This is a genomic window from Bacillus cereus group sp. BfR-BA-01453, assembly GCF_022662915.1.
Lineage (GTDB): Bacteria > Bacillota > Bacilli > Bacillales > Bacillaceae_G > Bacillus_A > Bacillus_A paranthracis.
Genome location: NZ_JAKUEN010000005.1, coordinates 1 through 57671 on the forward strand (window position 1 = coordinate 1; position 57671 = coordinate 57671).

A 57671-nucleotide genomic window follows, 5' to 3' on the forward strand; every position below is an offset into this window, starting at 1 on the left:
TTGGTTGTGGTGACTTAATTATATCAAAGATGGACGATTCTTTTTTATATTTTCTGTAAAGAAAGAGGTTGCCCAAAAGTAGCTATTCAGCTACTTTTGGGACAACCTCTTATTTTTTTGAAAGCGTTACGTGTTCTCGTATAAAAGATAATAATATTATGAGTCAAGTTGGCGGAAATAACGATTTGATTTTCGATCCTGATTTCCGTTTCTATAGTTATCAATATATTGTCTGAAGTTCCACGATTGTAAAAACTTATTTGCGGCGTTATAACCAGAATTGTATAGCCACTCTTTTTCTTCCATTGTTAACTCAAAGTTTGTACTAGTAATGGACCCTGTTGGGATTGTAATTGTTCTTGCTTTTGATTCCTTGTCTAAATGACGTAAATCATGGGCTTGCATCATTGTTTTAAAAAGTCCTTTGAACATGGAGATAGGCTCGTTGTAGTGGGCTGGGTCAGCTTGAATCTCATCTTTTACGAAATGAAACCCAAAAGTCGGCCAGCGGGGAGAAGTAGGAGAGTCGAAAATCCAAATTGGATAATTGCTTAAAATTCCTCCATCAACCATATAACAAGGTTGCTTCCATTTAGGGGTTCTCCATTTTACGGGCTCAAAGAAGAAGGGGATTGTACTACTCATTCTTACAGCTTTAGCAATAGAAAAGCGATAATTTAAAAATCCGTAGTTTGGTAAGTCATCGGGAAAGATAACCATTTTACCATTACTTATATCAGAAGCAATAATTTTAAGCTTATTTAAATCAGGTAAATCTGTAAATAAGTGAACTCCTTTTTTTCGCAGTAATTCTTCAATCCATTCTTCTATAAAAATATTAGAGTAAATACCAAGACTAGTCCATGCGCTTAATCCTTTGCCGATAAATGGAATTCTGTCAATAAAGGTTTTCTTCGTAAATTTATTATAATCAATGTCAGTTATAATCGTTTTTAACTCTGAGCAAGAATATCCTGCTGCTAGGAGCGCGGCGATAATGGAACCAGCTGATGTTCCAGCTACACGCTCCCATTCATAGCCTTTTTCAGCTAACGCGCAAATTGCCCCTACATGCGCAATTCCGCGTACACCGCCTCCTTCAAAAACACCATCAATCTTCATCCATCATACTTCCTTTCGCATAAAGTATTTGAAAATGGCAAAAAAGCACGTATTGTACGTGCTTTTTTACAATAGTTTTTAAATTTACTAGCAGCCTACAAAGCCGCCCCAACAGCTAGCTCCAATGATGATTAGAAGGATAAATAAAACGATTAATAAAGCGAAGCCTCCATAACCACATCCACCACAACTACCGCCGTAACCGTAACCGCCGCAACTATATCCGTAACCCATGTGGAATTCCTCCTTAAATTAAAAATAAAAATGAACGAGGGGAAAATGTACTGGAAGAAATAATGAACTATCGTGTTTGTAGGAACAATGTATACTATGCTTTTTTAAACTTGTTCGCGTATGAAGGAAGAGCCCGTTTTTTTGGAGGCTTGTTGTTTTTATAAAGAATGGAGTATAATTTTTGTGCGATGATACAAATAAGTATGTAAATATAAGGAGAATGTATGAATAAACAAATTGAAGTATTAATTGATAAATATGGGCTGACGCATTTAAAAGAGGAACTTATGAATACTGTATTTCCTTGTATAAGAGTTGTGCCAAAGCAGGAGGACACAGTAGCGATAGGTAGTTCGAAAATGGGAGGGATTCCTGACTTACCAGCTACATTTGAATACCCAACGCATAAAGGAAATCCGTTACAGTTTATCGCTCAATTTAATTTAAAGGATTTACAAAATGTTGGTATGGATCATAATCTTCCTAAGACAGGGATGTTATATTTCTTTAGCGTTGAAAATTACTTTGAAGCAGATGTGAATCCAACCGAAGCGGGACGTGTACTTTATTATGATGTTCCTGTTGAGCAATTACGGAGAGCGGATGAATTGCAAACGAATTATAACCAGTGTACAACTACTTTTGAACTGACATATAAATTGCCAGAGCTTTTCATTGAAGATGAGAATGATTCAGATCGTTTCTTACAATTACTTGAAGAGCTAATCCCAGATAACTACGATAACCATCAAATATTTGGTGAGCCATTTTCTGTACAAGATGAGGTATTGTACGAAACTGGACAGTATATGGAAATAGACCCGCAGCAAATGACGCTTTTATTCCAAATTGACTCAGATACTAAAAATTGTAATATGATGTGGGGAGATTTAGGGATGCTTTATTTCTGCATTGGAAATGAAGACTTGAAAAATCGACGTTTTGAAAATGCATGTTGTGTATTACAAACTTGTTAATGAAGAAGGTTGTTCTTATAAAAAGAACAGCCTTTTTACAATGTTAAATATGCATAATCTCATATGACCTATACGAAAAAGTATTGTATACTCTGAAACTATACGATACTTTTTCGTATAGTTATAGAATGTAAGGAGTGACATGATGGGAAAGACAAGTAAGTATGTGACAGCTGCCGCACTTTGTTCAACGATAGTAATGGGGGGCTTACAGGCTTCATCTGTATCTTATGCTGCTACGAATTCAACTGTAGCGACATCACAATCAGATGCAAAGTTGTTAAATGATTTTAGAAAAGAATTAAAAAAACAGGTTGATAATCGAGAAGAAAATATTACAATCACATATAAAACAAAAGATGGAAATGCTAGAAATGTGATGGACCAATTGTACGGCGAGTTTAATAAAGTTGTAGATGCAGATGAGTATGTAAAATATAATGTAGCGTCTACTAGATATTCTATTAAAGGATTACCAGGAAACTATACGTTTACACTGCAAGTTAAGTACCGTGAATCAAAAGAGCAAACACAATATGTAAAATCTCAGGCGAAAGCGATTATAGGCTCGATTGTAAAACCAGGAATGGATGAACATGAGAAAGTAAAAGCTATTCATGATTACGTTGTAAAACATGTATCGTATGATACGTCTTATGGAGCATATACAGCATATGAAGCGTTAGCGAATCGTTCTGCCGTTTGCCAAGGATATACGTTATTAACATATGAATTACTAAAAGAAGCGGGCATCCAAAACCATATTGTAACAGGTACAGGAAATGGACAAGCTCACGCATGGAATTTAGTGAACATTGAAAACAAATGGTACCACCTTGATACTACATTCGATGATCCAGTGCCAGATAAAGCTGGACGTGTAACATATTCATATTTTAATATGTCTGACGAGCAGTTAAGTAAAGATCACGAATGGGATCGTAGCAAATATCCAGCGGCAACTACAAGTTATTTCAGTGAATTAACAAATAAAATAAAAGCTGGTAGCTCAAAAACTGTCGTATATGAGCAGATGTTAAAAGAAACAAATCTACAATACTTATCTGCAGAATACGGAGCAGAAAATTATAATGAATTTAAGAAAAAGTTACAGCAACAGTTTGCAGCTAAACCAGAAAAAGTAGAAGTGCGATATAAGCAGTCCATGGATGGGACGATGCAAGATATAAAGAAAGTATTAAATGAAATAAATTGGCCAAAAGGTGCAAAGCGTGTGTCTTATCAAGTAGCGCCTTATAGTGCATTGGCGGGTTATTCATTAGCTACAATTACGTTTACGTATTAAGCAATGGGAAAAAGCATCTGTAAAAGATGCTTTTTTTATTTATTGATTACTTTTTAATATTAAGAATTATGTGATAAAATAAAAGGATAAGGATGTGAATGTGGAATGAACTTGTTCGAAAGTAATATATTTACATTGATATATACTTGTTTAGTAATCGGACTTGTCGTTTTATTTTTCCTATCATTTACTTTGTTTATAAGAAGAGTATTGCAAAGCAGTGCTGCAAAAAAACAACAAGTGATGCATATGAATCAGAAGCTAGATCGAATTATTGAATTGCTTGAAAAAGATAAGGAATAGCGATAAAAGAAGTATGAAAAGGGGAAAGAGAATGGCCAATTATATAAAAGAATTACGCGAAAAAGTAGGGCATGATTATGTTTTCTTAAACTTTGCCGGTGGTTTTGTATTTAATAAAGAAGGAGAAGTATTACTGCAAAAAAGAGGCGACTTTAACGCTTGGGGCTTTCCAGGGGGGGCCATGGAGATAGGAGAATCGGCTGCGGAAACTGCAATTCGAGAAATAAAAGAAGAAACCGGGTATGATGTAGAAATAAATGAACTTATTGGAGTGTATACAAAATATTTTCAATCATATCCAAATGGAGACAAGGCGCAGTCAATTGTGATGTGTTTTTCATGCTCAATAGTTGGAGGCGACAAAAAAGCAGATGGTGATGAAACGTTGGATTTGAAGTTTTTCCCGTTAGACGACATGCCACCGTTATTTTGTAAACAGCATGAAGATTGCCTGCAAGATTTATTGGAGAAAAGGGTAGGGGTATATCGTTAACATATAAAAAAGAAGCTAAATGAGATTAGCTTCTTTTTTATGTTTTATTTATTTCCACCAATCATCAAACATTGATGCTGGTACTTGTCTTTTATGCTCACTCACTGTGTAACGTTTTTCAATCTTTTCTGCAACGTCAGCTGGAACTGTTTTACCTTCTAAATAGTCATCAAGTTGATCATACGTAATACCTAACTCTGTTTCATCAGCTTGACCTGGCTTTTCATCTAATAAATCAGCTGTTGGCATTTTTAAGTAAAGTCGCTCGTCCGCACCTAATTCTTGCAATAGAGCGCGTCCTTGGCGTTTCGTTAATCCCGTTAATGGTAATAGGTCTGCACCACCATCTCCGAATTTTGTAAAGAATCCTGTTACAGCTTCTGCAGCGTGATCTGTTCCGATAACAAGGAGCCCTTTTTGTCCACCGATTGCATATTGTGTAACCATGCGGATACGTGCTTTTACGTTACCTTTATTGAAATCTGTTAACGATTCATCTAATAAGTTTTCGTATTGATTTGAGAAAGCATCAACAGTTGAAGCGATATCAAATGCAACAGATTGATCAGCTTGAATAAATTGTAATGCTAATTGCGCATCATCTTCATCTTTTTGCACTTTATAAGGAAGGCGCACGGCGATAAACGTTGCATTACCACCTTCATTACGAATTTCCTCCACTGCAAGCTGAGCTAAACGTCCCGCTAATGTAGAGTCTTGTCCGCCACTAATTCCAAGTACAAATCCTTTCGCACCTGTTTTTTTTACATAATCTTTTAAGAAATCAACACGTTTACGGATTTCTGCTTTCGGATCAATTACAGGCTGAACGTGTAATGCTTTCATAATCTGTTCTTGCAATGTCATTATGTTTTCCTCCTATTCATATTAAAGCGGTAAATAAGTTTATATGTATATTGGTACATACTTCTATCCTTTATTATTTCGCAAAATTAACGAATATACAATAGGATGTGTGTATGAATATGAATGTAGTCATTATAATGAAACTGCATCGTTTAAGCAATTTTTTTGAAACCTTTCAATAATGTAAGGTTTTTGTCATTTGAATCAATGGAAGGGATTTCCGTACTTTACTAATATAAGAACATAGTTAGTAGAAGGGCGGAGAAGTAATATGAATATTAGAGAACTCGCATATCGGAATGTGACGCGAAATAGACGAACATATTCAGCATATTTTTTAAGTAGTGCATTTGCTATTATGGCCTTTTTTGTTTATTCGTTTTTTGCGTTTCATCCAGCATTAAGTGCTGGAGAATTGGGACAATACGTGTTCGTAAGTATGTCGTTTGCACAGTCCATTATTTACTTATTTACATTTTTCTTTATTTTATATTCGATGGGAATGTTTTTAAAAACGAGAAAGCGTGAATTAGGAATTTTAATGATGTTAGGTATGACGAAATATCAATTAAAGCGTCTTATCTTCTTTGAAAATATTATGATTGGGATAGGGGCAATTATTTTTGGGATACTTGCTGGAATGCTATTTTCCGGAATATTACTATTTGTAGCTCCAATGATATTAAAGTTAGATATTTCCTTACCCTATTACATTCCAATGAAAGCCATTGTTGTAACGAGTATGATGTTTTTCGTATTATTTATGATCATTTCATTGTTTAGTGCAGGAATGATTCGAAAAAATAAAATTATGAAATTGTTTAGAGGATCGGCAGAAGCGAAGCCGGAACCGAAAGCATCCATTATTTCTTCTATATTAGCAGTTATATTGCTTAGTGCCGGATATGCAGGAGCGCTTATGTCACACGGTGCAATGGTATTTATCATGATGATTCCTGTTACAACGGTAGTCATTATTGGTACGTATTTGCTGTACAAGCAGTTGAGTGTTTTTACTATTAGACTATGTAAAAAAAGTAAACGTTTTTATTGGACACAGACAAATATTATTACGTTGTCAGATTTAGCTTACCGTATGAGAGATAACGCAAGAATGTTCTTTATTGTAACGATAATTTCAACTGTAGCATTTTCAGCAATAGGTACATTAGTTGGGTTTACATCAATGACAAAGGCGATTATGGAGAGACCAATTGCGTTTCACTATCATTCTAAGCAAGGAAATAGTAATGAATCACAGCATTTGAAGATGATTGACGAAGGGTTAAAGAAACATAGTATAGCAGCTTCAAAAACTAATATTTCAACGAAGAAAACGGAGGAGCAGTCGTTAAGAAGCGCCACGTTTATAAAGGAATCAGACTATAAGGAATATGCGAAGTTAACAGGAGAACCCTTTCATGCGGTATCAAAAAAAGAAGTTTTATTTTTGGCAGTTGATATACCAGGACCACCGATGAAAGAAAGAAAAGAAATTACGTTGCCGCATTTGAATGAACCTTTAAAAGTGAAAAAAATTAATACGTCTTCATTAAGTAAAATAATAAGAGGTAACGTTTATGTAATCTCTAACAAGCAGTATGATGCATTACAAGATGGATTTAAAGAGGAAAAAAATTATGTATACAAAACAGAGGGAACGAAAGATGAAGTTGAGGTTGGGAAAGAACTAACGCATCAGATGAAACCTTATGAAGAACATGCAACGTTTAGTGCAGAAGAGTACGCACAAAACCAAAGTTTACAAATTGCAGGACCAATTCTATTTGTAGGTTTCTTTATCGGTATTGTATTTTTCGTATGTGCAGGAAGCTTCCTTTATTTCCGTTTGTTTTCTGACTTGGAGGATGATACTCGTTTGTTTGAAATGATTCGAAAAGTAGGCTTAACAAGTGGAGAATTATCGAAAGTAGTTACAATCAGGTTGGGACTTTTATTCTTCGTTCCAATAGGTGTTGCAACATTACATGGGGCAGTAGCGTTAACTGCACTCGGACAGATGTTTGAGTACTCACTATTTAAAGAAAATGCGATTGTATTAAGTATTTTCATAGTAATTCAAGTTGTATATTTTTTACTGATTCGATTTCGTTATTTAAAACAATTGAAAGAGAGATTACGTATTCGTTAAATGTGTTTTTTTAACTTGAGTACAAAATTTTCTAAAAAGAGGCAGGTATTACCAAAAAGTGATAAAATGGAAAAAGCGAGGTGAAAAAATTAATAAATAGTAAGGGAGGAAGTAATATGAAAGCAACAGGAGTTATTCGAAAAGTAGACGAATTAGGACGAATTGTAATTCCTAAAGAATTACGTGATGTATTGGGAATACAAATTAAATCACCGCTTGAAATTTTCGTAGAAGAAGACAAAGTCATTTTACAAAAATATCAACCTTACAATGCTTGTCAAATAACAGGTGATGTTTCAAATCAAAACATATCATTAGCAAATGGAAACATTACTGTTAGTATAGATGGAGCGAAATATTTAATAAAAGAAATAGAGAAGTTTTTAAACAAGAGTGGGGCTTAGTCTTAATTTATATTATTTTAAAAATTTCATATCATTCTTGAAAGACAATAAAAGGACCAATTTAGTGGTCCTTTTATTTTGGTTATTGGTTGTACCAATCGGATTTTTGATGTCTACAAATTACGAGATAAATAAAAGAGTAGTATAAATTTCGTAAGCCTTATTGAGAAATATTTTTAAGGAAGGAAAACGAAACAACTAAAACGAATGTTACATGTAAGCATTTTCAAAAGTGGTCTGAAATGAAAATAATATATTTTCAGGAGGGATTACGATGAACAGTAGTACAGCGAATAAACAAAAAGGTATACAATTGATTCCTTTTACAGTAGATAAGGTAGTTGAACAAGTAAATGAAATTCCACCAGGTGTACAACTCATTCATGCTCCACAAGTATGGGAGAAGAGTGCAAAAGGTAAAGATATTGTTGTTGCCGTATTAGATACAGGGTGTGATATGAATCATATAGATTTAAAGGATCGTATTATCGGCGGAAGAAATTTCACGAAAGATTACGAAGGAGATCCAAATATTTATCTTGATAATAACGGACATGGTACTCATGTAGCTGGGACAATTGCAGCGACTGAAAATGGAGTTGGTGTTTTAGGAGTGGCACCACTTGCTAAAATGTTAGTGTTAAAGGTTTTAGCAGGAGATGGTTCTGGAAGTTATGAGCAAATTATTGAGGCGATTCATTATGCTGTAAATTGGAGAGGGCCTAATAAAGAAAGAGTTAGAGTCATTTCCATGTCACTTGGTGGCCCGCAAGATGTTCCAGAATTACATGAAGCAATTCAAAATGCGGTAAAGCAAGATGTTCTCGTCGTATGTGCTGCTGGGAATAATGGAGATTGTAATGATAATACGGAGGAACTAGATTTCCCAGGTGCATACTCAGAAGTAATTGAAGTCGGTGCCGTCAATTTAGAGCGGAAAATCGCATGTTTTAGTAATTCAAATCAAGAAATTGATTTAGTGGCACCAGGCGATGAAATATTATCTACGTATCCTGAAGGGAAATATGCGGTATTAAGTGGAACTTCTATGGCCACACCGCATGTCGCTGGAGCGCTGGCATTGCTCATAAAGCAGTGTGAAAGGGAATATGGTAGAAAGTTATCAGAACCAGAAATATATGCACAACTTATTAAAAGAACTGTACCTTTAGGATATGAACGTACATCTGAAGGGAATGGATTAATAGATTTATTGAAAGAATAACAATTACTAAAAACCATCTCATATTTTTATGAGATGGTTTTTAGTGTGGTTTTGTTGCATGTAACGGAGACTCTAGTATTGAATTCTTTTTCGCGAAATGTATATTAGGCTGGTGGTTATCTCGTACGTCTGTCCATAAAATGATAAAAGGTACATAGAACTTGCATCGTAACAACCTAAAACGCTATGAGACTAGAGGAGGTAAATGATGATGATATATCAAGCTATCCAGCAGTTAATTGATCGAGCTATTGAAATTCAATTAATTGACCAAGAAGATGAAATATATACAAGGAATAAAATTCTTTCTTTACTTCGTTTAGGTGATTTTGTAGTGGAAGCGTCAGCGCCCACATCTACAAAGAAAGCAATTTCGGAGTTATTGGAAGAGTTGATTGAATATGCTTGTATGCATAAAGTCATTGAATCAGTAATGGACGAGAGGGAGATTTTAGCAAGTGCAATTATGGATATTTTTATGTCCAAACCGTCCATTATCAATGCTCTTTTTTATGAAAAATACGAACAAAATCCGAGGGCTGCGACAAATTACTTTTATGAATTAAGTAAAAACAGCAACTATATACAAATAAAGCAAATTGCCAAAAATATAAATTATAAAGTAAATACGGAATATGGTGCCATTGATATAACAATTAATTTATCAAAACCGGAAAAAGACCCGAAACAAATTGCTAGAGAGAGAGTATCGGAAAGTACAAATTATCCAAAATGTTTACTCTGTATTGAGAATGAAGGATATAGAGGCAGAACTGGACATCCAGCACGCTCGAATCATCGTATGATTCGTATGAATCTTACAGATGAAAGCTGGTTTCTACAGTATTCTCCGTATATTTACTTCAATGAACACTGCATTGTATTGTCTTCAGAACACCGTGATATGAAAATCGACCGTCAAACATTTTTACGTTTGTTAAAATTTGTAGAAAAATTCCCACATTATTTCCTTGGGTCCAATGCAGATTTGCCAATTGTAGGAGGATCTATTCTAACACATGATCACTATCAAGGTGGAAACTATGAATTTGCTATGGCAAATGCATCGAACGACATAATTTTTGAACTAACTAACTTTCCAAAAATGCAATGTTCGATTATTAAATGGCCTATGTCAGTTATTCGCTTAAGAAGTAACGACATAGAACAAATAGTAAATGCAGGGGAGTACATATTAGAGAGTTGGAAGGGATATAGTGATCCTTCTGTTAATTTATTTGCATTTACGAATGATGTTCCGCATAATACGATTACTCCTATTGCTCGTTACCGGAATAATATGTACGAATTGGATCTAGTTTTACGGAACAATTATACAAGTGAGGAACATCCATTGGGCATTTTCCACCCTCATGCGGAAATACAACATATAAAAAAAGAAAATATCGGTCTAATTGAAGTAATGGGGTTAGCTGTACTACCTGCGCGTTTAAAAACAGAACTTCAGGAAGTGGAAAAATTTTTACTTAACATTCCAAGTGATATTCCAACGCCTCATATACGATGGGCAGAACAATTAAAAATCAAATATGACAATCGGATATATGAACAAAATGTACAGGAGATTATAAGAGAAGAAGTGGGCAGAAAATTTATACAGGCGCTTGAAGATGCTGGTGTTTTTAAACGAGATGAAGAAGGGATATCAGCGTTCAAACGTTTTATTCAAATTTTAATTTAGGAAGGGACTTGGTAGTTATAGTGAAGAACAAAATACTCAATGAATAAAACCTCACAGTATTAAAAGAATAGAAAAACTAAACAACATCTCATATTCCTATGAGATGTTGTTTAGTATGGTTCTGTCGCATGTATTATGACATCTAATAAACCGGGGAATCTAGCATTTAAGTCATCTTCACGAATTGAAATGAAACGTTGAGTTCCTTCAAGGCGTGTATACATAACACCGGATTCACGTAAAACTTTGAAATGGTGTGATAAAGTTGATTTCGCGATTGGAATGTTTAACGCGCCACAAGATTGTTCGTTTTTTTCTAGTAGCATCGTTACAATTTGTAAACGAATTTGATCGCTAAGTGCATATAGAACAGAAGAGAATTGAATTTCTTCTCGATTTGGATGATAGAGAGTACGCATTTTTTCACCTGCTTGTATAAGTTAATATATTTGCACTATAACATATAAAGTGGTATATTTCTATTGTTCGAATATATTCGAACAATAGAAATATAGGGGGAGAAAAAATGAAGTATACAAAATTGCAAAAGGCAGGACTACATATTTCAAAATTGGGGTTAGGAACAAACGCTGTAGGGGGACATAATTTATATGCTGATGTGAATGAGGAAGAAGGAAAACGATTAATAGAAGAAGCTATGGGGCAAGGGATTACATTTTTTGATTCAGCAGATTCATACGGTTTCGGTAGATCAGAGGAATTGGTGGGAGAAGTATTGAAAGGAAAACGCCATGAAGTTGTACTTGCTACCAAAGGTGGAATACAACCGTTATTAAATGGAGAGGTTTATATGAATAATGAACCGAGCTATTTAAGAAATGCTGTAGAAAATAGCTTAAGAAGACTACAAACTGATTATATTGATTTATATTATTTACATTTTACAAACCCAGAAACAAGTTACATAGATTCAATTGGAGAACTTACTCGCCTAAAAGAAGAAGGGAAAATTCGTTCAATTGGAATATCTAACGTAAACGTAGAGCAATTAAAAGAAGCGAATCAGCATGGGCACATAGATGTTGTACAATCGCCGTATAATATGTTAGATCGTACTGCTGGGCAAGAACTTTTGCCATATTGTATAGAATCAGGTATTTCATTTATTCCTTACGGGCCTCTTGCTTTTGGGATACTAGGTGGTAAATATACAGAAGATTTCAAATTGAATAAAGGAGATTGGCGTCAAAGTGTAAATCTATTTGAAGAGAATACATATAAGAGCAACTTTAAGAAAGTTGAAAAGTTAAAAGACATAGCTAAAGAAAAGGATCTCGAATTATCGCATTTAGCTTTAGCATGGTTATTAAACCAAAAAGGAATTGATACTGTTATTCCTGGTGGGAAACGAGCGGAGCAAATAAGAGAAAGTGTAAGAGCGGTGGAAGTTTCAATGAATGAAGATGTCATGAAAGAGATTGAATCTATTTTAGAAGATTAGTTGAAAGGAGAAGATTTAAATGAAAAGAGTACTAGCTGTATTCTTTACAATCATGTTTATGATCGGTACAGATACTTTCTTAATTTCACCACTGTTACCCACATTACAACAGGTGTATCATATTTCAACTGAGTTGTCAGGGTGGATGGTGAGTTCATATGCTTTAGGATATGCTGCATTTGCACTTATCGCTGGTCCTATATCAGATAGTTTAAACAGAAAAAAAGTGATGGTAATAGGAATGAGTTTTTTTGCGTTAAGTACGTTTTTATGTGGAATTGCACCGAGTTTTCGATGGATGCTAGCATTTAGATTTTTAGCAGGTGTAAGTGCAGCCTTTGTATCTCCACAAGTGTGGGCATCTATTCCGCTGCTTATAGAGAAGGAACAAATTGTAAAGGCAATTGGGATTGCAACAGCAGGATTGTCACTCTCTCAAATTTTAGGACTGCCAGTTGGATCATATTTAGCAATGATACACTATACAACACCATTCTTTATCATTGGTATATTATCAGCGCTACTTGTTATTGTTATTTATGGAGTATTACCAGAAATACAACCGGTTCATATAAGAGAAAAGAAAACAAATATCTTAAAGCGCTATAAACAATTACTTTCAGATTCTAAGGTTTCACTTTCTTATTTTGCATATTTTGTTTTTCAAACTGGTAATTTTGCTGCATTTTCATTCTTCGGTGTGTGGCTGTCTATTCAATTTGGCTTGCAAATTCATGAAATAGGAACAGCTATGCTCGTATTAGGATTAGGAAATTTAACTGGTAATATTTTTGGGCCTAGAATCGTAAATAAAATTGGTTATAACCTTTCATTCTATGGTGGAATTATATTTACAGCAGTTCTATATACATTACTTCCTCATGTAAACAACATTATAATTGTGGAGTTTTTATTCTTTGTTTTGTTTTTTGTGACAGGAATTTTGTTTGTATTAATGATGAGGCACTTACAAAACATATCTATCGTAGCAAGAGGAACAGGAGCGGCTCTAGCGAATGCTTCTATGTATATGGGTCAAATGATTGGAGCGGCAATGGCAGGAATGCTATTTGCAGCGTCTCACAATTTTATATTTGTAGGTAGTTTTACTGCGTTATTATATATTTTAGCTTTATTTCTGTTTAGAAAAAGTGAAAGACTAACTGAGAATCGTGAAACAGGAATTGCGTCATAAAGTCTTTACAAATAAAAAAAGCCCAAAAATAAAAATCCCTATAGAGATAGGGATTAATATATCGGCATATAGCTCCTTGGAAAAGGATATACTGAGTATAACATATAGGACTACTTATAATTGTGAAATAGATGTGAAAGTAATGTGAAAAATAACATAATAAAAAGCACTGTTTTAGCTAATGAACTAAAACAGTGCTTTTCTCTTTGATTGAACAGTTGCTGCATTTTCATCATGTATGCCTGCATCTTTAATAATTCGTTGTTTTGCTTTATTTAATAGATGGTTTACTGCTTCTCCAAAATAGTTAGCTTCGCTTTTTGTGCGGGCTTCTCGTAAACATTTATAGTTTTCTAGCAGTTCCTCTTTTTCAGTGTCTGTTAAGAAATCTTCTATTTTCTTTTTTGTCATACGAAACACCCTTTCTTCTGACAAACGACGCAATAGAAAATATTTATTGTTTATTATAGCAATAATTTTAAAAAAAAGTATAGACTAACGTCGCAATAATTTGTCAATTTCTTGAATCTTCTCATCAGCTTTCCCAATTTGTGTGTTTTTAGCCTGCTCACCACCAAGCGCTTGATGTAGTAAGAAAGTCTGACCAGAAATAGCAGTCACAATGGATACTTTAATAATTTCTTTTATTAAGGTGACATCGAATAAAACGAGTCCAAGAAGTGCAGCTAGACTGCCAGTGAAAATATCAGTCAAAAACCCAAAGTGAAAAAAAGTTTTCAAACGGCGTGGAAGCAATAACTTACCTTGGTTATTGATTAGATGGGAAACGAAACCGGTAATGCCACCAACGAGAACAGCAGTTAGCCATTGATACATTTCCATCGAATCCACTCCTTTTAGTGAATAAGATTCGATTATTTTATATCGATTCCTTTTAATATTTCATAGAAACATATTGAGAAAGTTTGTTTGGGGGTATTACGTATTCAATTTAGTTATAACAGAAAAATCTGATATATTTCAGTCTATTATATGAAGCTGTTATTCCTTAATATGAATACAGAAAGGGGTGCGTGATATGAATATAGATTACCGAATAAGAAGTGTGGATGGTTATACAAAAAATATAGGGGAATTAGTAAGCATGCTGGAGCATACAAGGGCTGTAACATTCCTGAAAATAAGAGATCTATCGGTTGAGCAATTAGATTTAATGATACCGAGTGGAGGGAATTCCATTGGAGCGTTACTAAAGCATATAGCAGCTATTGAAAAGCACATCAGCTTATTTCATTTCAAGAGCGTGACTTTACAAAGGAAGAATTAGAAATATGGAAAGACGCACTCTATTTAGGAGAATCGAGGAAAACGATTCGTGGTCATGAAATAAAGTATTATGTACAGCTTCTACAAAGTGTTCGAGAAGAATCACTGAAGTATTTGAGTGAACAAGGTGATGGATGGCTTATGTCAGAAAGAAAGTGGCCTAATGGTGTAGCGGCATAACCAGTACTATTTGTAGTTTCACGTGCTAGAAGATGAGATTAGTCACCGTGGGCAAATTAGAATGATGAAAAATAAATTATTTGAAAATTACGTTAAATAAGGTAGCTTTTTAAATAAATATTCCATATAATGAGAGTAATTAAAATGAGAACGGGGTGATGTATTATGGCGAAAATAACTTATATGAATCATAAACCAAATACAAAGGTGGATGGAAAGGGCGATACTATATAAGTGAGCGCACGATCCTTCCACTTAGCTTACATTAGGGAGGATATCAATTTGAATCAAAATATTTTAGAATCGTTCGGCTGGGATTCTTTCTTTGAGGAACAAGCTGTAGAGAACTTTGAGGTAGGGCGTATTTTACTTGAGCATAAGCATATATATCGAATTATTTGTAATGATGGTGAATATATGGCAGAACTGTCTGGAAAGTTTCGGCATGAAGCAGTAATGAAGGGAGATTATCCAGCAGTTGGTGATTGGGTGTATATAAAGAAAATAGAGAATGAAAAGAAAGCAATTATTCATCGTATTTTTCCAAGAAGAAGCTCTTTTTCTAGACAAGAGGCTGGTAATCGAACGGAAGAACAAGTAATAGCGGCAAATGTAGATTATCTATTTTTAGTGAATGCACTTAATCATGATTTTAATGTAAGAAGAATGGAACGTTATTTACTATTAGCGTATGAAAGCGGTGCAATGCCTGTAATTGTTTTAACAAAGAGTAGCTTATGTGAGGACATAGAGCAGAAAATTGTTGAAACGGAAGCTGTGGCAATTGGTGTTCCAATCTTCGTCGTTGATAGTGTAGAGCATACCGGTATTGAATCGTTGCAGCAATTCGTTACTTCAGGAAAAACAATTGCTTTAGTCGGGTCATCAGGGGTTGGAAAATCCACTTTGTTAAATGCACTTATAGGAATTGAAGTAGCAAAAACGGGTGATATTCGTGAGGAAGATAGTAAAGGAAGGCATACGACAACTCATCGTGAATTGTTCCGATTACCGAGTGGTAGTTTAGTTATTGATACTCCTGGTATGAGGGAGTTGCAGCTTTGGGAAGGAAGCGATGCAATTCAAACGACATTTTCTGATATTGAAGAACTAGCAAAAACGTGCCGTTTTAGGGATTGCAAGCATGAAAATGAGCCAGGGTGCGCAGTGCATAATGCAATTGATAACGGAATGATTACGATAAATCGTTTGCAAAGCTATAAAAAATTACAAAGAGAACTGGCGTATTTTATGAGAAAACAAGATACTATTCTTGCAAGAGCAGAGCGTGACAAGTGGAAGAAGATTTCCAAACAACATAAAAAAATGTAAGAAACCAAAGGAATATTCCTTTGGTTTTTTACATTTGTAAATTTTATAATAATATTATTCAAATATATAGACAAATAGAATTTATTTGTTTAAACTTTACAAAGTATTCATCATAATAGGTTATGAAAATAATAATTCGGGAATGGGAAATATTTGCAATTAACAAGATTTACCTTATAAAATTGAAAAGCAGGAGGTTTGTAATGGGTAGACTATTAAATTCGTTTCGTGATATGAAAGTAGCAAAAAAACTACTAATTTCATTTTTCATCATTTTAATTGCGGCTGTCTCTATTATCGGAGGCATGTCTTATCAAACAGCTAAAAAGAATTTTGAATCACAAATTACGAGTAGTGCTCACGACAATATAAAAATATTAGATAATTTAATTAATCAAATGATTGAGGCGAAATTTAATGATGTAAATAATTTTGCGCGAGTGATTCAAGGTAATATGTATCAAGGGGATAATCAGGATGAATTAAGAAAAATGCTATCTCAATATATCAATTTGAATAAAGATGTGGAACAAGTATATGTTGCGGGCAATGATAAAAAATTTGTACAAGAACCAAATATACAAATGGCAGCAGACTATGATCCAACAGAACGTTCTTGGTATAAAGATGCAGTGGCAAAACAAGGTGGTATTGTAATTACTGAGCCGTATAAGGCAAAAGGAAATGGACATATTGTCGTAACGATTGCAAAACAAGCAGAAGATAAAAACAGTGTTGTAGCGGTAGATTTAAGTTTAGATAATTTATTAAAAACAACGAAGTTAATTAATATTGGTAAAAAGGGATATGCTTTCATTTTAGATGGGAAACAAAAAATAATTGCACACCCTCAAGAAAAATCAGGAGAAAAAGCAGCCGATTCTTGGGCGAAGAAAATTTATGAAGATAATCATGGTGCTTTTTCTTATACGTATGACGGTAGCGAAAAACAAATGGTATTTGCTACAAATGTAAAAACAGGTTGGAAAATCAGTGGGACGATGTACTCAAATGAAGTAATTGAAGCTGCGCAGCCTGTATTTTATAATATGTTAATTGTTATGTTCATTTCATTAGTTATAGGCGGGGCACTTATTTATTTTGTGACGCTTTCTATAACGAAGCCATTAAAAAGATTAGTTGTCACTTCTAAAGAAATAAGTGAGGGAGATCTAACGCAAACAATTGATATTCATTCTAATGATGAAATCGGTCAACTTGCAAAAGGATTTAATGAGATGACAGATGCATTGCGAACATTAATCGGAAGAATTAATACTTCGGCTGGACATGTTGCAGCAGCATCAGAAGAGCTAACGGCAAGTGTAAGACAGGCGAGTGAAGCAACTGAGCAAATTACGATGGCAATGGACGAAATATCAAGCGGGGCAACAACGCAAACGACAAGTGTAGAAAATGGTGCAATGTTACTATTTGATGTAACAGAAGGCATTCAGCATGTAGCAAATAGTTCATCATCAATTAGTACGGCTTCTGCTCATACTCGTGAAAAAGCAGAGAATGGTGGAAAACTAGTCGGAAAAACAGTAAATCAAATGCAGTCAATTGCAGAATCTGTTTCACAATCAGATGAGGTTATTCAGTTATTAAATAATAAATCAAAGCAAATTGGTGACATATTAGAAGTAATTCAAAATATTGCAGATCAAACAAATCTTCTAGCTTTGAATGCGGCAATTGAAGCTGCAAGAGCGGGAGAACACGGAAGAGGATTTGCAATTGTTGCAGATGAAGTACGTAAATTGGCGGAGAAGTCTAGCGTATCTTCTAGTGAAATAAGTAAATTAATATGTGAAATACAAGATGACATGAGTAAGACGGTAAAGTCTATGGGTCATGTAAATGAAGAAGTTCAATCTGGACTTGTTATTGCAAATGAAACGAAGCAAAACTTTACTGAGATTTTACAATCTACAAACGAAATTGCCGATCAAATTAAAACGATGGTTGAAACGGCTAACGGGATGTCAAAAGGTGCAAATGAAGTGTCTATTTCGGTAGGACAAATTGCAATGACAGCGCAGAATAATGCGACGAGTACTCAAAACGTTGCAGCATCAGCAGAAGAACAATTAGCGTCCATTGAGGAAATTAGTTCTGCGGCGGGTACGTTATCTCAAATGGCTGAAGAATTACAAGGGTTAATTGAAAGATTTAAAGTATAATAAAGGACAGACTACCCCAAAATAGCAGTATGCGATTTTGGGGTAGTCTGATTTTACTATGTAACATGAAATGTGATAGAGAGTATGTTTATGATGTTTCAAGGTATATCATGTATAATATTTGTCGAAAAATAGAGGTATTTGTTAACTTTATGTATAATTATAATCATATAGAATGCAAATAAAGGAGATTATTAATATGGGAGTGTACTGGGGGACCAAAAGACATTCTTGGCTTAGTTATGTCTCATTTTGGTTAAGTATTTCGTTTTTCATTGTTTTTCTCATTGAAGTGTTTATTTTAAAAGCACTTTCAAATAGTTCGGTGCAAATTGTTAAATACTTTTATTTTATATTTGTACCAGTAAACATCTTTCTTAGTTTAAAGTTACTCTTTAAGAAGAATGAAAAGAAAGCATTACCTATTTTTAGTTTCATTGTATCATTAGTATTTACAATTTTAATACTAGTATTAGCATTAGCAGCTACTGGAAAGTTCTTTTAAGGAGAGTGATGTAAGTCACTCTCTTTTTTTGATGTGAGCAAATAATGATTGGGAATAGGTTTAAAATTTAAGGGGGATTAAGTAATAAAGTAAGCCACATAATAATGAAGACTGAATAAAGTGTTTTATATACTTATGAAGCAAATGAATACGGTAAAAACGGCGATATATGGTACAATACATATGGATATTGATAGAGATAAAGGGTATATAAAATACTCATCGTTTTTTAGTAAGAGAGGGGTTATCTTATGCTATACGAGGATTTGATGACATTGTTTCAAGCAGCTCCGAAAGAAGAAGGTAGAGGCGGCTGGAAATATATAATCCAGGAACGAAATGATAAATATGAAATTGTTAATGAAATGTTGAAAAATCAAATGAGTGTTGAATTGTATTTTAATGAATATGATGAGGTGAAAATCACTTTATATAAAGATGGAATGCCTATTTCGACGATGCAAAGAATTCCGATTTCAAAAGTTGAATTAGATGAAGAAGAAGAAGGGATTCAATTCGTTTTAGAACGTATGCCTAGTCGGATGATTCGGTTGCAATTAAAGCCGTATTTAGCACTCGAAATGGGGCCGTACTGGGAAGTGTGTGATGATTGTGAATGAACATATAAAAGAAGCATCCAATAACATGGATGCTTCTTTTATGTTTTTTGAAGTTGTTTAAAAGCAATAATCGGAAGTAAAACGATGCTGACCCACCCGATTATAGGATATAGAATGTGGAGTAATTCACTGTAACCAACGTAACTAAAGCAATAGCTTATTAGTAAAATGAAGAAAATAATATTGTTATTTTTCCAGCCAGTGATGGATTGCATTTGTTTTGTCATTCCGAACACATTGCCAACTAAAGTTGTGAATACTTCACCGAAAATGATAAGAACAAAGAAAAAGTGAAAAGTGGCATTGAATTTTCTTATGACTTCAGCCATTGGAATGTTATATTGATAAAATTGGTCGACTGATAAAATAGCTAAATGGCTACATAATAATATTAAAGAAAGTCCTGCCCCACCTAAAATACCGCCCCATAAAATGGCCTTTCGATCTTTTACTTCACTGGCTAACGGGACGAGGACGCTTTGGGCGAGAGAAAGATTTAAGGCGACATATGTAATAGGACTAGTTATCCACTTCATATTCCAGCTTTCTGCAGGAATAGTGTTACGAATAGGAGTTGTACCGTGAAAAAACGTTGTAATAGCAAGTCCGATAATGAAAATCATCATAATAGGTACGACAAGTGTATTAACTTCAAAAACCCCTTGTAATCCGCGACTACCTATAATGAGACAGGCGATTACTGTAATGAAAATACCGAGTTGTCTTGGTAAACGAAGTTGCTCTTCAAATACCGCTCCAGCGCCTGATAACATAACGCTCGTTACACCAAATAATACGAGTAATAATAGTGTATTTACAACATTTCCAAATACATCCCCAAATAAGTATTTGTTAAATTCTTGCGCTGAAAATGCACCGATTTGCGAGGAGAGTAACATCATTTTTGTGCCAAGCCAAATAAAAAAAAATCCACTTACACATATACCAATAGTTCCATAAAATCCGTTCACTGTAAAAAATTCAACAATTTCTCGTCCAGTAGCAAATCCAGCTCCAACGACTGTTCCAATATAAGTAGCAGCGACTTTCTTTGCTACTTGCCATTGTTGATTGTCCATGTTATCCCTCTTTCTACTACGATGAGCTTGATTTACTATTATGCATATGTATGAGCTTGGACAATTAGACGTATGAACTGTTAGAAAACATACATGAATGAAAAGATATTAGGGAAGTATTAAAGGTGTTAAAACTTTGTTACATATGAGCCAATCGTTCGAGAGGATAGGAAAAGTATGGTAATATGTAACTAGGTTCTTAAAAGACAAACATTATGAAATGATAAGAGGAGTGGATTGTATGAGTACGAAAACAAATGTTGTTGAAGTATTAAACAAGCAGGTAGCAAACTGGAATGTGTTATATGTGAAACTACATAATTATCATTGGTATGTGACAGGACCACACTTCTTTACATTACATGAGAAATTTGAAGAGTTTTACAATGAAGCTGGAACGTATATTGATGAATTAGCAGAACGTATTTTAGCATTGGAAGGTAAGCCGTTAGCGACAATGAAAGAATATTTGGCAACATCTAGTGTGAATGAAGGGACAAGCAAGGAATCTGCAGAAGAAATGGTGCAAACATTAGTGAATGATTACTCTGCATTGATTCAAGAATTAAAAGAAGGCATGGAAGTTGCTGGTGAAGCGGGCGATGAAACATCAGCGGACATGTTGTTAGCAATTCATACAACATTAGAACAACATGTATGGATGCTAAGTGCGTTCTTAAAATAAAGTGAAACTTTAATCAGTGGGGGGGCTTACTGCCCATTAAAGCGGGATAAATATAAGAATATAAAGAAAAAAGTCATTGAAAAATTCTTTCAATGACTTTTTTGTGATTTTTCAGTTTTCTTTTATGCTATAATATAGTAAAAAGGAGGCGATGCGATGTTTCGCTTTTTCAAAACTGGAAAAGAAGAGCGTGAAATTACGAAAGATGAATTGGAACAAGCGATGGCCAAGTTTCTAGAAAAGAATGCTAATATCGTTTATACAGTATTAGTAAATGATGATTATACAGTGAATTATGATTTGTTAAAGCCGTATTTACCTGCATTTCCAACAAACCATTTTCTTATTACGAAGGAAACGCTTGAGGTATTTGAACATACAGAAGAAAATCTAAACCTAGTTAAAGAAATTGATATTGTACAAAAGGCAGTAGATCAATATGTAACAGAAAAAGAAATGTTTCCAATTGTAGAAGGTAGTGAAGATCGCCTCATATGCGGAATGAAACTAGGACCTTACTTAGATCGTATATTAAAAAGAGACTTATATATTTCAGAAAAACATTATTTAGTTTCAAGTAAACCAGATAGAAAAAAACAAAAGAGTGGGTAGATGTAGTGAAAACAACAATAAATATATTGTTGTCTTTTTTTTGGGGTTATTAAATTATTGATTTTTCAGTTTATTAAACTTTTTACTAAACTTATTGGATAAAGAGGAGTAACGATTAAGTATCACGCCAAGAATAGAGTATTGTTAGCATGAGTTTTATACAAAGATTACAGAATGGTATAAAGGTTTGAAAAATAAATATTATAAAAGGTTACGGGGGATGGGTGCATGAAAAATAGTATGACTTACATTCAATTATTAAATGAAACGTTACATTGCTATGCAAGTAAAGGAAGTTTGGAAGCATATACTTATATAATGGAGCATGCTAAAGGTATAGTAGGGAATGAGGCTCAAATATATAATTTTAAATATGCATTAGCGAGTGCAGCAGGACTTGAAGAAGAAGCGTTGCATTTAATGAAGGAAGCTATTATAGAAAAGGGTTTTTGGTATGGAAATGAGTATTTAATTTCGGACGACGATTTAAAACCACTACATAAATTTGAAGAGTTTCATCAAATGGTTCAATTATGTAAAGAAAGAGAAGAGTTAGCAAAGAAAACAGAACGAGCAGATGTGAAATATATAGACAGTAAGAAAAAAGAAAAACTATTTATTGCAATGCATGGTGATCAAGAAAATATAGCAATAGTAGAACCATATTGGAAATCTGTTTTGGCACAAAATTATACGTTAGCTTTACCACAGTCTTCGAAAATCCAGTTTTCAGATGGGTTTGTATGGGATGATTTACATAGAGGGAAAGAAGAACTAAAAGAGCATTACGATAAGCTTATAGAGAACCGTACAGTAGAAAATGTAATAATTGGCGGTTTTTCTGCTGGAGCAAGAGTAGCTCTATATACAATTTTAAAAAAAGATATAGCTGTGGATGGGTTTATTTTTATGGCACCGTGGCTTCCAGAGGTTGAAGAATGGAATGAGTTGCTGGGAGTACTACAGGATAAACATATAAAGGGATATATAGTCTGCGGTGATCAAGATGAAGATTGTTTCGAATGCGCACAGCAATTTGTACAATTATTAAGAGATAAGAATATAGAACATAAGTATAAAATTATACCTAACTTAAATCATGATTATCCTATTCACTTTGAAGAGGTATTGAAAGAAGCTATTGAATATATAGGGAATGAAAACGATAAGTAGTAAGAAAAGGAGATGCATCATATGTGATGTATCTCCTTTTTAAAATTATAAATTAAAAGCATTTGCTAATAAGCGATAAGAATTTAATTTATCTTCAAATCGATGAGTAATTGTGACAATCATAAATTCTTCAGTATTATACGCTTTGCTTAAGTTTATAATTTTTTCTTTTACAGAAGACGGATCACCGACAATCATACGTTGACGATTTTCTTTTATACGGAATAAATCATACGCGCTGTATGAATAATTTTGAGCAGTTTCAATAGAAGGAGTACCAGTTGTACGCTTTCCTTGTTCTAGTAATAAGATTGATAAATCTAAACTAGAAGCAATTTTTTCCGCCTCTTCAGTTGTTTCACCGCAAATAACAAAAATAGCTACGATTGATTTTGGTTTATCTCCTAAATAGGAAGGTTGGAATTGTTTTTGATAGGCCTCCATTACCTCGGGTCCACCGTATCCGTTTATGAACTGTGCGAATGCAAAAGAAGCACCTTGTTGTGCAGCAATCTTTGCACTCTCTCCACTAGAGCCAAGCAACCACATGTCGGGAGATGTTGGAATCACAGGAGTAGCTTTTAAATTCGCATAATGATGGTTTTCTGGTACTTGATCATGTAAGTACATTGCAACATCTGCAATTTGTTCTGGATATTGATCAAGTGAGACCATTTTTCCTTCTTGAAGTGCGCGAGTTGCAATTGGCATACCGCCAGGTGCTCTGCCGACACCAAGGTCAATACGATTCGGATAAAGCGCTTCTAAAACACGGAAATTCTCAGCAACTTTATACGGGCTATAGTGAGGTAACATAACACCACCCGAACCAACTCTCATACGCTCCGTTTTTGCTGCAATATGAGAAATAAGTATTTCTGGACTTGAACCAGCAAGGCTTACAGAATTGTGATGCTCTGATACCCAAAAGCGTGTATATCCGAGTTTTTCAACTTCTTGCGCAAGCGTAACTGTATGTGAAAAAGCTTGGGTTGCTGTACTACCATCTGAAATAGGGGATTGGTCTAATACACTTAATTTGATCATAGAATATACCTCTCAATCTTAATGTACATCCTATTATATATTTACTTACGAAAAATGCGTAATAAAATGCTCAAAATAAAAAGTGGATAAATTACATATCCACTTTTAACGTGAAAATCCTCGTTCATAATGATTCATTTCGACTACATTTAAAATATATTCGTAGTTATCAATCTCAAGTTTTAGTTGTTCACGTTCTTTTTTAGATAGATGCATATTACTAAGTTGGTTGCATAGCTGTTGTTTCTTTTCTTCTAAATACTTTTTTGTAGCATTGTAGTCGTAAGTTGGTTTCATTTTCAACCACTCCTTATTTGCTGTTGCTATATTATACGAAGCGTAAAGAGATGTGAGAGCTATCTCTTATGTATTTTTAGTGAATATTCAACTTGCTCTGTTGTTATGTTTATAGAAATTTATGAATAAAATGCACTAAACGACTAATGCCCATTTGATGAAGTAAGGGGTGGAATTGTGCAGAAAGATATAATGTATAACACGGAGATGGATGAAACATTAAAAATTATAGATAAAGGATTAAAGAAGACGACGAGCCCGAAGCAAATTATTGTAGTAGGGGCCGGCATGGCTGGATTAGTTTCGGCATCTTTATTAAAAGCTGCGGGACATGAAGTGAAGATTTTTGAGGCAAACAACCGGGTAGGTGGCCGCATAGAGACAGTTAGAATGGAAGATACCGGTTTATATTTGGATGTAGGGGCGATGAGAATTCCGTATTCGCATACATTAACGATGGCATATATAAGAAAATTTGGGCTACAGGTAAGCCCTTTTATTAATAGGAATGAGACTGATATTATTTACGTAAACGGCCGAAAAACGACATTAAAACAATATGAAAAAGAGCCAAGTATATTAAAGTATCCTGTGGAAATGAATGAAGTTGGGAAAACGTCTGAGGAGCTATTATTGTTAGCGGTACAGCCTATTATAAATTTTATTAAAAAGAACCCAGAGAAAAATTGGGATGTTGTAGTAAAGGATTTTGGGAGATACTCTACAGGACAATTTTTAAAATATCACCCTTATCAATATAATACTTACTTTTCACCAGTAACAATTGAGATGATTGGCGTTTTGTTGGATTTAGAAGGTTTTTTAGAAAGGTCATTCGTTGAGACATTACGTTTTTTATACATTATGCAAGAGGAGAGCGGATTTTGTGAAATAATAGGCGGTAATGATAGATTGCCAAAATCTTTTTTACCACAATTAGAGGAAGATATTATATATAATCAAAAATTAATGAAGCTACATCAGCATGATAATGGTGTGACAGCTTTCTATCGAAACGAAGAAACGTTTGAATATAGTAGTATTACAGGGGACTTAGTTATTGTTACCATTCCGTTTTCGACAATGCGGTTTGTAGAAGTAGATCCATTTGATTCTATATCTCATGAGAAATGGAAAGCAATTCGTGAATTGCATTATATGCCAGCGACAAAAATAGGAATTCAATTTAAAAGTCGATTTTGGGAAGAACAAGGACAGTTAGGTGGCAGAATTATAACAGATTTGCCAATTCGTTACGCATATTATCCAAGTCATGGAATTGGAGAAAAAGGACCTGCTATAATGTTAGGCAGCTATACATGGTCTTATGATGCGTTGTTATGGGATGGGTTATCAAAGGGTGACCGTATTTATTACACATTACAAAACTTAGCAACGATATTAGGCGGTCAAGTATATGATGAATTCTTATCTGGTATATCAAAAAGTTGGACGTTGGATCCATATGCACTTGGAGGGTTTGCTCTATTTCAGGCAGGTCAAGAATCAGAGTTGCAACCAGCGATTGTCAAACCAGAGGGAAGAATATTCTTTGCTGGAGACCATACAACGTTATATCACGGATGGATACAAGGGGCAATTGAATCTGGCGTTCGTGTTGCGGTAGATGTAAATGAATTAAATGTATAAAATTCAGAAATTTCTTTACTGTATAGTTTGAGATGGATATTATTATATATAAAAGAATTATAAGGAGTGTTGAAAGTGAATCCGCTATTATTCGATTTTCCTTCTGAATTTTATACTGAAAGGCTATTGATTCGAATGCCAAAACCAGGTGATGGTAAAGCTGTATACGATGCCATTCAAGCTTCTATGAAAGAATTAAAACCTTGGATGGTTTTTGCACAGAAAGAGCAAACAGAGGAAGAAGTAGAAGTGAGCATTAGAAAATCGCATATTCAATTTTTGCAGCGTGAGGATTTAAGGTTACTAGTTTTTTCGAAAGAAACAGGTGAATTTATTGCTTCTAGTGGATTACACCGTATTAATTGGGATATACCTCAATTTGAAATCGGGTATTGGATTGATTCAAGATTTAGTGGAAAGGGCTATATGGTAGAGGCTGCAAAGGGGATAACGGATTTCGCCTTTTCTGAACTAAAAGCAAACCGCATAGAAATTCGTTGTGATGCTTTAAATAAGAAGAGTAGAGCGATCCCTGAAAAATTGGGCTTCAAATTAGAAGGTACGTTAGAAAGTGCGAGTGTTGCAGTAGATGGAAATGGATTAAGAGATATGTGTGTCTTTGCTATGACGAGAAATACATATGAAAAAGAAGAGCTGTAAAGAAACGGCTCTTCTTTTTGTGTATTATGGTACAGGATGTCCGTTAGAACTTTCGAAAATTGTAAACCATTGTTGACGGTCTAAGTTAACTTTTGTAGCAAGAGCGGCCGTTTTAACACGATCTAATTTACCAGAGCCAACGATCGGCATCATATTAGCTGGATGTGCAAGTAACCATGCATACATAACAGTATCGATGCTAGTAACACCTAGTTCAGTAGCGACTTTTTGAACGGTTTCACGTACACGTACAGCGCGTTCTGATTGACCAGTAAAGATTTCTCCGCCAGCAAGAGGTGACCAAATCATTGGGTTGATTCGTTTCTCCTGACATAAATCAACTGTTCCTTTTTCAAAATGCTCAAGTTGCAGTGCAGATACTTCAATTTGGTTCGTAATAAGCGGGAAATCTAAGTATGAACTTAACATATTAAATTGTGAAGGTAAGAAGTTAGATACACCAAAATGACGAACTTTTCCTTCTTGCTTTAAGCGTAAAAACGCTTCTGCCACTTCATTTGGATCCATGAAAGGATCAGGACGATGGATAAGTAATACGTCAATATAATCTGTATGTAAATTTTTAAGTGATGCTTCTGCACTTTGAATAATATGTTCTGCACTAGTGTTGTAGTGAGCAACATATCGCTCTGGAAATTTCGGTGATGGGGGAGCGATTCCACATTTTGTGATGATTTGCATGTTTTCACGTAAGGAAGGCTTTAGTTGTAACGCTTCTCCGAACAGTCCTTCACACGTATAGCCACCATAAATATCAGCGTGATCAAAAGTAGTAATTCCCATATCCATACAATCTTCAATGAAAGAAAGTAATTCTTGTTTCGTCATATTCCATTCTGCTAAACGCCAAAAGCCTTGAATAATACGAGAAAATTCGAGTGTTTCGGCCATTTGAACTCGTTCCATTATAGTACCCCCTTGATGAATGATTATTTTTTTGAAAAGGCTTTCTTACTACATATTATTATATAGTTAGAGGGGCGTACAAACAATAAATATGTTTTGCTACAAAAACGATTATTTCTATATGTTATAATGTAGAAACATATAGCTAGAAGGAGAGGACGAAATGATTCCAGTAACAATATTAACTGGTTTTCTTGGATCTGGGAAAACGACATTATTAAATCGTATTTTAACAGAGAATCACGGTAAGAAATTGGCGGTAATTGTAAATGAAATCGGGCAAATTGGTATTGATAATCAGTTGATTATGAATGTTGAAGAAGAAATTATGGAAATGACAAACGGCTGTTTGTGCTGTACTGTACGTGAGGATTTACTCGTTGCGTTAAAACAATTACTGGATGTAAAAGCAGAAGGTAAAATGGACTTTGATGGATTAGTAATTGAAACGACTGGTCTTGCAAATCCAGGTCCTATTATTCAAACATTCTTTTTAGATCCTGTTATTCAATCTGCATACCAAATTAATGGTGTTGTAACAGTAGTAGATAGTTATCATATACATAAACATTTTGAAAAAGGGCTAGAAGCAAAAGAACAAATCGCATTTGCTGATGTTGTATTAGTGAATAAGTTAGATTTAATTGAAGAGAATGAAAAAGAAAATCTCTTACATGAACTTCAAGGAATAAACCCGACTGCAAAGTTAATTCAGTCGATTAACTGTGATGTGGATATTCCATCGTTACTAAAAATTCAAACGTTTAAAACGAAGGATACGTTACAAATCTATCCTCATACAGAGCATAATCATCTAGAAGGTGTAAAATCGTTTGTACTACGTGAAGAGCGTCCGTTAGATTTACAAAAACTGAATGAGTGGATGTCAGCTGTCGTTCAAGAACTAGGAGAATACTTATATCGCTACAAAGGGATTTTATCGATTGATGGAGTGGATAAACGTATCGTTTTCCAAGGTGTGCATACACTGTTTGCTGCTTCGTATGATAGAGAGTGGCAAGAGGGCGAAGATCGAGTAAGTGAAGTTGTTTTCATCGGAAAAGATATTAATAAAGAATGGTTCCAAGAACATTTTGAGGAGTGTGTGAAATAAGTCTGCGTTTATTGCAGGCTTATTTTTGGGACTTAACTAAGTGTTTTGTAGAAAAATACTAGATTGCCAAAAACGAAGGACTAAAAAAACCTGTTTTCACAGGCTTGTATGTTCATCTAAAAGTAACTCCATTACAACACCTACAACAGGGCCTTCATCATCAATATCGCCATTTAAACGGAAGCCAAATGACTCATATAATCCCATTGCGGGTTTGTTGTCTGGATGTAAACTTAAATAAATTGTTTTACATTCAAATTTATTTTGTAAGAATTGAATAAGTAAGCGAAGGAAACGTTTTGCGTATCCTTTTCCTTGATAGCGTTGGTCAATCATAAAGCGGTCTAACCATACGCTTTTACGTTTTTCCCAATACCATCCATACATTGCATATCCTACAAGTGTTTCTCCATCATATAAACCTACTGACGTTCCGTTTCCCTCATATAATGATTCTGCTAGAGAAAACGCATTACTTTCAATAAATTGCTGCTGGTCTTTTGCGACGTTTAAAGCAGCTACCGAACGCCAATTTTTTTCTGTTACTTCACAAATGTGAAGAGTCATAATTCCAACTCACCTTCTAAATTAATATAGCTTAAAAGCTAATATGGATAATTTTACTTGTTATTTTGGTCAAGTCAAGCAGAAACACATAAAAAAGAAGGGGTTGTCCCCAAAATAGCTGAATAGCTACTTTGGGGACAACCTCTTTAATGTTTATGCTTCATTATGCTAATAAGAGCATCTCTATTAGCGAGTTCAATATTTCAATCCACTGCACATTGAGCTCGTTGAAGGGCACTTGGTTTTGTATTGTCTGCTGTATGTAATATCCTACAGGAGAAATTCTGGATTGTGTTTTTAGGAACATATTGATCCTTATATTTATCAATTTGGATAGCTAGTTAAAATAAAGATGCTGGTTTAGGATTTGCTATTGTTACAAAATAGGTAAGGATTATAAAAGCAGAACCCTTATAAGGTTCTGCTTTTATTTGGTGTAATTAATTGTCTATATCTAGTGTAAATCCCCATATAGGTTTTTTTTCTTCAATTAACTCAACATCTGTCCTATTTACTTCCATATGAAATTCCCCACGACCTGGTACAGACATATTTAGTTCGTGTCCTACCTGTGGATTATTTGTAGCAATAACTACTTTGAATTCGCTTGCAGTTAGTACTCCGAAATTATGTCCTTTATATTTTGCGAATAATGTAACATTATAGGCAGCATCTAAATCTGACTTTTTAACTTGTTTTATCAATAGATTATTATCCCACGCATGAGGTATAAACCCATTTTTTAACTCCGCAATGTCTCTTGAAACAATATTAATGAATTCACCATCTTCTTTACCTAAAGAATACTCTTTGCCTTGATACACCCCATATAAACCTTTTCTAATCACAAAAAACAACCTCCATTATTTATTTTTGGTAGCAGGTATAAATCTATCTAAATCACTACTAAATACCCCTACCAATGTCTCTTCTCCATTAAGAAAAAATAGCTATATTATATGAGAAAATTATGGATGAATCTAATGTAAATGTGAAGTGGATATAGAGTTTTTATGAGCATGAAAAGATGTAGTTTCAATTGAAACTACATCTCTAAAATGAACTACTCTTGATTCTTAAAGATTTTCTCATCCATATTAAAGTTAAAATAAAAAACTGTCTCCAAAAGGTCTTATTTAAAGACCTTTTGAGACAGCCTCTTCTTATCAAAAGTTGGTTAGTTAGTAGCTTCTTTCAATGTGTTTACGTTTTCTTCCATTAAAGTGAAGTAATCTTTATTGCTCTTCGCATCATCTTCAGAAATAGTAGCTAAGTGATTTAAGCGTAAAATCTTTGTACCTGTTTCTTTTTGAATAACGGATGCTACTTTTGGAGTAGAAAATGTTTCAAATAAAATATATTTTAGATTATGTTCTTTTACTGTTTTTGTAATGTCAGCAAGTTGTTTTTGAGATGGTTCATCAGAAGCTGAAATACCGGCGATAGCAATTTGTTTCAGGCCATAGCGTTGTTCCCAGTATCCATAAGCCGCATGAGAAACTAAAATATCTTTCGTTTTTGCATTCGCAACTGCTGCTTTAAATTGATCATCTAAATCAGTAAATTTTGTTTGAAGTGCTGCAAAGTTTTTTTCGAACTCTTGTTTATGGTCAGGTTGTAATTCTACAAGTGCATTTTTAATTTTTTCTGCTTGTTTCATTGCTAGAGTAGGGTCTAACCAAATGTGTGGGTCTTTATCGTGATGATGTTCATCCTCTTTATGGCCCTCTCCGTGATCATGATGCTCTTCTTCAGTAGAAGTACGCAGTTCAATACCTTTTGATGCATTTACAATTTTAACGTTTTCTTTTTGTAATGATTTTTCCATTTTTTCAGCAAATGGTTCTAATTCAGCGCCGTTATAAACAAATAAATCGGCTTTTGCAACTTGCACTGTTTGTTTTTGACTTGGTTCAAATGTATGAGAATCTGCACCAGGTGGGTAAATTGCTTCAACAGTTACATAGTCGCCACCAATTTTTTTTGCGAAATCTGCAAGAGGAAAAATAGTTGTATAAACAGTTAGCTTTCCGTCTTTCTTCGCATTACCTTCTTTTGTATTTGAGCAGCCAGTAAAAATTAAAGTGAAAATAAGTAAGAATGAAAGTATAGTCAATCTTTTAGGCATGAAGTTCTCCTCTTTTCTTTTTTTACGGATATATTTTCCCCGATTATAGAAAAAAATATCATTTTAATACAAAACGGAATAATTACGTTTTAGTTTGCGAACTTAGTATAATACATCTTTTATAAAGTTGCAATAAATAATAATCATTCCGATTTGATTTTGTTATAAAGTTGTCAAATATAGATGTGTTATTTTTGCGGATACATGCATATGTGACAACGCTGTGTTCATATATATGAAAGGAGGGTGTAGAGGGGGATGAGTGCTTGGGTTACTTAATGGAAGCTATTTTATTGATATTAGCGGTAGTATTACCGTTAGCCGTAGTCTTAATTTTTTTAAGAAGATTAATAAGTAATTTAGGAGATGCATCAACAGTCACAAAATTACGAGAGAAAGATGAGAAAAAAGAGTGAGTAAAGCACTATGCGTACGCATAGTGCTTTACTTGTGGTAAAATGAGAGAAGGAAACTCCTAAAAGTTGTATGTTACTGAAGGAGAGAAAAGTAAAATAAGAGGTATATGCATATATGAATAAGCGAACAGCGTTAGTACTTGGTGCAAGTGGTTTAGTTGGACAAGAGATAACGCGTCTATTACTTGAATCAGATTACTACGATTCGGTTACTATTTTTGTAAGAGAACCAATGCAATGGCAACATGAAAAGTTACAGCAAAAGCAAGTAGATTATTTGGCATTAGAGGAATATAAAGAGTTCTTTGCTGTAGATGACGTATTTAGTTGTCTTGGAACAACAATTAAAAAAGCAAAAACGAAAGCTAATTTCAAAAAGGTAGATTATGAATATACGTTACGAGCGGCTTGTTTAGCTGAAAAACAAGGGGTGCAAAATTTCCTTGTTGTGTCCTCAATGGGAGCGAATCCTAAATCGTTTTTCTTTTACTCACAAGTGAAAGGAAGAATGGAAGAGGAATTGCAAAAGTTAGTAATCGGTGGTATTCACATTTTTAGGCCATCTTTATTAGTAGGAAACCGACAAGAATTTCGCTTTGGTGAACGAATGGCGGAAAAATTATCTCGTATGATTCCTTTTATATTTAAGGGGGCATTCAAAAAGTATAAACCAATTTCAGCTAAAGATGTGGCGAAAGGGATGTATATAACTGCATTGCGAGAAGAATCAGGTATCCATATTTATAATTCGAATGAAATTACAACGATAGAATAAATAAAACCGAGAAGAAAAGCTTCTCGGTTTTATTTATTTGTACTGATTTTCCCAGGCGCCCGCTCGTATTGATACGGTTCTTCTAACTCAAAGCCAAGTTCATTGGCGGCTATTCTTGGGAAGTAAGGATTGCGAAGTAACTCACGTCCGATAAAAATTAAATCTGCTTCGTTATTGTTTAAAATTTGCTCTGCTTGTGCACCGGTAGTAATCAATCCAACTGCACCAGTTGCAATGTTAGCATGCTCTTTAATATGTTTAGCATATTGTACCTGATACCCAGGGTAAACATCGATGTGCGCAGGTACAACAGCCCCAGAGCTACAATCGATTAAATCTACTCCTTGTTCTTTCATCCATTTCGTATATTGTACATAATCTTGAACTGTTAACCCGTCAGGATGATAATCATTTGCTGAAATACGAACAAATAGCGGTCCGTTCCAAACTTCATTTATCGATTCAATGATTTTGCGTAAGAAACGATATCGATTTTCAGGTGAACCACCATATTCATCAGTCCGCTTATTGGTAAGTGGAGAAAGAAATTCATTAATAAGATAACCGTGAGCACCGTGTATTTCAATAACGTCAAATCCAGCTTGTTTGGATCGTACTGCAGCTTGCTGAAAAGCTAATACAGTATCTTTAATTTGGTGTTTGCTCATTTCTATTGGCATTTTCATTGTTTCATTAAATGGAATGGCTGAAGGAGCTAACGCATCTGTTTCTAATTCTGCTTTTCTTCCAGCATGAGCGAGTTGAATGGCAGCTTTTGCACCATTATCGTGTATAAAAGTTGTCGCTTTATGTAAGCCTTCAATTAAACTGTCATCCCAAATGCCTAAGTCTTTATTTGAAATTCGACCTTCAGGTAACACCGCTGTTGCTTCAATCATAACTAAACCAACTTGACCAGCAGCTCTTGTTCCATAATGAATAAGATGGAAATTCGTTACTTGGCCATCCTCGTTTTTCGATGAATACATGCACATAGGTGACATAACAATCCGGTTTTTTAATGTAACGTCTTTAATTGTATAAGGTGAAAAAAGTTTGTAATTCATCCAATAGCCTCCTAGATTGAATTTTCTTACATTGTATCATTCTCGTTTTTGTTTCTCGAATAAAACGCTTATACGAAAAATTTTGTCTATTCGTGTTACAATAATGAATATGAATTGAATTGGAGGATGACATATGTACCAAGCTTATTATGAAAGTGAATTAGGCTTGCTAGAAATTACAGCGAACGATAAAGGAATTACGTCTGTTATATTTGTTGATGAGAGACAAGAAGAACATACAAATGAAATGATAGATCAATGTATAAATGAGCTCGATGAATATTTTAAGGGGAATAGAAAAGAGTTCACAGTCCCGTTGTCTCCTGAGGGAACAGCATTTCAAAAAAATGTATGGGATGCGCTCTATACGATTCCTTATGGCGTAAGTGCTTCATATTTAGATATTGCAGAGAAAGTCGGAAATACGAAAGCTGTACGAGCAATAGGAGGAGCAAATAGTCGCAATCCGATTTCAATAATCGTTCCGTGTCATCGTGTAATAGGAAAGAGCGGGAAACTTGTTGGGTATGCGGGCGGTTTATGGAGGAAAGAGTGGTTATTAAAACACGAAGGTATTTTGAAATGACGTATGGATGGGAAGAGGGATTGTTTTGAAATGTATAAATTGTGGGCAACTTTGCGAGGAAAATCAGTTAAATTGTGAAAGTTGCCAGCGGACTTTGCATACTGAACAGGGTGAAGGAAGTTCGCTAATAGACAAGGAATTAGAAGTATATGTAGGGAGACAATATCCGTATTACAAAAGGAAATGGGAGCTTGAGGAAAAGCGGATTGCTAGGTGGAGCTGGAATGGTTGGGCAGCTATTTTCAATGTAGGTTGGCTCGGATATCGTAAGTATTATTTACCTGCAGCTTTATTTGTAGTGTTATTATTAGCGTGTGATGCGTTTTCTTATTATATGGGCTTCAACGTAGCATTGCCGATCATTAATATGGTGCCTCTTACGTTTCTATTACTCGTTTTTATTTTATTTGGAATGGCGATTTTTGCGAATGGATTATATTATCAATTTGCAGAAAGGCGTATATATCGAATAAAAGCAAGAGAAATTCAAGATGGATCGGTTGAAAAGTACCTCATTCGTGATAGTGGTGGAACGAGTAAAATGGGAGCAACAATTGTTACGATTTTAGCGGTTGCTAGTATTTTTATCAGCCATTTCTTCTTCCCGACTGATCGAGATATTATTCAAAAAGTTCGTACAAGCTCTCTATATGAATATCCATTCTTTTCAATTGGTGAATCGTTTGAAAATTATTTTAGAAATCCGGGTTGGGCATATTATCGTGGCACTGAAGGATTAGAATTGGTAGAGTTCCAAGGGGATAGTCCGGATATGCCAAGGAAAAAGGTTACGATCCAATTTGTTGTTGATTATAAATTGGGTGAGATTGAGCCATACTCACTTATGATTAATGGCGAATCTAAAAATGAGGAAGAATTTTTAAAGATAATGGACGAAATATTTAAAGTTCAAAATCCATTTGACATAGAGGATGGATTACAAGTAAAAGAAAAAGAAAAAGAAGTGGATAGTAGAGCTCTCTATCCGCTTCTTTTTTTGTATATACGAAAATAATATTTGAAATAATCTGAATCTTTTGTATAATAATATGTATTATACTGGCTTTCATTTATCCCGCTTTAATGGGCAGTAAGACTCCCACCTCAAAATTCAGTGGAAGCAAAGAAGTTAGGTGGGGGGGCAACTGCCCATAAAAGCCCGATTGGTTCAACTAATAATCAGTGGGGGATGAAGAACCCCCCACTGATTAAAGTTTCACTTTATACATATAGATTGGGGGAAGGAACAATGAAGAGAAAGGCAACAACGATTGCTGCAGTTGCATTATCGACTAGCATATTAGTTGCAGGTTGCGGAAATGGGGAGAAGGCATCTACAACGAAGAAAGAAGCAGGTAAGGGGGTAGCAGATAAGCAAGTATTAAACTTACTAGAAACAGCAGAAATTCCTTCAATGGATACGTCAAAATCAACAGACTCTGTATCATTCCGTGCCTTTGTAAATGCAATGGAAGGATTATATCGTTTGGATAAAGATAATAAACCAACTCCAGGTATGGCAAAAGACGTGAAAATTAGTGAAGATAAAAAGACATATACATTTGAATTACGTGATGCGAAATGGTCAAATGGTGATCCAGTTCGAGCACAAGATTTTGTATATGCATGGCAACGTACATTAGATAAAGCAACGGCAGCTGAGTATGCATTTATTTTATTTGATGTAAAAAATGCACAGAAAGTAAATAAAGGAGAGTTACCGTTAGATCAATTAGGAGTGAAAGCGAAGGATGATAAAACGTTAGTAGTAGAATTAGAACAACCAGCACCATATTTCCTTGAGCTTACTTCATTCCCAACATTCTTCCCTTTAAATGAAAAATATGTGAAAGAACAAGGAGATAAATACGGATTAGAAGCAGATAAATTATTATATAATGGACCGTTTACGATGAGTGAATGGAAACATGAAAGAAGTTATCAGTTAAAGAAAAACCCTAATTATTGGGATAAAGATACTGTGAAGTTAGAAGAAATTAATGTGAATATTGTGAAGGAAACAAGTACAGGAGTAAATTTATATGATAGTGATCAAGCGGACCGTGTTATTTTAACTTCTGAATTTGTTGATAAATATAAAAAGAATAAGCCAGATGAATTTAAAACGAAGTTAGATCCACGTATGTATTTCTTACGATTTAACCAAAAAAATGCAACGTTTAAAAATCAAAAAGTTCGTGAAGCGATTGATCTAGCATATGATAAAAAAGGAATTGCAAATGTTATTTTAAATGACGGGTCATTGCCAGCATATTTCTTAGTACCTGAAAAATTTACGACAGGACCAGATGGGAAAGATTTCCGTTCTGTAAATAAAAATTTCCGTGACAGTAAAGATAATGCAGCAAAAGCGAAAAAGTTATGGGAAGAAGCAAAGAAAGAACTTGGCCAAGATACAATTACAGTCGAATTACTAAATGATGATAACGGTAGTCGTAAAAAAGTAGGAGACTTTATTAAAGAAGAGTTAGAGAAAAATTTACCTGGTATTAAAGTGAATTTAAAACAACAGCCATATAAACAGAAGTTAGATTTAGAAAAGAAATTTGAATATGAATTCTCTTTATCTGCATGGAGTCCAGATTATCCAGATCCAATGACTTATATTGATATGTTTGTTACTGGAAGCTCATTTAATGAAATGGATTATTCTAATCCGAAGTATGATGAGTTAGTAGCGAAATCAAAAGGAGAACTATTAAAAGATGATAAAGCACGCTGGAATGCACTTGCAGAAGCGGAAAAAATCTTAATTGGTCAAGATGCTGCCATTTCTCCTACGTACCAACAAAGTACCGCATACTTAGAGAAACCATACGTAAAAGGAATTGCAAATCATACGTTTGGTGGGGACTTCAGTTATAAATGGGCATATATTACAAAAAAATAGTATAATAAAAGATGAGTGAATTTTCGCTCATCTTTTATTTGTATAGGAGGAATTAGAGTTGTTAAAAGGAATCAATCATCTTTGTTTTTCAGTATCTAATTTAGAAGATTCTATTACATTTTACGAAAAAGTATTGGAAGGAGAATTATTAGTTAAAGGGAGAAAACTTGCATATTTTAATATATGTGGAGTATGGATAGCGCTTAATGAAGAAATACATATTCCAAGAAATGAGATTCATCAATCTTATACGCATATTGCATTTTCTGTTGAACAAAAAGACTTTGAACGTCTACTGCAGCGATTAGAAGAAAACGATGTTCATATTTTACAAGGAAGAGAACGGGATGTAAGGGACTGTGAATCTATATATTTTGTTGATCCTGACGGCCACAAATTTGAGTTTCATTCAGGGACATTGCAAGACAGGCTTAATTATTATAGGGAAGATAAACCTCATATGACGTTTTATTAAGGGGGCAAAGAAAGTTGCATGCGCTAGTAATTGGTGGAACAGGAATGCTAAAGAGGGTTTCTATATGGCTTTGTGAGCAAGGGTTTCATGTTTCTATTATTGGAAGAGATGAAGTGAAATTAGAAAATGTTAAACGGGAGAGTACTACACCTGAAAGTATCACATGCCTTCCGTTAGATTATCATAATGATGACGGTGTAAAGTTAGCTATTAAAAACACAATTGAGAGGAATGGCCCAATAACATTGGTTGTCGCATGGATACACGCAAGTGCAAAAGATGCGTTATCACTTATTTGTAGAGAATTAGACTTGTCGTCTGAAACATACGATGTTTTTCATATTTTAGGCAGTAAAGCGTCGAGAATAGCCTCGCACAAAATAGGGGGTAAGCGATGTAGCTATCATAGAATAATTTTAGGTTTTATATTAGAAGATACATACGCAAGATGGCTTACTCATGAAGAAATATCGGATGGGGTAATAAAAGGAATTGAAAGTAAATGTGATGAATGGATTGTAGGACGAGTAGAACCGTGGGAATTACGGCCAACATGGTAAGGGGGAATTGAAGTGAAGACAACGGTATATGTAACAAGGCATGGTGAAACGGAATGGAATGTAGCGAAGCGAATGCAAGGACGGAAAAATTCTGCTTTAACTGAAAATGGTATACTGCAAGCTAAGCAATTAGGAGAGCGGATGAAAGATTTATCTATTCATGCGATTTATAGTAGTCCGAGTGAAAGAACCCTTCATACTGCAGAGTTAATAAAGGGAGAACGTGATATACCGATAATCGCGGATGAGCATTTCTATGAAATTAGCATGGGTATATGGGAAGGACAGACAATTGATGATATAGAAAGGCAATACCCAGACGACATACAGTTATTTTGGTATGAACCACATCTTTTTCAGTCAACATCAGGAGAAAATTTTGAGGCTGTTCATAAAAGGGTAATTGAGGGGATGCAGATTCTTTTAGAAAAGCATAAAGGAGAAAGTATATTAATTGTTTCACATGCGGCAGCGGCAAAGCTACTTGTAGGACATTTTGCAGGTATTGAAATAGAAAATGTGTGGGATGATCCATTTATGCATAGTGCTAGTTTGAGTATTATAGAATTTGAAGAAGATAAAGGTGAAGTGAAGCAATTTGCAGATATAAGTCATTTTCAGTAAGCATACAAAAAAGGCCGTGAAAACGGCCTTTTTTGTATGAAAAACTAGCAATTGCGTTTTTTGTACCAGAAGTGATCGAATTTCTTGTTTTTGCAAGATGGGAATTTATGTCTGCCACCTGTGCAGTCGTTCCGTTTATTTCCATCATCACACGAATCGTCGCAAGAGCCACCGTGTCCATTAGGGAAGAATTCGCATTTTTTACAGTAACATCGTTTTGTCCAGTAAAATTTCTTTTCAAAGCGTACACATTTTGTAACGAACGTACAATGCTTTCTGCGAGTGCGTTTTGTAACTAACACACATTCTTTTCTACGTGTTACTTTCGTAACGAACGTCCATTTTTGAACGCGCACACGCGTACATTTCGTAACAAATGTCCACTTTTTAACATGCGTACATTTTGTAACGAACGTACAATGTTTCACGCGAGTACATTTTGTTGTAGGGCAGTTACAATCTTCGCTACACTCTATTTTTGTAGTGCAATCATCATCACAATCAAACGTACTTGGATCTTGATGTAAGAAATCTTCCATCCCCGCACTTTTGATTTCCTCAACAGCTTTTCTAATATCACGTTTCATAGAAATCCTCCTTATCATGTATTCAGGTGAAAAGGTATTCTTTTTCATTAACAGGATATGTATATAGGTATCTTTCTGAACAGGACAAGAGTGTAATTTTATATAAATGGTTGATAGCGGATGTATGGACAAGGCAAAGTGCATACATTGAATGAAGAGAACTGAGAAGGGATGTGAAAATATGCTACCTTCATATGATTTTTTTATTCATCCAATGAACCTAGTGGAATTGAAAAAAGACATTTGGTCAGACAGTCCAGTGCCAGCAAAATTAACTTATGGAAAAAAGAAGTATGACATTGATATCGTATATCGGGGTGCTCATATTCGTGAATTTGAGAAGAAATCTTATCATGTTATGTTTTATAAACCGAAAAAATTTCAAGGTGCGAAAGAGTTTCATTTAAATTCTGAGTTTATGGATCCGTCTCTCATACGAAATAAATTATCTTTAGACTTTTTTCATGATATTGGTGTACTTTCACCGAAATCACAACATGTGTTTATAAAAATTAATGGTCAAATTCAAGGTGTATATTTACAGTTAGAATCAGTGGATGAAAATTTTTTGAAAAATAGAGGATTACCGAGTGGTTCTATTTATTATGCGATAGATGATGATGCGAATTTTTCTTTAATGAGTGAGAGAGATAAAGATGTTAAGACCGAGCTTTTTGCAGGTTATGAATTTAAATATTCGAATGAAAATAGTGAAGAACAGCTGAGTGAATTTGTATTTCAAGCGAACGCTTTGTCAAGGGAAGCTTATGAAAAAGAAATTGGAAAGTTTTTGCATGTAGACAAATATTTAAGGTGGTTAGCTGGCGTCATTTTTACGCAAAACTTTGATGGTTTTGTTCATAACTATGCACTATATCATAACGATGAAACGAACTTATTTGAAGTGATACCGTGGGATTATGATGCGACTTGGGGGCGAGATGTACAAGGGAGACCACTTAATCATGAGTATATTCGTATTCAAGGTTATAACACATTAAGTGCAAGATTGTTAGATATACCTATATTTAGAAAACAATACCGAAGTATTTTAGAAGAAATATTAGCAGAACAATTTACCGTTTCATTTATGATGCCGAAAGTAGAAAGTTTGTGTGAATCGATTCGTCCTTATTTACTACAAGATCCATATATGAAAGAAAAATTAGAAACATTTGATCAAGAAGCTGATATGATTGAGGAATATATAAATAAAAGAAGAAAGTATATACAAGATCATTTACATGAATTGGATTAATTTTGAAAGAGATTGGAACATTATCAATCTCTTTTTTTGTATAATAAAGATGTATTGGTAGAATTGACGTAATATGTACTTAATAAAGAATGGGGTGTGGAAACATGACAGTAAAATGGATTGAGTGGGCAAAACAAATACAATCTATAGCTCAAGCGGGTTTAACGTATTCTAAGGATGTGTATGATATAGAACGTTTCCAACAATTACGGGATATTTCCATTTCGATGATGTCACATTACACTAAGACAGATTGGGAAGTTGTAGAGAAGTTATTTGCAAGCGAGACAGGCTATCAAACACCTAAAGTCGATATAAGAGCAGTCGTTTTTCAAAATGAAAAGTTATTATTTGTGAAAGAAAAAAGTGATGGAAAATGGGCACTGCCAGGTGGATGGGCTGATATCGGCTATACGCCGACAGAAGTAGCAGCAAAAGAAGTTTTAGAGGAGACGGGGTTTGAAGTAGATGATTTTAAACTACTTGCTATATTTGATAAAGAAAAACATCAACCATCGCCTTCAGTAACACATGTATATAAAATTTTTATAGGTTGTAAGATTGTCGGTGGTGAAAAGAAGACGAGTATTGAAACAGAAGATGTGGAATTTTTTGGTGAGGATGAATTGCCTACTTTATCGATTGCTAGAAATACAGAAGACCAAATTAAAAAAATGTTTGCTTATATGAAAGAACCTATGAAAGAAATATTAATAGATTAATAGTGCCTACGCCGATCAAATTGTTGGAATGAAGATATTGGCAGAATGCAACCTTTATGTAATAATGAGATGGTATGTGAAGAAAAAAGGAGATAGAAAATAAAATGTTAGCAAGCATAATAGATCAGTTATTGCAATTTTTTGCAAGCTTAGGTTACTTTGGAGTAGCGTTAGCTTTAATGATTGAAATTATTCCGAGTGAAATTGTACTTTCATATGCGGGCTTTTTAGTTGCAAATGATAAAATTAGTTTTGTCGGTGCAGTTATTGCAGGAACAATTGGTGGTACGTTAGCTCAAATCTTTTTATATTGGCTTGGATACTATGGTGGGCGTCCAGTTGTAGAGAAATATGGGAAATATCTGCTTATTAATAAACACCATTTAGACATAGCAGAAAATTGGTTTAAGCGTTACGGAGCAGGAGTAATCTTTTCGGCACGTTTTATCCCAGTCGTACGTCATGCAATTTCTATTCCAGCAGGATTAGCTAAGATGCCATTAAAACTATTCACACTGTATACAGTAGTTGCGATTATTCCATGGTCAATACTATTTATATATTTAGGTGAAAAGCTTGGTGGAAATTGGCGACATATTAAAGAGTATGCATCTGATTACACACATTACATAATTATAGGAGCGATTCTCTTTATTGCTCTATACTTCGGTTTAAAGTATTTCAAAAAGAAAAAAGCGGCACGTTAAAGTCAATGATTTTTCATTGGCTTTTTTGTTTGTTTCGGTTCTAAAAAAAAGGAGTTGTCCATAATGTGTAATAATAAAGCGTAGCGGAGGAATGTGATGAAAGGGTCACCGTTTATACGTGGAACGATATTTTTAACAATGGCAACGATGATATCTAAAATGTTAGGGTTTATATATGTTATACCATTTACAGCTATGGTCGGTACGAGTGGGTACGTGTTATACACGTATGCATATCGTCCATATACGATTATGCTCAGCATTGCGACGATGGGATTACCACTTGCGGTTTCAAAGATGGTATCAAAATATGATCAACTAAATGATTATCATACGGTTAAGAGAGTGCTGAAAAGTGGAATGGTGTTTATGTTTATAATGGGAGTTATTTCGTGTTTTACGTTATATATGCTAGCTCCGCATTTGGCTAAACTTGTAATCGATGGAAATGATCAAACGGGGAATAGTGTAGCGGCGGTCACTACTAATATTCAAATTGTCAGTTTTGCGTTAATACTTGTACCAGTAATGAGTTTATTAAGGGGCTTTTTTCAAGGGTTCCAATCGATGGGGCCTTCTGCTCTAAGTGTAGTTGTAGAGCAATTTTTTCGGGTATTAACCATTTTGATAGGAAGTTTTGTCGTTTTATATATTTTAAAAGCCTCTATCTCACTAGCTGTTGGTATTTCAACATTCGGTGCTTTTATGGGAGCGGTAGGTGGACTAACTGTTTTAAGTGCGTATTACATAAGGAGAAGAAAGCACTTAAAGAAAAAAGAAATGGCAAGTATACCACAAACAACGAAATCTTTTTTCTCACTCTATAAGGAGCTCTTTACATATTCAATACCATTTGTTGTGGTTGGTTTAGCAATTCCGTTGTATCAGACGATCGACACATTTACAATTAATAAATTGCTTATACAAATGGGATATATGCAAGGAGAAGCAGAGAAGATTAATGCAATAATTGGACTTGTTCAGATGGTTGTACTTATCCCAGTTTCCGTTGCGACTGCTTTTAGTATGTCACTCGTACCTGAGATGACAAAAGCTTATACAGCAGGAAATGTGAAGTTACTGTACAAACATTTTACGAGGACGAATCTATTGGTAGTAGGGATTACAGTACCAGCGACAATTGGAATGATGGTGTTAGCAAAACCAGTATATACTCTTTTATTCGGTGCCGGAAATGATCCGGAGATGGGGCGAATTATATTACAGTATTATGCTCCTGCCTGTATACTATTTTCTCTTTTTACAGTAACTGCTGCGATGTTACAAGGAATTAATCAGCAACAGAAAACAGTGCTAGGATTAGTGATTGGTATTATTGTGAAGATAATTTTAAATATTGTATTGCTACCGTATTTCGATTATGTAAGTTTTATTATTTCAACATACGCAGGTTATACGATTTCAGTTGGCTTTAACTTGTGGATGCTTTCTAAATATGTTATAAAGGCAACATAAGCTTTTTAAGGCAGAGAGCACTCTGTCTTTTTCTTTGTTTATCCCGCTTTAACGGGCAGTAAGATCCTCACCTCAAAATTCAGCGAAAGAAAAGAAGTTTGGTTGGGGGCGGGCTGCCCGTAAAAGCCCGATTGGTGGGGCTGAAAATCAGTGGGGGGATGAAGCCCCCCCACTGATTAAAGTTTCACTTTATAATATTTTTCTTATAAAAACGTTTTCAAAATAATTTTTCTATTGAAATTTAAACGTATGTTTCATATGCTGAGAATGGCGGTTCAAAAACTGTTATGTAAGAGAGGTAGATTCCTACATGTAAAAAGAATCGGGGTGATAGTATGTTAAATATTTATTTAACAGACCGAAACGGAAAACTACAAGAGGTTGAGGAAATGCAAAAGGGTTGCTGGATTAATGTACTTCATCCAACGGAAGAAGAAATTCAATATCTAGTACAAACTTTAAATGTGGACTTAGATTTCATTAAAGACCCTTTAGATGATGAAGAACGCTCTCGTATTGAAAAGGAAGACAATAATACTTTAATAATCGTGGATATTCCAACGGTTAGACATGATGAAGAAGGAAATTCGATTTATGACACGATTCCAATAGGTATGATTGTAATGCCAGATTGCTTTGTGACAATTTGTTTAGAAGAAAATCCAATTTTTGAACGTTTTATTAATCAACGTATTAAAGAATTTTATACGTTTAAAAAGACACGCTTTGCACTTCAGCTCTTATATACGATTTCTACTTATTATTTAAGATACTTAAAGCAAATTAACAGAAAAACAATTGATTTAGAGCACCAATTAAATAAATCGATGAAAAATAAAGAGATTTTCACATTGCTAGGCCTTGAAAAAAGTTTAGTTTACTTTACAACATCATTAAAGGCGAATAAAATTGTAATTCAAAAATTAATGCGTAACAGTACATTTTTAAAAATGTATGAAGACGATCAAGATTTATTAGAAGATGTATTAATCGAAAATAAACAGGCGATTGAAATGGCGGAAATATATAGTCACATTTTAAGTGGAATGATGAATACTTTTAGCTCCGTTATATCAAATAATTTAAACAGTGTTATGAAGCTGTTAACGTCTATTACAATCATATTATCATTACCAACGATGGTCTCTAGTTTCTTTGGAATGAACGTAAAGGTTCCGTTTGAAGGTGAGGCTCAAGGTTTTGTAATTGTACTTATAATATGTGCAACATTATCTTGCGCTTTAGCATTTGTATTTTGGAAGAAACGTTACTTTTAACGGTAAGAAAGCTGCTCTAGCATAGTTGCATAACTGCGCTAGAGCAGCTTTTTTGCTATGAAATCGAAAGTTTCGAATAGAATAAAACCTATAAAATGTAATGTATATGAGAGGGCTGAATTCCGTATAAGTCTTGTTCAATTCATAAAATGGGGTTAAAATTACATATTGTTAATGAAAAGTTGGAGGAAATACATCATGGAATTGTTTCAATTACCGAAAGCATTCCTGCAAATGAATACAATCTTTATCTCCATATTGATCGAAGCACTTCCTTTTGTGCTCATTGGTGTATTTATTTCAGGATTCATTCAAATGTTTGTGACAGAAGATATGGTAGCAAAATGGATGCCGAAAAATCGATTTCTGTCTGTTTTAATGGCTACTTTTTTAGGGATGATGTTTCCGGGGTGTGAATGTGGAATCGTTCCGATTGTTAGGCGATTAATCGGAAAAGGGGTTCCGCCATATGCTGGGATTGCATTTATGTTAACTGGGCCAATTATTAATCCGGTCGTATTATTTGCAACATATGTTGCCTTTGGAAGTAGTATGCACATGGTATGGTATCGTTCTATTGTAGCGATTATCGTAGCAATTATCGTTGGAATTATATTATCATTTATGTTTAAAGAACATCAATTACGAGATGATCACTTCCCAGAAGTGAATCATAAGCGTCCATTACGTAAAAAAATGTGGGATGTATGTACGCATGCTGTTGAGGAATTTTTCTCGATGGGAAAATATTTAGTATTAGGTGCGTTAATTGCAGCGGCAGTTCAAACGTTCGTACAAACTTCAACACTACTTGCTATAGGGCAAGGGCCGTTCTCTTCACCTGCTGTTATGATGGGACTTGCTTACATTTTATCACTTTGTTCAGAAGCAGATGCGTTTATTGCTTCATCATTCCAAAGTACTTTTTCAACAGCATCACTTGTCGCGTTCCTCGTATATGGACCGATGGTGGATATTAAAAATATGTTTATGATGCTTGCGACATTTAAAACGAAATTTGTAATTGTCGTTACAGTTACAGTTACACTTGTTGTTTATGCAAGCTCACTACTCATTTATGCGATGGGGTGGTAGGTTATGTTTCGAGCATATATATTATTAGGTTTTACAATCTTAATCGCGCAGCTTCATATTTCAGGTAATATTACGAAGTATATCAATATGAAGTATGCCTATTTATCAACAACAGCAGCTATTATTTTAGGTTTCTTAACGATCGTTCAAATTATTATCGTTTTCCAAAAAGAACATGAGAAAGAACAAGGAAAACAGGATTGTAGTTGTGATCATAGCCATTGCGGGCATGACCACTCAAAAGATGAGAATACATGGTGGAAAAAAGTATTTTCGTACACATTGTTTTGTTTTCCGATTGTTTCAGGATTATTTTTCCCGATTGCAACGTTAGATTCTGATATTGTTAAAGCGAAAGGGTTTCACTTTCCTGTTGCACAAGCGGAAAGTACAGATCCATTTATGAGAAGGCAATTTTTAAGACCTGACACGAGTATATACTACGGAAAAGAAGGATACCGTGGTGTAATGGAGAAAGGGAAGAAAGAGTTTGTAACGAAAGATAGTGTTACTTTAAATGATGAAAACTTTCTAAAGGGAATGGAAACAATTTATAATTATCCTGGCGAATTTACTGGGAAAAAATTATCATTTAAAGGTTTTGTTTTCAAAGATGATTCTTCTAAAAAAGAACAATATTTCTTATTCCGTTTCGGTATTATACATTGTGTAGCAGATTCGGGTGTATATGGTATGTTAGTGAAAAAACCAGAAGGGGTAGAATGGAAAAACGATGATTGGATTCAAATAGAGGGAGAAATTTCTACTGAATTTTATCAGCCGTTCCATGCGAATATTCCTGTTTTAGAAGTAACGAAATGGAATAAAGTTGAACAGCCGAAAGAGCAATATGTATTTAGAGGAGCCGATTGATCACATCGGTTCTTTTTTATGGACTAAGAGTTCTGAATGTTGTTAATATTAAATGAGTAGTTGTAATAGGCTCATACTGTTCAAGTGTGAATGGGGAAGGGAACTCTTGCCAAACTTCTTTGCTCTAGCCGAATTTTGTGGTGGGATTCTTATTGTCTACAAATAGCGGGTTAAATAATTAAAGAGGTGATAACAATGACTGAAGTAAAGGGAAAAACAGCTAATGAGTCCAGAGTGTTTAAAACGAGCCGAGTATTTCCAACAGATTTAAATGATCACAATACGCTATTTGGTGGAAAGATATTAGCCGAGATGGATATGGTTGCTTCTATTTCAGCAACGAGGCATGCAAGAAAAGAATGTGTCACAGCCTCTATGGATTGGGTAGATTTCTTACATCCTGTTCGCTCTTCAGATTGTGTTAGTTATGAATCCTTTGTAATTTGGACGGGTAGAACTTCTATGGAAGTATTTGTGAAGGTAGTAGCGGAAGATTTAATTTCAGGTGAGAAGCGTATCGCAGCAACGTCTTTTGTTACTTTTGTTGCACTGAGTAAGGAGAATAATCCAGTTCCTGTGCCGCGAGTAATCCCTGAAACAGAAGAAGAGAAAGAATTGCATCGCATTGCAGTGTTACGTGCAGAACAACGTCATATACGTAAGGCAGAGAGTAAGAAAGTAGCTACATTACTAACTTTTTGAATTGAATATTTAGTTGTTAAAGGTATTATAACAGAGCGAAATGTTCTTCATATGAAAAGCGGACACCTAAAAATAGGTGTCCGCTTTTATAGTTTTTCTATCCGCATATCATGTGACAATAACTACTTAGCAGAAGCAAGCAGCACCGACGATGATTAAGAGGATAAATAATACGACTAATAGCGCGAATCCATTACCATGTGCGAAGCCCATTGTTATTTCCTCCTTTTATTTTAAGATACAACATACAATATGCAAATGAGCTATCGTTTGATATGGACATATATCATGCAATGACATATTTTCTTGAATGATATTGTATTAAAAAAGGGAAGATATAGAAATAACAGTAAGTGGAGAAAGGAAAATATCCATGAAACACTTTTTCGTTGTAATCCTTTGTGTAATAGGTGTATTCATTTGGATGAACATCGATGTGGAAATGGGGAAAAAAATGGCTAGTGAATATGAAGTAGGACAAGTTCGATTAGGTGAATTTCAACTGTATACGAACGGTGAAGAGTTATATACGAATTTATTTGAGGATATACGTAATGCGGAGAAGTACATATATATCCATTTTTATATTGTAGGTAAAGATGAAATAAGCAAAGAGTTTTTGCAGTTGCTCGAGAAAAAGGCATCTAGCGGAGTAGAAGTGAAATTGTCAGTCGATCGAATAGGTGGATATAAGCTGAAGAAAAAGGTAATTCGTCAACTACAAAGCAATGGTGTCCAGTTTACGTTTAGTAAAAAACCTAAATTGAAACATTTATTCTATTCGTTGCATCAGCGAAATCATAGACGAATTGTTACGATAGACGGAAAAGTATCATATATCGGCGGCTTTAACATCGGAAAGGAATACCTTGGACAAGATCCGAAATTTGGCCAGTGGCGTGATTATCATGTGCGAGTTAAGGGGAATGGTGCCACGGATATGGAAAGAAAATTTGCTGCTGACTGGAAAGAAGATACGGGAGAAAAAATGCCTGTACATGAAAGTCTACCTGCAATTGGGAATGTAAAATATCAATATTTATTTTCAGATGGAAAAGGGTTATGGGAAAAATATGGAGCGTTTTTAAAGCAGGCTAAAAAGTCTTTAATTATTGCTACACCATATTTTGTACCAAGTAAAGAAATGATGAAAGAGTTAAAAGGTGCATTAAACCGCGGTGTCAATGTGAAAATTCTCGTACCATTTAAAAGTGATGCAGTATTGTTAAAACAAGCTGCCTATCCGTATTTGAGAGAGATGAACCATGCTGGGGCGGAGATCTATCAATATCGGAATGGTTTTTTTCACGGGAAAGTAACAATCATTGATGGAGAAATTGTTGATATAGGTACAGCGAATTTTGATAATAGAAGTTTTTATTTAAATTGTGAATCTAATTGTGTCGTATATGATAAAACAGTTGTTGCTGACGTATGGGATCGACTAAAAGAAGACTTCCATAAATCAAAAAGATTTTCGGAAGAAGATTTTGAGAAAATTAGTAAATGGGATTGGTTTTTAGCAAGAATAGCAAATGTTATAGCATCATATTTATAGCATATAGACAAAAAGTAGGGAGGCACTTTCATGGATTGTATGAAAGAATTGATGAGGTATAGTTATATGCTTATATATAAGGTTGGGGAGTATACAGGACAGGTAAGAGACGAAGAATTAAAGGAGCTATTACAGCATCATTTACCATATATGTTGCAAGCATATAATGAACAAGTGAATTTTCAAGAAGGAGAGAATGTACAGCATATAACTTGTGAACCAATTTTATTTCATTTTCATGAAATGGAAAAGGAAACTGATAGTAAATATACAGGTGATATTTATATTGCAACTTGTTATATTTCGCATTTGAAACGGTTAGCGTTAAAGTTTGCTCAAGTGGCAGTTGAAGTTGCAAATCCAGAATTTCGCTCGTTTTTAGAAAACTGCTTCCTGAAAATGAATCGTTATGCCTATAGTGTATGGCAATATGTCGTGAAGAAAGAGTATAAGATTAAACATGTATATGAAAATGAGAAGTTTGCATAAGAGACTAAGGCGGAAAGATAGGCGCCTTAGTTTTTTACTTTTCGTGGAGAAAAATGACTATATGTACATAGTTATTATCAGAAAATTTACAAATATTTACCGTTTATTTACTATTTTTCAATCTTTCCTTTAAAAATAGAGAGTAATATGGGATTGTACATATTCTATCAAAAGGAGGAAACGCAAATGAACAAATGGGTTAAATCATTAACTGCTATGGCACTTGCAAGTTCTTTATTAATGGTAGGTTGTAGTAAAGGTGAGGACAAGAAGAAAGAAGACGATACAACAACACAACAAGAGGATAAAAAGGATAAAGAAACAAGTGGAACTGAGAAGTCTACGGATTCTAAAGAAAAGAAATAATGTAATAATAGAGCTTCCTCTTTTATGTGAGGAAGCTTTTTTGTTGTAAATTGATTGAGATTATTGAAAAATAGAGAAAGAATGAAAGAGGGGGAAAACAAATGAAAGTATGTATATTGGGAGCAACAGGGCGAGTAGGTTCAAACATAATTAAATTAGCATTAAAAGATTCAGCAGAAGTGACTGCATTAGCGCGTGATTCAAGTAGAGTAGAAATAAATCATGAAAGATTACGAGTTATAGAAGGTAATGTATTAAATGAAAATGATATAAAGAAAGCGATAGAAGGAAGCGATATAGTAATTAGTACACTTGGAACGGATCAAAATGGGACGTTAGCGAAGAGTATGCCACAAATTATAAAGAAAATGGAAGAAGAAGGAGTTCGTAAAATCATTACAATAGGAACAGCCGGTATTTTACAAGCAAGAACAAATCTAAATTTATATCGTTTTCAATCAACGGAATCAAAGAGAAAGTCGACAACAGCAGCAGAAGATCATTTAGCTGCATATAAGATACTTAGTAGTAGTAATTTATGCTGGACGGTCGTTTGTCCGACGCATTTAATTGACGGTGATGTGACAGGTATATATCGAACTGAAAAAGATGTATTACCAGAAGGAGGAGAAAAAATAACAGTTGGTGATACAGCGCAATTTACGTGGAACCTGTGTAGTGAAAACCAATATGAGAATAGCCGGGTAGGTATTTCCTATTAAAAAACCATCCCGAAAATGGGATGGTTAAAAGACGATATAACATACAAATATGATAATCATAATGATTTGGAGAATGGCTTTTGCTACTGTACTGCTTAAAAAACCAACTACAGTAGCAACTCCTACAAGAAAAGCGTCTTTTGGCGCTTTGTTATGCATTAATTCGGTTATAAATACCGCTAAAAATGGTATGATAATAAGTCCGAATGGTGGGAAGAAGAAAGATCCGGCAATGATCGAAATCATTCCGACACGTTCGCCCCATTTAGAACTACCGTATTTCTTTAAGAAATATCCATTTGCAATAAAATCAGCAACGAAAATGAATAGTGTGAAAATAGCTTGAATAATCCAAAAAGAAATCGTTAGTTCTCCGCCATTTATACCAAAATGGTAAATGAAATATCCAGCCCAGACGGCTAGGATGCCCGGGATAATAGGATAAATAAAAGCTAGGAATGAAATAATGAAACAGGCAATGATACAGATTGTTAAGAAAACAGTCACTTTATAACTCCTTTTTTATATCTAATTTATGTACAGCAATTTTTTTCACTTGATGTCCATCAAGTTCTAATGCCTTAAATTGAAAACCGGCATATTCGATGGAGTAGCCAGCTTCAATATTTACGTCAACTGCTTGCGATAATAGCCAGCCTCCAATTGTATCTAAGTCGCTTTCATCAATATGTAAGCCAAACATATCATTTACTTCAGAAATAAGTACTTTTCCATCTAGAACAGTAAGTTTAGGCGTACGTTTTTCAATCATAGGTGATTCATCTGCATCAAACTCATCTTGAATTTCTCCAATGATTTCTTCGAGAATATCTTCCATTGTTAAAAGGCCAGCAGTACCACCATATTCATCCATGACGATTGCCATCTGAACGCGATTCTTTTGTAGATGAACTAACGTTTTGCGAATGGGAACAGTTTCAAAGACAGTTAGTACTGGATGTATGTAAGATTCAAGTGGCTTATGAATGCCTTTCGTTTGATCATGAAATACTTCTTTCGTATTGATCATACCGATAATATCATCTTTATCTTTTTCGATGATAGGATAGCGTGTATACTTTTCAGTTGCGACGATATCCATATTTTCTTCTAACGTATTTTCAGTAGATAAGCAAATCATTTCTGTACGAGGGACCATAATTTCTTTCGCAACTCGATCATCAAATTCAAAAATATTATTTACATATTTATATTCGGCTTGATTTATTTCGCCGCTTTTGAAACTTTCACCTAAAATGAGTCGTAGTTCCTCTTCAGAATGGGCCAGTTCATTTTCTTTCGCAGGTTCTAAACCGAGTAGTTTTGTGAAAAAGATAGCCGTACTATTAAGTAACCAAATGAACGGATACATAATTTTATCAAATAAAATAAGTGGTCGTGCAAACTTAAGTGTGATTGCCTCTGCTTTTTGAATTGCAAAAGACTTTGGAACTAATTCACCTAATACAACATGGAAAAATGTAATTACGCTAAAAGCGATAATAAAGGATAAAGTATTTGCCATTGTTCCAGTAATATTAATCTTTTCAAAGAGCGGTCGTAGTAAATGTTCCACAGTCGGTTCACCAAGCCAACCAAGCCCTAAAGAAGTGATTGTAATCCCGAGCTGACAAGCTGATAAATAAACATCTAAATTAGATATGACACTTCTTGCAGCTAAAGCTTGTTTATTGCCTTCATTTGCAAGCTGGTCAATTCGACTTTTTCGTACTTTTACAACAGCGAATTCTGATGCAACGAAAAAGCCGGAAATAAGGATAAGTACAATGATGAGAAAAATATTTAATATGTCCAAGTGTATTCTCTATTCCGTCGCTTGGAATAAAGATGTCACCTCCTGCAATTATGTTATACTTTTATAATAAATCCAAATGAAAAGAATAGTCAAAGAAAAAGGGTAAATATTGGTATGTTTCTGCAATGGTTTTTGAATTTGCTGTTATTTTGTCCGCTATACAAAAGGAATAACCCCCTACTTTCAGATTATAGAGGGTTATTTCAAATTAAGGTTTTGGAATACTTCTCGTTAAAGCGTATGATTGTTGTTTAAAGTAGTTTGTCGTCCACAGTGTTTGAAGGAACGAGAGTATGCAATACGGGATATACAAAAGCAATAAGCTAATTGTAACAATAATAGGTGCATTCCCGCCGAATTGAACGATAAATTGCAATAGTCCACTTGCGTGAAAAATGCATTCCATAAAAACGAATGAAAGTATAATGGAACCTAAAATAGATTTATGATTCGAAGTAAGTGCCAAAAACAATGTATCTACAAGGAAAGAAGATTGTTTTATTTCATATTCATTTGTATTACTTAAGAAAGGAATCCATTTTTTTATTGCTTGCATAACGATAATCATGGAAGTACTACAAACGATGATAAAAGATGAGTAGTAAGGAAGCTTTATAAAGTTTGCGATGTATAGGAGTAGTAATAAGACTGAGCATTGTAATAATACAGTACAAAAAGAGTACGGTATCCATCTTAATAAAGAAGTGAACCTCTTTACCGAATGAGGTGCTTTAAAAAATAAATGGCCGATGCCTAAGCTGATGAAGAATCCAATCGCTAGAGTAAAGGTAAAACGAACAATCGATAAAAAATATACTTCCCATATGTAAGGGAATAACGGTGTTGAATGATTAGCAGTATGTACCATCTGATTTGCTGAGAAAAAGATAGATTCGTGCATCCAATCAATCTTTGGAACTGTCATCGAAGAAAGTTGTGCGAAGTTATGGAAAATGCTTATAAAGCCGGTGATGTATGAGTATTTATGTGTAATGAATAAAGTTGGAATAGGACTAATGATAAATATAATGAGAACACCAACGATAAATTTATATATATGTGAGCGCAATAAAGACATGTAATCACCTACTCTTTGAATATTCAGAAAATTCTTATTCTTATTTTAGCTTTTTTCGGAGTAAGTTACAATATATTTTTCTTAAAGAAGTTTAGTATTGTAGTGGATAGAATTGAATGAAACGTGAATAAATTATGACAAGAAAACGAATAATTTTCAGAAAAATAAAATAAATTATTTATTTTTTTCTGAAAATATAATATAGTTATGGCACAGAAAGTATTTTAACATAAGGAGGCTGTTTATGAGGATTAAAGGGAATTATGTGCCGAAAAGGGAAGTTTTATTTTGCTCAAGTTCAATTACAGTAGGGGAAGCGCTAGAGCATTTAAATAAAACTGGTTATCGTTGTGTACCAGTTTTAGATGAAAAAAAAGAGAAATATTTAGGGAATATATATAAAGTAGATATTTTAGAATATAAAGGTTCACTGGAAGAGAGTGTATTACAACTATTAAACGATAAAGAAGGATATGTCAGAGAAGATTCTTCGTTCTTTAAAGTATTTTTTACAATAAAAAAATTACCTTATTTATCAGTAGTTGATGAAAAAGGAGTCTTTCTTGGGATTTTAACGCATAAAAAAGTTTTTGAGCTATTAGAAGATGCTTGGGGCGTTCATTCTAGTAAATATTCTGTCATGATAGGGACACAGGATTATAACGGGGCCATTCAAAAATTATCGACTGTATTAAAAAAATATACAGGTATTCAAAGTTTAATGACTTTTGATAATGATGCCTTATTAGTTCGTAGAATCATGTTTACATTAGGAGAAGAGTTTAACGATGGTGAATTAGAGGTGTTATTGAAAGATTTAGAAGATCACGGATTTAGAGTTGTGTATGTGGAAGAGATGAAAAATCCACGTGAAGTTGAAACGATAGAGTAACATGCAAAAGCCGTCTAATTTTGAAGTGGACGGCTTTTGTTATGTTACATGTATAAAGTTATTTAAAAATAACGATAGGATAATAAGTGAGGCTGAAACAATATTTATGTAAAAGAATAAAAAATGTAGATAATTTTGATTTTCAAAAAAATCAATTTGAAAATATGTTTTTATTTTTCAACTAAATATGTTACTATATGTGTGATAAAAACAAAGAGGTCTGACAACTATACTCCACGTAATACCACTCTAATGAGTTAAATATTCAAAAAAATCAAAAATTAATAATTAGAGTAAGAATAAGGGGAATGGAGAAATTATGGAGAAAGACACTGCTTTGTAAGGGGCATATTTTATCAGCTTGAGCAGAGAGGAGGATGCATAGCATATTGTGAAAATAGAGATAAACAATGAAAAAGTGCTATGCAAATGAAAAGCATGAAGGGACGTTTAAGGCCAGGTGATACGGTAGCAATTGGTTTAATGTTATTTGCACTATTTTTAGGAGCAGGAAATTTAATTTTTCCACCAGTTTTAGGGCAACAAGCTGGAGAGAATGTTTGGGTTGCCACAATTGGCTTCCTTGTAACGGGAGTCGGATTACCCCTATTAGCTGTAACAGCTGTCGCGTTTGTAGAGGGGGACTTGAAAGCGCTATCTTCTAGAGTTCACCCTATATTTGCGTTTGTTTTCCCATTAATTAGTTATTTAGCGATTGGACCTTTTTTCGCGATTCCGCGTACGGGAGCTGTTTCATTTGAAATGGGTATGAAGCCATTTTTATCAGAAGCATTAGTTTCCGAATGGTACATGCTATTTCTTTTCACGATAATTTTCTTCGGAATAACGTGGTATTTATCTTTAAATCCATCAAAATTAGTGGATTGGTTCGGGAAATTTCTTACACCATTGTTAGTATTAATTGTTGCTGTAATTGTCGGAAAGGCAATTGTTGATCCGATTGGAGAACCAGCTGCACCGCTAGAGGCATACAAGGAAAATGCTTTCTTTGGTGGATTTATTCAAGGATATTTAACGATGGATGCAATTAGTGCGCTTGTATTTGGAATTGTAGTTGTACAAGTTATCCGCTCTAAAGGAATAAAAGAGAGTAATCAAATTGCAAAAATAACAGTAGTATCAGGTATTATCGCTGTACTTGGTTTAACGTTAATTTATTTATCACTTGCTTATCTTGGTTCAACAAGTACATCACTTGGGGTATCAGAGAATGGTGGACTTATTTTAACGAATGTTGTAAATGAGTTATATGGAACAAGTGGTAAAATTTTATTAGGACTTGTTATTGTACTTGCTTGTTTAACAACTTCTGTTGGATTAACATCAGCTTGTGCTGGCTTCTTTACAAACTTATTCCCAAAACTTTCGCATAAAACGATTGTAACAATGGTATGTGTATTTAGTTTAATTGTATCTAACCTAGGTTTAACACAATTAATTGCAGTTACTTTACCAGTGTTAATGATCATTTATCCAGTTGCAATCGTATTAATTGTACTTTCTTACTTCCATAAATGGATTGGGAAGCGTAATACTATTTATATTGGAGCTATTTTAGGTGCATTGTTAGTTAGTTTCTTTAACGGTTTAGAAAGTGCGAATATTAAAATTGAAGCGATTTCTAACGTGTTACAAATGTTACCATTATATAAAGAAGGAATAGGATGGTTAATCCCGTCATGTATCGGCGGCATTCTCGGTTTCTTCTTCTATAAATCAAATGAATCAAGTGAACTACAAAAGAAAGGTGCTTAGGCGCCTTTCTTTTTTTAAAGGGGATTTTTTTGTTTTGTCTAAGTAATAAATGAAGGGAGTGATAAAATGGCTAATTTTGAAGATTTTTTAACTTTGGATTTACGGATTGGGACTGTAACACATGCAGAGGAATTTAAAGAAGCGAGAGTTCCAGCGATTAAACTAGAAATTGATTTTGGAGAGCTTGGAATGAAGCAGTCAAGTGCTCAAATTACGAAGAGATATAACCCGGACGATTTAATTGGTCAGCAAATCGTTGCTGTTGTAAATTTCCCGCCAAAACGTGTAGCTGGATTTAAATCAGAAGTGCTTGTTTTAGGAGGAGTACCTGAAGCTGGTGATGTTGTATTACTGCAGCCTAATATGGAATTACCAAATGGAACAAAAATTAGTTAATGTAAAGGCGGGAGAACATGGATATTGGACAAGAATATTTACAATGTGCCATTTCAAATTTTAAAGCAACAAAGAAACAAGGGGAACGGGTGCTTTCACAATTATCATATGAACAGATTGAATGGTCTTCTCATGAAGAAACAAATAGCATAGCAATTATAATTAAGCACTTGCGCGGTAATATGCGTTCTAGATGGACGGATTTTTTAACATCTGACGGTGAAAAAATAGATCGTAACCGAGATGCTGAATTTGAAGGTGGTTATTCTTCTAAGGAAGAGGTACTCGCAGCATGGAATGAAGGATGGGAATATGTTTTTAAAACGATGAATATGCTAACGCCGGAACATTTATTACAGACGGTATATATTCGCGGTGAAGCGCAAACTGTTATGCAAGCAATTGAAAGACAAATTTCTCATTATGCTTTGCACATAGGCCAAATGATTTATATCGGTAAAATGTTAAAAGAAAATGATTGGGAATGTTTAAGTATTCCTAGAGGAAAGTCTAACTTTCATTTAGAGAAAAAACGTTCAACATAATAATATGAAAGAAACCGATATAAAATTGGAAGTAAGAAAATAAGCCAAATGATAGCTGGCTCTGCAGTCATAAGAATGCTACCAACAATCAGCCCATATATAATAAGAAAGAAATTAATAAGTGTATTCACAGGGATAAATCGTGAGAGAAACACTTGCTGTCGTTTAAAACAATCACTATGAAATACATAAAAGCGGAAGTACCATGTGGTAGTAATAAGATCTTTCTTTCGCGTAATTCTTTTTTTGCAGTTATGACAGATGAACGGTGGTCGCATCTCATTACACTCCATTTTTTATATTTGTAATAGTGTAAGACAATAGTAGGTATAAAGTGTATATCCCTATATATGCTCCTGAAATAAGAAAAAATGGATTTAATAAAATTCCATGAATGCTTGTCATAAAAACTAAATCTTGCATTAAAACAT

At 34.4% G+C, this 57671-nt stretch carries 65 protein-coding genes and 1 pseudogene (1 of these 66 running past the window's edge); 45 read left to right on the forward strand and 21 right to left on the reverse strand.

What is annotated here, in order from left to right; all coding sequences use genetic code 11:
- Positions 1–156: 156 nt before the first annotated feature.
- Positions 157–1122 carry a patatin-like phospholipase family protein gene (locus MR070_RS12265; protein WP_044790734.1) on the reverse strand — a complete coding sequence of 322 codons (966 nt, stop codon included), beginning with the start codon at positions 1120–1122 and terminating at the stop codon, positions 157–159.
- 87 nt (positions 1123–1209) lie between these two features.
- A complete protein-coding gene (locus MR070_RS12270; protein ID WP_000540425.1) occupies positions 1210–1356 on the reverse strand; it encodes a YjcZ family sporulation protein in 147 nt (48 codons plus the stop codon).
- Positions 1357–1580: 224 nt separating this feature from the next.
- Here MR070_RS12270 and MR070_RS12275 point away from each other — a divergent pair, with 224 nt between their 5' ends.
- From MR070_RS12275 to MR070_RS12290, 4 genes are all read left to right on the forward strand, one after another.
- Entirely contained in the window at positions 1581–2333 is a 753-nt protein-coding gene (locus MR070_RS12275; RefSeq protein WP_242261410.1) for a YwqG family protein, read from the forward strand.
- 145 nt (positions 2334–2478) lie between these two features.
- Positions 2479–3639: a transglutaminase domain-containing protein gene (locus MR070_RS12280; protein ID WP_000520870.1), complete on the forward strand. Its 1161-nt coding sequence runs from the start codon at positions 2479–2481 to the stop codon at positions 3637–3639.
- Positions 3640–3744: 105 nt separating this feature from the next.
- A complete protein-coding gene (locus MR070_RS12285; RefSeq protein ID WP_097851946.1) occupies positions 3745–3942 on the forward strand; it encodes a DUF4083 domain-containing protein in 198 nt (65 codons plus the stop codon).
- Positions 3943–3973: 31 nt separating this feature from the next.
- The gene (locus MR070_RS12290) at positions 3974–4435 is read left to right on the forward strand and encodes an NUDIX hydrolase (protein ID WP_000035004.1); all 462 of its coding nucleotides are present in this window, start codon (positions 3974–3976) and stop codon (positions 4433–4435) included.
- 48 nt (positions 4436–4483) lie between these two features.
- On the opposite strand, the gene nadE is transcribed toward MR070_RS12290, so the two are convergent.
- Entirely contained in the window at positions 4484–5302 is an 819-nt protein-coding gene (gene nadE, locus MR070_RS12295) for an ammonia-dependent NAD(+) synthetase (protein ID WP_000174879.1), read from the reverse strand.
- A gap of 271 nt (positions 5303–5573) precedes the next feature.
- Between nadE and MR070_RS12300 the strand changes: the two genes are divergently transcribed.
- The 4 genes from MR070_RS12300 (at position 5574) to galT (ending at position 10785) form a co-directional block, all read left to right on the forward strand.
- Entirely contained in the window at positions 5574–7454 is a 1881-nt protein-coding gene (locus tag MR070_RS12300) for an ABC transporter permease (RefSeq protein ID WP_139895561.1), read from the forward strand.
- A 116-nt stretch (positions 7455–7570) separates the two neighbouring features.
- Positions 7571–7858 carry an AbrB/MazE/SpoVT family DNA-binding domain-containing protein gene (locus MR070_RS12305; RefSeq protein ID WP_000648332.1) on the forward strand — a complete coding sequence of 96 codons (288 nt, stop codon included), beginning with the start codon at positions 7571–7573 and terminating at the stop codon, positions 7856–7858.
- A 274-nt stretch (positions 7859–8132) separates the two neighbouring features.
- Positions 8133–9083, forward strand: coding sequence for a serine protease (locus MR070_RS12310; RefSeq protein ID WP_001089035.1), 951 nt, complete (start codon positions 8133–8135; stop codon positions 9081–9083).
- Between the two features lie 211 nt (positions 9084–9294).
- A complete protein-coding gene (gene galT, locus MR070_RS12315; RefSeq protein ID WP_242261488.1) occupies positions 9295–10785 on the forward strand; it encodes a UDP-glucose--hexose-1-phosphate uridylyltransferase in 1491 nt (496 codons plus the stop codon).
- Between the two features lie 110 nt (positions 10786–10895).
- On the opposite strand, the gene MR070_RS12320 is transcribed toward galT, so the two are convergent.
- Positions 10896–11204 (reverse strand): ArsR/SmtB family transcription factor, encoded by a 309-nt coding sequence (locus MR070_RS12320; RefSeq protein ID WP_001259915.1) that lies wholly within the window; start codon positions 11202–11204, stop codon positions 10896–10898.
- Between the two features lie 107 nt (positions 11205–11311).
- On the opposite strand from MR070_RS12320, the gene MR070_RS12325 reads away from it, so the two are divergent.
- Both MR070_RS12325 and MR070_RS12330 read left to right on the forward strand, forming a co-directional pair.
- Complete coding sequence (locus MR070_RS12325) at positions 11312–12247, forward strand: aldo/keto reductase (RefSeq protein WP_000877942.1); 936 nt, start codon at positions 11312–11314, stop codon at positions 12245–12247.
- Between the two features lie 19 nt (positions 12248–12266).
- Positions 12267–13442 (forward strand): MFS transporter, encoded by a 1176-nt coding sequence (locus MR070_RS12330; protein WP_139895556.1) that lies wholly within the window; start codon positions 12267–12269, stop codon positions 13440–13442.
- Positions 13443–13628: 186 nt separating this feature from the next.
- Here MR070_RS12330 and MR070_RS12335 read toward each other — a convergent pair whose 3' ends face one another.
- Positions 13629–13853 (reverse strand): hypothetical protein, encoded by a 225-nt coding sequence (locus MR070_RS12335; RefSeq protein WP_000162601.1) that lies wholly within the window; start codon positions 13851–13853, stop codon positions 13629–13631.
- An 84-nt stretch (positions 13854–13937) separates the two neighbouring features.
- Entirely contained in the window at positions 13938–14285 is a 348-nt protein-coding gene (locus MR070_RS12340; RefSeq protein WP_000426320.1) for a DUF4257 domain-containing protein, read from the reverse strand.
- A gap of 196 nt (positions 14286–14481) precedes the next feature.
- On the opposite strand from MR070_RS12340, the pseudogene MR070_RS12345 reads away from it, so the two are divergent.
- From MR070_RS12345 to MR070_RS12365, 5 genes and pseudogenes are all read left to right on the forward strand, one after another.
- Positions 14482–15009 (forward strand): annotated as a pseudogene (locus tag MR070_RS12345) (DinB family protein).
- 182 nt (positions 15010–15191) lie between these two features.
- Positions 15192–16241 (forward strand): ribosome small subunit-dependent GTPase A, encoded by a 1050-nt coding sequence (gene rsgA / locus MR070_RS12350; protein ID WP_001073048.1) that lies wholly within the window; start codon positions 15192–15194, stop codon positions 16239–16241.
- Between the two features lie 203 nt (positions 16242–16444).
- Positions 16445–18427 (forward strand): HAMP domain-containing methyl-accepting chemotaxis protein, encoded by a 1983-nt coding sequence (locus MR070_RS12355; RefSeq protein WP_242261411.1) that lies wholly within the window; start codon positions 16445–16447, stop codon positions 18425–18427.
- 199 nt (positions 18428–18626) lie between these two features.
- Positions 18627–18932: a hypothetical protein gene (locus tag MR070_RS12360; RefSeq protein WP_000539567.1), complete on the forward strand. Its 306-nt coding sequence runs from the start codon at positions 18627–18629 to the stop codon at positions 18930–18932.
- Positions 18933–19183: 251 nt separating this feature from the next.
- Positions 19184–19552: a DUF3979 family protein gene (locus MR070_RS12365; protein ID WP_242261412.1), complete on the forward strand. Its 369-nt coding sequence runs from the start codon at positions 19184–19186 to the stop codon at positions 19550–19552.
- A gap of 38 nt (positions 19553–19590) precedes the next feature.
- Here the strand turns inward: MR070_RS12365 and MR070_RS12370 are convergent, their stop codons facing one another.
- Entirely contained in the window at positions 19591–20631 is a 1041-nt protein-coding gene (locus MR070_RS12370) for a YkvI family membrane protein (RefSeq protein ID WP_000370193.1), read from the reverse strand.
- Between the two features lie 241 nt (positions 20632–20872).
- Here MR070_RS12370 and MR070_RS12375 point away from each other — a divergent pair, with 241 nt between their 5' ends.
- The 3 genes from MR070_RS12375 to MR070_RS12385 all read left to right on the forward strand — a co-directional run bounded on the left by MR070_RS12375 (position 20873) and on the right by MR070_RS12385 (position 23101).
- Entirely contained in the window at positions 20873–21316 is a 444-nt protein-coding gene (locus MR070_RS12375) for a Dps family protein (protein WP_000105198.1), read from the forward strand.
- Between the two features lie 156 nt (positions 21317–21472).
- On the forward strand, positions 21473–21928 hold the full coding sequence (locus tag MR070_RS12380) for a DUF3939 domain-containing protein (RefSeq protein ID WP_000488187.1): 456 nt from the start codon (positions 21473–21475) through the stop codon (positions 21926–21928).
- A gap of 228 nt (positions 21929–22156) precedes the next feature.
- Positions 22157–23101: an alpha/beta hydrolase gene (locus MR070_RS12385; RefSeq protein ID WP_242261413.1), complete on the forward strand. Its 945-nt coding sequence runs from the start codon at positions 22157–22159 to the stop codon at positions 23099–23101.
- A gap of 45 nt (positions 23102–23146) precedes the next feature.
- On the opposite strand, the gene MR070_RS12390 is transcribed toward MR070_RS12385, so the two are convergent.
- Positions 23147–24148 carry an LLM class flavin-dependent oxidoreductase gene (locus MR070_RS12390; protein ID WP_197225505.1) on the reverse strand — a complete coding sequence of 334 codons (1002 nt, stop codon included), beginning with the start codon at positions 24146–24148 and terminating at the stop codon, positions 23147–23149.
- Between the two features lie 105 nt (positions 24149–24253).
- The gene (locus tag MR070_RS12395; RefSeq protein WP_000805519.1) at positions 24254–24445 is read right to left on the reverse strand and encodes a DUF3896 domain-containing protein; all 192 of its coding nucleotides are present in this window, start codon (positions 24443–24445) and stop codon (positions 24254–24256) included.
- A 177-nt stretch (positions 24446–24622) separates the two neighbouring features.
- On the opposite strand from MR070_RS12395, the gene MR070_RS12400 reads away from it, so the two are divergent.
- Both MR070_RS12400 and MR070_RS12405 read left to right on the forward strand, forming a co-directional pair.
- Positions 24623–26095 (forward strand): flavin monoamine oxidase family protein, encoded by a 1473-nt coding sequence (locus MR070_RS12400; protein WP_001168135.1) that lies wholly within the window; start codon positions 24623–24625, stop codon positions 26093–26095.
- 75 nt (positions 26096–26170) lie between these two features.
- Positions 26171–26755, forward strand: a complete 585-nt coding sequence (locus tag MR070_RS12405; protein WP_001068761.1) for a GNAT family N-acetyltransferase — start codon at positions 26171–26173, stop codon at positions 26753–26755.
- A 24-nt stretch (positions 26756–26779) separates the two neighbouring features.
- Here the strand turns inward: MR070_RS12405 and MR070_RS12410 are convergent, their stop codons facing one another.
- Complete coding sequence (locus MR070_RS12410) at positions 26780–27682, reverse strand: aldo/keto reductase (RefSeq protein WP_071736224.1); 903 nt, start codon at positions 27680–27682, stop codon at positions 26780–26782.
- A 163-nt stretch (positions 27683–27845) separates the two neighbouring features.
- Here MR070_RS12410 and MR070_RS12415 point away from each other — a divergent pair, with 163 nt between their 5' ends.
- The gene (locus MR070_RS12415) at positions 27846–28796 is read left to right on the forward strand and encodes a CobW family GTP-binding protein (RefSeq protein WP_001990322.1); all 951 of its coding nucleotides are present in this window, start codon (positions 27846–27848) and stop codon (positions 28794–28796) included.
- A gap of 96 nt (positions 28797–28892) precedes the next feature.
- On the opposite strand, the gene MR070_RS12420 is transcribed toward MR070_RS12415, so the two are convergent.
- The 3 genes from MR070_RS12420 to MR070_RS12430 all read right to left on the reverse strand — a co-directional run bounded on the left by MR070_RS12420 (position 28893) and on the right by MR070_RS12430 (position 31491).
- Positions 28893–29363, reverse strand: coding sequence for a GNAT family N-acetyltransferase (locus MR070_RS12420; RefSeq protein WP_070805833.1), 471 nt, complete (start codon positions 29361–29363; stop codon positions 28893–28895).
- 440 nt (positions 29364–29803) lie between these two features.
- On the reverse strand, positions 29804–30211 hold the full coding sequence (locus tag MR070_RS12425; protein ID WP_000619626.1) for a hypothetical protein: 408 nt from the start codon (positions 30209–30211) through the stop codon (positions 29804–29806).
- Positions 30212–30540: 329 nt separating this feature from the next.
- Entirely contained in the window at positions 30541–31491 is a 951-nt protein-coding gene (locus tag MR070_RS12430) for a metal ABC transporter substrate-binding protein (protein ID WP_242261414.1), read from the reverse strand.
- A gap of 266 nt (positions 31492–31757) precedes the next feature.
- Between MR070_RS12430 and MR070_RS12435 the strand changes: the two genes are divergently transcribed.
- Together MR070_RS12435 and MR070_RS12440 are read left to right on the forward strand one after the other, a co-directional pair.
- Positions 31758–31907 carry a hypothetical protein gene (locus MR070_RS12435; RefSeq protein ID WP_000540927.1) on the forward strand — a complete coding sequence of 50 codons (150 nt, stop codon included), beginning with the start codon at positions 31758–31760 and terminating at the stop codon, positions 31905–31907.
- A 115-nt stretch (positions 31908–32022) separates the two neighbouring features.
- Positions 32023–32682: an oxidoreductase gene (locus tag MR070_RS12440; protein WP_001042754.1), complete on the forward strand. Its 660-nt coding sequence runs from the start codon at positions 32023–32025 to the stop codon at positions 32680–32682.
- 29 nt (positions 32683–32711) lie between these two features.
- Here MR070_RS12440 and namA read toward each other — a convergent pair whose 3' ends face one another.
- Complete coding sequence (namA, locus tag MR070_RS12445; protein ID WP_001107025.1) at positions 32712–33749, reverse strand: NADPH dehydrogenase NamA; 1038 nt, start codon at positions 33747–33749, stop codon at positions 32712–32714.
- Between the two features lie 133 nt (positions 33750–33882).
- On the opposite strand from namA, the gene MR070_RS12450 reads away from it, so the two are divergent.
- The 6 genes from MR070_RS12450 (at position 33883) to MR070_RS12475 (ending at position 38905) form a co-directional block, all read left to right on the forward strand.
- Positions 33883–34335, forward strand: coding sequence for a methylated-DNA--[protein]-cysteine S-methyltransferase (locus tag MR070_RS12450; protein ID WP_000283894.1), 453 nt, complete (start codon positions 33883–33885; stop codon positions 34333–34335).
- Positions 34336–34360: 25 nt separating this feature from the next.
- A complete protein-coding gene (locus MR070_RS12455; RefSeq protein ID WP_242261415.1) occupies positions 34361–35350 on the forward strand; it encodes a DUF2628 domain-containing protein in 990 nt (329 codons plus the stop codon).
- A 234-nt stretch (positions 35351–35584) separates the two neighbouring features.
- A complete protein-coding gene (locus tag MR070_RS12460) occupies positions 35585–37246 on the forward strand; it encodes a peptide ABC transporter substrate-binding protein (protein ID WP_000823004.1) in 1662 nt (553 codons plus the stop codon).
- A gap of 58 nt (positions 37247–37304) precedes the next feature.
- A complete protein-coding gene (gene fosB / locus MR070_RS12465; protein ID WP_000911685.1) occupies positions 37305–37721 on the forward strand; it encodes a FosBx1 family fosfomycin resistance bacillithiol transferase in 417 nt (138 codons plus the stop codon).
- Between the two features lie 14 nt (positions 37722–37735).
- Positions 37736–38281, forward strand: coding sequence for a short-chain dehydrogenase (locus MR070_RS12470; protein WP_000543142.1), 546 nt, complete (start codon positions 37736–37738; stop codon positions 38279–38281).
- A 12-nt stretch (positions 38282–38293) separates the two neighbouring features.
- On the forward strand, positions 38294–38905 hold the full coding sequence (locus MR070_RS12475) for a phosphoserine phosphatase 1 (RefSeq protein ID WP_000859178.1): 612 nt from the start codon (positions 38294–38296) through the stop codon (positions 38903–38905).
- Between the two features lie 44 nt (positions 38906–38949).
- On the opposite strand, the gene exsB is transcribed toward MR070_RS12475, so the two are convergent.
- Positions 38950–39492 (reverse strand): exosporium protein ExsB, encoded by a 543-nt coding sequence (exsB, locus tag MR070_RS12480; RefSeq protein WP_138322119.1) that lies wholly within the window; start codon positions 39490–39492, stop codon positions 38950–38952.
- A gap of 181 nt (positions 39493–39673) precedes the next feature.
- Between exsB and cotH the strand changes: the two genes are divergently transcribed.
- From cotH to MR070_RS12520, 8 genes are all read left to right on the forward strand, one after another.
- Entirely contained in the window at positions 39674–40750 is a 1077-nt protein-coding gene (gene cotH, locus MR070_RS12485; RefSeq protein WP_000937980.1) for a spore coat protein CotH, read from the forward strand.
- A gap of 104 nt (positions 40751–40854) precedes the next feature.
- Complete coding sequence (locus MR070_RS12490; RefSeq protein WP_242261416.1) at positions 40855–41472, forward strand: NUDIX hydrolase N-terminal domain-containing protein; 618 nt, start codon at positions 40855–40857, stop codon at positions 41470–41472.
- A gap of 104 nt (positions 41473–41576) precedes the next feature.
- Positions 41577–42179 carry an undecaprenyl phosphate transporter UptA gene (uptA, locus tag MR070_RS12495; protein ID WP_242261417.1) on the forward strand — a complete coding sequence of 201 codons (603 nt, stop codon included), beginning with the start codon at positions 41577–41579 and terminating at the stop codon, positions 42177–42179.
- Between the two features lie 96 nt (positions 42180–42275).
- The gene (locus MR070_RS12500; RefSeq protein WP_070805842.1) at positions 42276–43655 is read left to right on the forward strand and encodes a putative polysaccharide biosynthesis protein; all 1380 of its coding nucleotides are present in this window, start codon (positions 42276–42278) and stop codon (positions 43653–43655) included.
- Between the two features lie 335 nt (positions 43656–43990).
- The gene (locus tag MR070_RS12505) at positions 43991–44932 is read left to right on the forward strand and encodes a magnesium transporter CorA family protein (RefSeq protein WP_000932394.1); all 942 of its coding nucleotides are present in this window, start codon (positions 43991–43993) and stop codon (positions 44930–44932) included.
- A gap of 198 nt (positions 44933–45130) precedes the next feature.
- Complete coding sequence (locus MR070_RS12510) at positions 45131–46027, forward strand: permease (protein WP_000418724.1); 897 nt, start codon at positions 45131–45133, stop codon at positions 46025–46027.
- A gap of 3 nt (positions 46028–46030) precedes the next feature.
- Positions 46031–46900, forward strand: coding sequence for a TIGR03943 family putative permease subunit (locus MR070_RS12515; protein WP_000488049.1), 870 nt, complete (start codon positions 46031–46033; stop codon positions 46898–46900).
- Positions 46901–47095: 195 nt separating this feature from the next.
- Positions 47096–47602 (forward strand): acyl-CoA thioesterase, encoded by a 507-nt coding sequence (locus tag MR070_RS12520; RefSeq protein ID WP_000141167.1) that lies wholly within the window; start codon positions 47096–47098, stop codon positions 47600–47602.
- A 126-nt stretch (positions 47603–47728) separates the two neighbouring features.
- On the opposite strand, the gene MR070_RS12525 is transcribed toward MR070_RS12520, so the two are convergent.
- Positions 47729–47815, reverse strand: coding sequence for a YjcZ family sporulation protein (locus MR070_RS12525; protein WP_000505094.1), 87 nt, complete (start codon positions 47813–47815; stop codon positions 47729–47731).
- A gap of 160 nt (positions 47816–47975) precedes the next feature.
- On the opposite strand from MR070_RS12525, the gene cls reads away from it, so the two are divergent.
- The 4 genes from cls (at position 47976) to MR070_RS12545 (ending at position 50737) form a co-directional block, all read left to right on the forward strand.
- Complete coding sequence (gene cls, locus MR070_RS12530; protein ID WP_000680142.1) at positions 47976–49160, forward strand: cardiolipin synthase; 1185 nt, start codon at positions 47976–47978, stop codon at positions 49158–49160.
- A gap of 30 nt (positions 49161–49190) precedes the next feature.
- Positions 49191–49649: a spore coat protein gene (locus MR070_RS12535; RefSeq protein ID WP_139895546.1), complete on the forward strand. Its 459-nt coding sequence runs from the start codon at positions 49191–49193 to the stop codon at positions 49647–49649.
- 186 nt (positions 49650–49835) lie between these two features.
- Positions 49836–50015, forward strand: a complete 180-nt coding sequence (locus MR070_RS12540) for a hypothetical protein (RefSeq protein WP_001045960.1) — start codon at positions 49836–49838, stop codon at positions 50013–50015.
- Positions 50016–50116: 101 nt separating this feature from the next.
- Positions 50117–50737, forward strand: coding sequence for an NAD(P)-dependent oxidoreductase (locus tag MR070_RS12545; RefSeq protein WP_242261418.1), 621 nt, complete (start codon positions 50117–50119; stop codon positions 50735–50737).
- Between the two features lie 24 nt (positions 50738–50761).
- On the opposite strand, the gene MR070_RS12550 is transcribed toward MR070_RS12545, so the two are convergent.
- From MR070_RS12550 to MR070_RS12560, 3 genes are all read right to left on the reverse strand, one after another.
- Positions 50762–51244 (reverse strand): DUF456 domain-containing protein, encoded by a 483-nt coding sequence (locus MR070_RS12550; RefSeq protein WP_000215661.1) that lies wholly within the window; start codon positions 51242–51244, stop codon positions 50762–50764.
- A 1-nt stretch (position 51245) separates the two neighbouring features.
- Entirely contained in the window at positions 51246–52553 is a 1308-nt protein-coding gene (locus MR070_RS12555) for a hemolysin family protein (protein WP_000353747.1), read from the reverse strand.
- Positions 52554–52761: 208 nt separating this feature from the next.
- The gene (locus MR070_RS12560; protein WP_044790766.1) at positions 52762–53631 is read right to left on the reverse strand and encodes a hypothetical protein; all 870 of its coding nucleotides are present in this window, start codon (positions 53629–53631) and stop codon (positions 52762–52764) included.
- Between the two features lie 244 nt (positions 53632–53875).
- Here MR070_RS12560 and cbpA point away from each other — a divergent pair, with 244 nt between their 5' ends.
- The 4 genes from cbpA to MR070_RS12580 all read left to right on the forward strand — a co-directional run bounded on the left by cbpA (position 53876) and on the right by MR070_RS12580 (position 57240).
- Positions 53876–54523 (forward strand): cyclic di-AMP binding protein CbpA, encoded by a 648-nt coding sequence (gene cbpA / locus MR070_RS12565; RefSeq protein WP_044790767.1) that lies wholly within the window; start codon positions 53876–53878, stop codon positions 54521–54523.
- 438 nt (positions 54524–54961) lie between these two features.
- A complete protein-coding gene (brnQ4, locus tag MR070_RS12570; RefSeq protein ID WP_396021588.1) occupies positions 54962–56299 on the forward strand; it encodes a branched-chain amino acid transport system II carrier protein BrnQ4 in 1338 nt (445 codons plus the stop codon).
- Positions 56300–56365: 66 nt separating this feature from the next.
- Positions 56366–56695: a chaperone CsaA gene (gene csaA / locus MR070_RS12575; protein ID WP_139895544.1), complete on the forward strand. Its 330-nt coding sequence runs from the start codon at positions 56366–56368 to the stop codon at positions 56693–56695.
- Positions 56696–56712: 17 nt separating this feature from the next.
- Positions 56713–57240: a DUF1572 domain-containing protein gene (locus MR070_RS12580; RefSeq protein ID WP_139895543.1), complete on the forward strand. Its 528-nt coding sequence runs from the start codon at positions 56713–56715 to the stop codon at positions 57238–57240.
- On the opposite strand, the gene MR070_RS12585 is transcribed toward MR070_RS12580, so the two are convergent.
- Positions 57213–57518, reverse strand: coding sequence for a permease (locus MR070_RS12585; RefSeq protein ID WP_242261419.1), 306 nt, complete (start codon positions 57516–57518; stop codon positions 57213–57215). The two genes, MR070_RS12580 and MR070_RS12585, sit on opposite strands and share 28 nt — an antisense overlap.
- 4 nt (positions 57519–57522) lie before the next feature.
- On the reverse strand, positions 57523–57671 hold the 3' portion of the coding sequence (locus tag MR070_RS12590) for a hypothetical protein (RefSeq protein WP_078420058.1). The gene runs 148 nt beyond the window's last position; only the last 149 of its 297 coding nucleotides appear in the window; its start codon lies off the right edge, out of view; its stop codon occupies positions 57523–57525.

Bases quoted from the DNA above. Each gene is read 5' to 3' on its own strand.
- MR070_RS12265 (WP_044790734.1), bottom strand. From the start codon at position 1,122: ATGAAGATTGATGGTGTTTTTGAAGGAGGCGGTGTACGCGGAATTGCG.
- MR070_RS12270 (WP_000540425.1), bottom strand. From the start codon at position 1,356: ATGGGTTACGGATATAGTTGCGGCGGTTACGGTTACGGCGGTAGTTGT.
- MR070_RS12275 (WP_242261410.1), top strand. From the start codon at position 1,581: ATGAATAAACAAATTGAAGTATTAATTGATAAATATGGGCTGACGCAT.
- MR070_RS12280 (WP_000520870.1), top strand. From the start codon at position 2,479: ATGGGAAAGACAAGTAAGTATGTGACAGCTGCCGCACTTTGTTCAACG.
- MR070_RS12285 (WP_097851946.1), top strand. From the start codon at position 3,745: ATGAACTTGTTCGAAAGTAATATATTTACATTGATATATACTTGTTTA.
- MR070_RS12290 (WP_000035004.1), top strand. From the start codon at position 3,974: ATGGCCAATTATATAAAAGAATTACGCGAAAAAGTAGGGCATGATTAT.
- nadE (WP_000174879.1), bottom strand. From the start codon at position 5,302: ATGACATTGCAAGAACAGATTATGAAAGCATTACACGTTCAGCCTGTA.
- MR070_RS12300 (WP_139895561.1), top strand. From the start codon at position 5,574: ATGAATATTAGAGAACTCGCATATCGGAATGTGACGCGAAATAGACGA.
- MR070_RS12305 (WP_000648332.1), top strand. From the start codon at position 7,571: ATGAAAGCAACAGGAGTTATTCGAAAAGTAGACGAATTAGGACGAATT.
- MR070_RS12310 (WP_001089035.1), top strand. From the start codon at position 8,133: ATGAACAGTAGTACAGCGAATAAACAAAAAGGTATACAATTGATTCCT.
- galT (WP_242261488.1), top strand. From the start codon at position 9,295: ATGATATATCAAGCTATCCAGCAGTTAATTGATCGAGCTATTGAAATT.
- MR070_RS12320 (WP_001259915.1), bottom strand. From the start codon at position 11,204: ATGCGTACTCTCTATCATCCAAATCGAGAAGAAATTCAATTCTCTTCT.
- MR070_RS12325 (WP_000877942.1), top strand. From the start codon at position 11,312: ATGAAGTATACAAAATTGCAAAAGGCAGGACTACATATTTCAAAATTG.
- MR070_RS12330 (WP_139895556.1), top strand. From the start codon at position 12,267: ATGAAAAGAGTACTAGCTGTATTCTTTACAATCATGTTTATGATCGGT.
- MR070_RS12335 (WP_000162601.1), bottom strand. From the start codon at position 13,853: ATGACAAAAAAGAAAATAGAAGATTTCTTAACAGACACTGAAAAAGAG.
- MR070_RS12340 (WP_000426320.1), bottom strand. From the start codon at position 14,285: ATGGAAATGTATCAATGGCTAACTGCTGTTCTCGTTGGTGGCATTACC.
- MR070_RS12355 (WP_242261411.1), top strand. From the start codon at position 16,445: ATGGGTAGACTATTAAATTCGTTTCGTGATATGAAAGTAGCAAAAAAA.
- MR070_RS12360 (WP_000539567.1), top strand. From the start codon at position 18,627: ATGGGAGTGTACTGGGGGACCAAAAGACATTCTTGGCTTAGTTATGTC.
- MR070_RS12365 (WP_242261412.1), top strand. From the start codon at position 19,184: ATGCTATACGAGGATTTGATGACATTGTTTCAAGCAGCTCCGAAAGAA.
- MR070_RS12370 (WP_000370193.1), bottom strand. From the start codon at position 20,631: ATGGACAATCAACAATGGCAAGTAGCAAAGAAAGTCGCTGCTACTTAT.
- MR070_RS12375 (WP_000105198.1), top strand. From the start codon at position 20,873: ATGAGTACGAAAACAAATGTTGTTGAAGTATTAAACAAGCAGGTAGCA.
- MR070_RS12380 (WP_000488187.1), top strand. From the start codon at position 21,473: ATGTTTCGCTTTTTCAAAACTGGAAAAGAAGAGCGTGAAATTACGAAA.
- MR070_RS12385 (WP_242261413.1), top strand. From the start codon at position 22,157: ATGAAAAATAGTATGACTTACATTCAATTATTAAATGAAACGTTACAT.
- MR070_RS12390 (WP_197225505.1), bottom strand. From the start codon at position 24,148: ATGATCAAATTAAGTGTATTAGACCAATCCCCTATTTCAGATGGTAGT.
- MR070_RS12395 (WP_000805519.1), bottom strand. From the start codon at position 24,445: ATGAAACCAACTTACGACTACAATGCTACAAAAAAGTATTTAGAAGAA.
- MR070_RS12410 (WP_071736224.1), bottom strand. From the start codon at position 27,682: ATGGAACGAGTTCAAATGGCCGAAACACTCGAATTTTCTCGTATTATT.
- MR070_RS12415 (WP_001990322.1), top strand. From the start codon at position 27,846: ATGATTCCAGTAACAATATTAACTGGTTTTCTTGGATCTGGGAAAACG.
- MR070_RS12420 (WP_070805833.1), bottom strand. From the start codon at position 29,363: ATGACTCTTCACATTTGTGAAGTAACAGAAAAAAATTGGCGTTCGGTA.
- MR070_RS12430 (WP_242261414.1), bottom strand. From the start codon at position 31,491: ATGCCTAAAAGATTGACTATACTTTCATTCTTACTTATTTTCACTTTA.
- MR070_RS12440 (WP_001042754.1), top strand. From the start codon at position 32,023: ATGAATAAGCGAACAGCGTTAGTACTTGGTGCAAGTGGTTTAGTTGGA.
- namA (WP_001107025.1), bottom strand. From the start codon at position 33,749: ATGAATTACAAACTTTTTTCACCTTATACAATTAAAGACGTTACATTA.
- MR070_RS12450 (WP_000283894.1), top strand. From the start codon at position 33,883: ATGTACCAAGCTTATTATGAAAGTGAATTAGGCTTGCTAGAAATTACA.
- MR070_RS12460 (WP_000823004.1), top strand. From the start codon at position 35,585: ATGAAGAGAAAGGCAACAACGATTGCTGCAGTTGCATTATCGACTAGC.
- exsB (WP_138322119.1), bottom strand. From the start codon at position 39,492: ATGAAACGTGATATTAGAAAAGCTGTTGAGGAAATCAAAAGTGCGGGG.
- cotH (WP_000937980.1), top strand. From the start codon at position 39,674: ATGCTACCTTCATATGATTTTTTTATTCATCCAATGAACCTAGTGGAA.
- MR070_RS12490 (WP_242261416.1), top strand. From the start codon at position 40,855: ATGACAGTAAAATGGATTGAGTGGGCAAAACAAATACAATCTATAGCT.
- uptA (WP_242261417.1), top strand. From the start codon at position 41,577: ATGTTAGCAAGCATAATAGATCAGTTATTGCAATTTTTTGCAAGCTTA.
- MR070_RS12500 (WP_070805842.1), top strand. From the start codon at position 42,276: ATGAAAGGGTCACCGTTTATACGTGGAACGATATTTTTAACAATGGCA.
- MR070_RS12505 (WP_000932394.1), top strand. From the start codon at position 43,991: ATGTTAAATATTTATTTAACAGACCGAAACGGAAAACTACAAGAGGTT.
- MR070_RS12510 (WP_000418724.1), top strand. From the start codon at position 45,131: ATGGAATTGTTTCAATTACCGAAAGCATTCCTGCAAATGAATACAATC.
- MR070_RS12515 (WP_000488049.1), top strand. From the start codon at position 46,031: ATGTTTCGAGCATATATATTATTAGGTTTTACAATCTTAATCGCGCAG.
- MR070_RS12520 (WP_000141167.1), top strand. From the start codon at position 47,096: ATGACTGAAGTAAAGGGAAAAACAGCTAATGAGTCCAGAGTGTTTAAA.
- MR070_RS12525 (WP_000505094.1), bottom strand. From the start codon at position 47,815: ATGGGCTTCGCACATGGTAATGGATTCGCGCTATTAGTCGTATTATTT.
- cls (WP_000680142.1), top strand. From the start codon at position 47,976: ATGAAACACTTTTTCGTTGTAATCCTTTGTGTAATAGGTGTATTCATT.
- MR070_RS12535 (WP_139895546.1), top strand. From the start codon at position 49,191: ATGGATTGTATGAAAGAATTGATGAGGTATAGTTATATGCTTATATAT.
- MR070_RS12540 (WP_001045960.1), top strand. From the start codon at position 49,836: ATGAACAAATGGGTTAAATCATTAACTGCTATGGCACTTGCAAGTTCT.
- MR070_RS12545 (WP_242261418.1), top strand. From the start codon at position 50,117: ATGAAAGTATGTATATTGGGAGCAACAGGGCGAGTAGGTTCAAACATA.
- MR070_RS12560 (WP_044790766.1), bottom strand. From the start codon at position 53,631: ATGTCTTTATTGCGCTCACATATATATAAATTTATCGTTGGTGTTCTC.
- cbpA (WP_044790767.1), top strand. From the start codon at position 53,876: ATGAGGATTAAAGGGAATTATGTGCCGAAAAGGGAAGTTTTATTTTGC.
- brnQ4 (WP_396021588.1), top strand. From the start codon at position 54,962: ATGAAGGGACGTTTAAGGCCAGGTGATACGGTAGCAATTGGTTTAATG.
- csaA (WP_139895544.1), top strand. From the start codon at position 56,366: ATGGCTAATTTTGAAGATTTTTTAACTTTGGATTTACGGATTGGGACT.
- MR070_RS12580 (WP_139895543.1), top strand. From the start codon at position 56,713: ATGGATATTGGACAAGAATATTTACAATGTGCCATTTCAAATTTTAAA.
- MR070_RS12585 (WP_242261419.1), bottom strand. From the start codon at position 57,518: ATGCGACCACCGTTCATCTGTCATAACTGCAAAAAAAGAATTACGCGA.